The organism is Geodermatophilus sp. SYSU D00705 (genome assembly GCF_054050135.1).
Window position 1 is genome coordinate 115344 of the sequence record NZ_JBJGYT010000001.1, and the last position, 55735, is coordinate 171078.

Annotated in this window: 51 protein-coding genes, 2 tRNA genes and 1 other RNA gene (2 of these 54 only partly in view); 33 read left to right on the forward strand and 21 right to left on the reverse strand. The window is 74.8% G+C overall.

What is annotated here, in order from left to right; translation table 11 throughout:
• A protein-coding gene (locus tag ACI78Q_RS00455; protein ID WP_456921322.1) for a glycosyltransferase family 9 protein crosses the window boundary here: on the forward strand, window positions 1–641 show its 3' portion. Its footprint begins 286 nt before the window's first position; only the last 641 of its 927 coding nucleotides appear in the window; its start codon lies beyond the left edge, outside the window; its stop codon occupies window positions 639–641.
• Window positions 642–722: 81 nt separating this feature from the next.
• Here the strand turns inward: ACI78Q_RS00455 and ACI78Q_RS00460 are convergent, their stop codons facing one another.
• The 4 genes from ACI78Q_RS00460 to ACI78Q_RS00475 form a co-directional block, all read right to left on the reverse strand.
• Entirely contained in the window at window positions 723–2372 is a 1650-nt protein-coding gene (locus ACI78Q_RS00460; protein ID WP_456921323.1) for a substrate-binding domain-containing protein, read from the reverse strand.
• Between the two features lie 125 nt (window positions 2373–2497).
• Window positions 2498–2731 carry a DUF2630 family protein gene (locus ACI78Q_RS00465; RefSeq protein ID WP_456921324.1) on the reverse strand — a complete coding sequence of 78 codons (234 nt, stop codon included), beginning with the start codon at window positions 2729–2731 and terminating at the stop codon, window positions 2498–2500.
• Between the two features lie 36 nt (window positions 2732–2767).
• A complete protein-coding gene (locus tag ACI78Q_RS00470) occupies window positions 2768–3688 on the reverse strand; it encodes a prephenate dehydrogenase/arogenate dehydrogenase family protein (protein ID WP_456921325.1) in 921 nt (306 codons plus the stop codon).
• Window positions 3685–4125 (reverse strand): PaaI family thioesterase, encoded by a 441-nt coding sequence (locus ACI78Q_RS00475; protein ID WP_456921327.1) that lies wholly within the window; start codon window positions 4123–4125, stop codon window positions 3685–3687. The genes ACI78Q_RS00470 and ACI78Q_RS00475 overlap by 4 nt, the downstream gene beginning before the upstream one ends.
• 11 nt (window positions 4126–4136) lie before the next feature.
• Here ACI78Q_RS00475 and ACI78Q_RS00480 point away from each other — a divergent pair, with 11 nt between their 5' ends.
• The 5 genes from ACI78Q_RS00480 to ACI78Q_RS00500 all read left to right on the forward strand — a co-directional run bounded on the left by ACI78Q_RS00480 (window position 4137) and on the right by ACI78Q_RS00500 (window position 6663).
• Window positions 4137–4799, forward strand: a complete 663-nt coding sequence (locus ACI78Q_RS00480; protein WP_456921328.1) for an O-methyltransferase — start codon at window positions 4137–4139, stop codon at window positions 4797–4799.
• Window positions 4796–5293 carry a tRNA adenosine deaminase-associated protein gene (locus ACI78Q_RS00485; protein WP_456921329.1) on the forward strand — a complete coding sequence of 166 codons (498 nt, stop codon included), beginning with the start codon at window positions 4796–4798 and terminating at the stop codon, window positions 5291–5293. Before ACI78Q_RS00480 ends, ACI78Q_RS00485 begins: the two co-directional genes overlap by 4 nt.
• A complete protein-coding gene (locus ACI78Q_RS00490) occupies window positions 5290–5949 on the forward strand; it encodes an HAD-IA family hydrolase (RefSeq protein ID WP_456921330.1) in 660 nt (219 codons plus the stop codon). Before ACI78Q_RS00485 ends, ACI78Q_RS00490 begins: the two co-directional genes overlap by 4 nt.
• Before the next feature lie 151 nt (window positions 5950–6100).
• The gene (locus ACI78Q_RS00495) at window positions 6101–6565 is read left to right on the forward strand and encodes a nucleoside deaminase (protein WP_456921331.1); all 465 of its coding nucleotides are present in this window, start codon (window positions 6101–6103) and stop codon (window positions 6563–6565) included.
• A gap of 10 nt (window positions 6566–6575) precedes the next feature.
• Window positions 6576–6663, forward strand: a tRNA-Ser gene (locus tag ACI78Q_RS00500).
• A gap of 166 nt (window positions 6664–6829) precedes the next feature.
• On the opposite strand, the gene ACI78Q_RS00505 is transcribed toward ACI78Q_RS00500, so the two are convergent.
• The 4 genes from ACI78Q_RS00505 to ACI78Q_RS00520 all read right to left on the reverse strand — a co-directional run bounded on the left by ACI78Q_RS00505 (window position 6830) and on the right by ACI78Q_RS00520 (window position 11285).
• Window positions 6830–8638: a flavin-containing monooxygenase gene (locus ACI78Q_RS00505; RefSeq protein ID WP_456921333.1), complete on the reverse strand. Its 1809-nt coding sequence runs from the start codon at window positions 8636–8638 to the stop codon at window positions 6830–6832.
• The gene (locus ACI78Q_RS00510; RefSeq protein WP_456921334.1) at window positions 8635–8961 is read right to left on the reverse strand and encodes an SDR family oxidoreductase; all 327 of its coding nucleotides are present in this window, start codon (window positions 8959–8961) and stop codon (window positions 8635–8637) included. Before ACI78Q_RS00510 ends, ACI78Q_RS00505 begins: the two co-directional genes overlap by 4 nt.
• 304 nt (window positions 8962–9265) lie before the next feature.
• Window positions 9266–10900, reverse strand: a complete 1635-nt coding sequence (locus tag ACI78Q_RS00515) for a protein kinase domain-containing protein (protein WP_456921335.1) — start codon at window positions 10898–10900, stop codon at window positions 9266–9268.
• Window positions 10901–10937: 37 nt separating this feature from the next.
• Entirely contained in the window at window positions 10938–11285 is a 348-nt protein-coding gene (locus ACI78Q_RS00520) for a hypothetical protein (RefSeq protein ID WP_456921336.1), read from the reverse strand.
• A 162-nt stretch (window positions 11286–11447) separates the two neighbouring features.
• On the opposite strand from ACI78Q_RS00520, the gene ACI78Q_RS00525 reads away from it, so the two are divergent.
• Window positions 11448–11532: transfer RNA gene (locus ACI78Q_RS00525), tRNA-Ser, on the forward strand.
• A 45-nt stretch (window positions 11533–11577) separates the two neighbouring features.
• Here the strand turns inward: ACI78Q_RS00525 and ACI78Q_RS00530 are convergent.
• Window positions 11578–12543 (reverse strand): DMT family transporter, encoded by a 966-nt coding sequence (locus ACI78Q_RS00530; protein ID WP_456921337.1) that lies wholly within the window; start codon window positions 12541–12543, stop codon window positions 11578–11580.
• A 204-nt stretch (window positions 12544–12747) separates the two neighbouring features.
• Here ACI78Q_RS00530 and ffs point away from each other — a divergent pair.
• An RNA gene (ffs, locus tag ACI78Q_RS00535) (signal recognition particle sRNA small type) lies at window positions 12748–12843 on the forward strand.
• 78 nt (window positions 12844–12921) lie between these two features.
• Window positions 12922–15285, forward strand: coding sequence for a DNA polymerase III subunit gamma and tau (locus ACI78Q_RS00540; RefSeq protein ID WP_456921338.1), 2364 nt, complete (start codon window positions 12922–12924; stop codon window positions 15283–15285).
• An 81-nt stretch (window positions 15286–15366) separates the two neighbouring features.
• On the opposite strand, the gene ACI78Q_RS00545 is transcribed toward ACI78Q_RS00540, so the two are convergent.
• A complete protein-coding gene (locus ACI78Q_RS00545; RefSeq protein WP_456921339.1) occupies window positions 15367–15849 on the reverse strand; it encodes an SRPBCC family protein in 483 nt (160 codons plus the stop codon).
• Window positions 15846–16211, reverse strand: coding sequence for an ArsR/SmtB family transcription factor (locus ACI78Q_RS00550; protein WP_456921341.1), 366 nt, complete (start codon window positions 16209–16211; stop codon window positions 15846–15848). Before ACI78Q_RS00550 ends, ACI78Q_RS00545 begins: the two co-directional genes overlap by 4 nt.
• Before the next feature lie 141 nt (window positions 16212–16352).
• Between ACI78Q_RS00550 and ACI78Q_RS00555 the strand changes: the two genes are divergently transcribed.
• From ACI78Q_RS00555 to ACI78Q_RS00580, 6 genes are all read left to right on the forward strand, one after another.
• Window positions 16353–16688 carry a YbaB/EbfC family nucleoid-associated protein gene (locus ACI78Q_RS00555; RefSeq protein WP_419752098.1) on the forward strand — a complete coding sequence of 112 codons (336 nt, stop codon included), beginning with the start codon at window positions 16353–16355 and terminating at the stop codon, window positions 16686–16688.
• A gap of 34 nt (window positions 16689–16722) precedes the next feature.
• Window positions 16723–17322: a recombination mediator RecR gene (gene recR, locus ACI78Q_RS00560; RefSeq protein WP_456921342.1), complete on the forward strand. Its 600-nt coding sequence runs from the start codon at window positions 16723–16725 to the stop codon at window positions 17320–17322.
• Between the two features lie 379 nt (window positions 17323–17701).
• Complete coding sequence (locus tag ACI78Q_RS00565) at window positions 17702–19342, forward strand: ABC transporter substrate-binding protein (protein ID WP_456921343.1); 1641 nt, start codon at window positions 17702–17704, stop codon at window positions 19340–19342.
• A 105-nt stretch (window positions 19343–19447) separates the two neighbouring features.
• Window positions 19448–20548, forward strand: a complete 1101-nt coding sequence (locus tag ACI78Q_RS00570; protein ID WP_456921345.1) for an ABC transporter permease — start codon at window positions 19448–19450, stop codon at window positions 20546–20548.
• Window positions 20548–21612: an ABC transporter permease gene (locus ACI78Q_RS00575; RefSeq protein WP_456921346.1), complete on the forward strand. Its 1065-nt coding sequence runs from the start codon at window positions 20548–20550 to the stop codon at window positions 21610–21612. The genes ACI78Q_RS00570 and ACI78Q_RS00575 overlap by 1 nt, the downstream gene beginning before the upstream one ends.
• On the forward strand, window positions 21609–23303 hold the full coding sequence (locus ACI78Q_RS00580; RefSeq protein ID WP_456921347.1) for a dipeptide ABC transporter ATP-binding protein: 1695 nt from the start codon (window positions 21609–21611) through the stop codon (window positions 23301–23303). The genes ACI78Q_RS00575 and ACI78Q_RS00580 overlap by 4 nt, the downstream gene beginning before the upstream one ends.
• Before the next feature lie 61 nt (window positions 23304–23364).
• Here the strand turns inward: ACI78Q_RS00580 and ACI78Q_RS00585 are convergent, their stop codons facing one another.
• Window positions 23365–23721, reverse strand: a complete 357-nt coding sequence (locus tag ACI78Q_RS00585; protein WP_456921348.1) for a Rieske (2Fe-2S) protein — start codon at window positions 23719–23721, stop codon at window positions 23365–23367.
• Window positions 23722–23834: 113 nt separating this feature from the next.
• Here ACI78Q_RS00585 and ACI78Q_RS00590 point away from each other — a divergent pair, with 113 nt between their 5' ends.
• The 3 genes from ACI78Q_RS00590 (at window position 23835) to ACI78Q_RS00600 (ending at window position 28893) form a co-directional block, all read left to right on the forward strand.
• Window positions 23835–25877 (forward strand): TPM domain-containing protein, encoded by a 2043-nt coding sequence (locus ACI78Q_RS00590; protein ID WP_456921349.1) that lies wholly within the window; start codon window positions 23835–23837, stop codon window positions 25875–25877.
• A gap of 115 nt (window positions 25878–25992) precedes the next feature.
• A complete protein-coding gene (locus tag ACI78Q_RS00595; protein WP_456921350.1) occupies window positions 25993–28038 on the forward strand; it encodes a TPM domain-containing protein in 2046 nt (681 codons plus the stop codon).
• 87 nt (window positions 28039–28125) lie between these two features.
• A complete protein-coding gene (locus tag ACI78Q_RS00600) occupies window positions 28126–28893 on the forward strand; it encodes a VOC family protein (RefSeq protein WP_456921351.1) in 768 nt (255 codons plus the stop codon).
• A gap of 88 nt (window positions 28894–28981) precedes the next feature.
• Here ACI78Q_RS00600 and ACI78Q_RS00605 read toward each other — a convergent pair whose 3' ends face one another.
• The 4 genes from ACI78Q_RS00605 to ACI78Q_RS00620 all read right to left on the reverse strand — a co-directional run bounded on the left by ACI78Q_RS00605 (window position 28982) and on the right by ACI78Q_RS00620 (window position 32433).
• Window positions 28982–29392, reverse strand: coding sequence for a PPOX class F420-dependent oxidoreductase (locus ACI78Q_RS00605; protein ID WP_456921352.1), 411 nt, complete (start codon window positions 29390–29392; stop codon window positions 28982–28984).
• 62 nt (window positions 29393–29454) lie between these two features.
• A complete protein-coding gene (locus ACI78Q_RS00610) occupies window positions 29455–30423 on the reverse strand; it encodes a pirin family protein (protein ID WP_456921353.1) in 969 nt (322 codons plus the stop codon).
• The gene (locus tag ACI78Q_RS00615) at window positions 30420–31391 is read right to left on the reverse strand and encodes a DUF5996 family protein (protein ID WP_456921354.1); all 972 of its coding nucleotides are present in this window, start codon (window positions 31389–31391) and stop codon (window positions 30420–30422) included. The genes ACI78Q_RS00610 and ACI78Q_RS00615 overlap by 4 nt, the downstream gene beginning before the upstream one ends.
• 52 nt (window positions 31392–31443) lie before the next feature.
• The gene (locus ACI78Q_RS00620) at window positions 31444–32433 is read right to left on the reverse strand and encodes a pirin family protein (RefSeq protein WP_456921355.1); all 990 of its coding nucleotides are present in this window, start codon (window positions 32431–32433) and stop codon (window positions 31444–31446) included.
• A gap of 192 nt (window positions 32434–32625) precedes the next feature.
• On the opposite strand from ACI78Q_RS00620, the gene ACI78Q_RS00625 reads away from it, so the two are divergent.
• Genes ACI78Q_RS00625 through ACI78Q_RS00650 form a run of 6 tightly spaced genes read left to right on the forward strand, consistent with a single transcriptional unit; the run spans window position 32626 to window position 39924 of the window.
• Window positions 32626–33645 (forward strand): methylenetetrahydrofolate reductase C-terminal domain-containing protein, encoded by a 1020-nt coding sequence (locus ACI78Q_RS00625; RefSeq protein WP_456921356.1) that lies wholly within the window; start codon window positions 32626–32628, stop codon window positions 33643–33645.
• A complete protein-coding gene (locus ACI78Q_RS00630) occupies window positions 33642–34451 on the forward strand; it encodes a class I SAM-dependent methyltransferase (protein ID WP_456921357.1) in 810 nt (269 codons plus the stop codon). The genes ACI78Q_RS00625 and ACI78Q_RS00630 overlap by 4 nt, the downstream gene beginning before the upstream one ends.
• 10 nt (window positions 34452–34461) lie before the next feature.
• Window positions 34462–36141: a circularly permuted type 2 ATP-grasp protein gene (locus ACI78Q_RS00635; RefSeq protein ID WP_456921358.1), complete on the forward strand. Its 1680-nt coding sequence runs from the start codon at window positions 34462–34464 to the stop codon at window positions 36139–36141.
• Window positions 36135–37085 (forward strand): alpha-E domain-containing protein, encoded by a 951-nt coding sequence (locus tag ACI78Q_RS00640; RefSeq protein ID WP_456921359.1) that lies wholly within the window; start codon window positions 36135–36137, stop codon window positions 37083–37085. The genes ACI78Q_RS00635 and ACI78Q_RS00640 overlap by 7 nt, the downstream gene beginning before the upstream one ends.
• Window positions 37082–38017, forward strand: coding sequence for a transglutaminase family protein (locus ACI78Q_RS00645; protein ID WP_456921360.1), 936 nt, complete (start codon window positions 37082–37084; stop codon window positions 38015–38017). The genes ACI78Q_RS00640 and ACI78Q_RS00645 overlap by 4 nt, the downstream gene beginning before the upstream one ends.
• Window positions 38018–38076: 59 nt before the next feature.
• Window positions 38077–39924: an ABC-F family ATP-binding cassette domain-containing protein gene (locus tag ACI78Q_RS00650; RefSeq protein ID WP_456921361.1), complete on the forward strand. Its 1848-nt coding sequence runs from the start codon at window positions 38077–38079 to the stop codon at window positions 39922–39924.
• A 218-nt stretch (window positions 39925–40142) separates the two neighbouring features.
• On the opposite strand, the gene ACI78Q_RS00655 is transcribed toward ACI78Q_RS00650, so the two are convergent.
• The gene (locus ACI78Q_RS00655; protein ID WP_456921362.1) at window positions 40143–40850 is read right to left on the reverse strand and encodes a hypothetical protein; all 708 of its coding nucleotides are present in this window, start codon (window positions 40848–40850) and stop codon (window positions 40143–40145) included.
• Window positions 40851–41036: 186 nt separating this feature from the next.
• Between ACI78Q_RS00655 and ACI78Q_RS00660 the strand changes: the two genes are divergently transcribed.
• From ACI78Q_RS00660 to mnhG, 8 genes are all read left to right on the forward strand, one after another.
• Window positions 41037–42218 (forward strand): sensor histidine kinase, encoded by a 1182-nt coding sequence (locus ACI78Q_RS00660; RefSeq protein ID WP_456921363.1) that lies wholly within the window; start codon window positions 41037–41039, stop codon window positions 42216–42218.
• Window positions 42215–42874 carry a response regulator gene (locus tag ACI78Q_RS00665; RefSeq protein ID WP_456921364.1) on the forward strand — a complete coding sequence of 220 codons (660 nt, stop codon included), beginning with the start codon at window positions 42215–42217 and terminating at the stop codon, window positions 42872–42874. Before ACI78Q_RS00660 ends, ACI78Q_RS00665 begins: the two co-directional genes overlap by 4 nt.
• Window positions 42875–42948: 74 nt before the next feature.
• Window positions 42949–45825: a Na+/H+ antiporter subunit A gene (locus ACI78Q_RS00670; RefSeq protein WP_456921365.1), complete on the forward strand. Its 2877-nt coding sequence runs from the start codon at window positions 42949–42951 to the stop codon at window positions 45823–45825.
• Window positions 45822–46319: a Na(+)/H(+) antiporter subunit C gene (locus ACI78Q_RS00675; protein ID WP_456921366.1), complete on the forward strand. Its 498-nt coding sequence runs from the start codon at window positions 45822–45824 to the stop codon at window positions 46317–46319. The genes ACI78Q_RS00670 and ACI78Q_RS00675 overlap by 4 nt, the downstream gene beginning before the upstream one ends.
• On the forward strand, window positions 46316–48004 hold the full coding sequence (locus ACI78Q_RS00680; protein ID WP_456921367.1) for a Na+/H+ antiporter subunit D: 1689 nt from the start codon (window positions 46316–46318) through the stop codon (window positions 48002–48004). Before ACI78Q_RS00675 ends, ACI78Q_RS00680 begins: the two co-directional genes overlap by 4 nt.
• Window positions 48001–48546, forward strand: a complete 546-nt coding sequence (locus tag ACI78Q_RS00685; RefSeq protein WP_456921368.1) for a Na+/H+ antiporter subunit E — start codon at window positions 48001–48003, stop codon at window positions 48544–48546. The genes ACI78Q_RS00680 and ACI78Q_RS00685 overlap by 4 nt, the downstream gene beginning before the upstream one ends.
• A complete protein-coding gene (locus ACI78Q_RS00690; RefSeq protein WP_456921369.1) occupies window positions 48543–48872 on the forward strand; it encodes a monovalent cation/H+ antiporter complex subunit F in 330 nt (109 codons plus the stop codon). The genes ACI78Q_RS00685 and ACI78Q_RS00690 overlap by 4 nt, the downstream gene beginning before the upstream one ends.
• On the forward strand, window positions 48869–49279 hold the full coding sequence (gene mnhG, locus ACI78Q_RS00695; protein WP_456921370.1) for a monovalent cation/H(+) antiporter subunit G: 411 nt from the start codon (window positions 48869–48871) through the stop codon (window positions 49277–49279). The genes ACI78Q_RS00690 and mnhG overlap by 4 nt, the downstream gene beginning before the upstream one ends.
• Before the next feature lies 1 nt (window position 49280).
• On the opposite strand, the gene ACI78Q_RS00700 is transcribed toward mnhG, so the two are convergent.
• The 4 genes from ACI78Q_RS00700 to ACI78Q_RS00715 all read right to left on the reverse strand — a co-directional run bounded on the left by ACI78Q_RS00700 (window position 49281) and on the right by ACI78Q_RS00715 (window position 54468).
• Window positions 49281–50021 (reverse strand): VOC family protein, encoded by a 741-nt coding sequence (locus tag ACI78Q_RS00700; protein ID WP_456921371.1) that lies wholly within the window; start codon window positions 50019–50021, stop codon window positions 49281–49283.
• Between the two features lie 64 nt (window positions 50022–50085).
• The gene (gene leuA / locus ACI78Q_RS00705) at window positions 50086–51831 is read right to left on the reverse strand and encodes a 2-isopropylmalate synthase (protein WP_456921372.1); all 1746 of its coding nucleotides are present in this window, start codon (window positions 51829–51831) and stop codon (window positions 50086–50088) included.
• A 160-nt stretch (window positions 51832–51991) separates the two neighbouring features.
• Window positions 51992–52627, reverse strand: coding sequence for a helix-turn-helix domain-containing protein (locus tag ACI78Q_RS00710; protein ID WP_456921373.1), 636 nt, complete (start codon window positions 52625–52627; stop codon window positions 51992–51994).
• Between the two features lie 248 nt (window positions 52628–52875).
• Window positions 52876–54468, reverse strand: coding sequence for a phospholipase D family protein (locus ACI78Q_RS00715; RefSeq protein ID WP_456921374.1), 1593 nt, complete (start codon window positions 54466–54468; stop codon window positions 52876–52878).
• A 71-nt stretch (window positions 54469–54539) separates the two neighbouring features.
• Here ACI78Q_RS00715 and ACI78Q_RS00720 point away from each other — a divergent pair, with 71 nt between their 5' ends.
• Window positions 54540–55735, forward strand: the 5' portion of a protein-coding gene (locus tag ACI78Q_RS00720; RefSeq protein ID WP_456921375.1) for an aspartate kinase. Its footprint extends 73 nt past the window's final position; the window shows 1196 of its 1269 coding nt (coding positions 1–1196); its start codon is at window positions 54540–54542; its stop codon lies beyond the right edge, outside the window.

Below are 55735 nucleotides of genomic sequence, written 5' to 3' on the forward strand. Positions count from 1 at the left end.
CGGAGCGGCTGCTGACCTTCGCCAGCCCCGGCTACCCCGGCCCGACCTGGTACCCCGACGAGCACGAGGTGCGCCGCTGGTGCCGGCTGGTCGCCGAGGGGCTGGGCGTGGCCGCCGATCCGGACGCGCTGGACCTGGCGGTGCCCGACGTCGCCTCCGCGGCCCCCGACGGCGTCGCCCTGGTGCACCCGGGTGCGGCGTTCCCCGGCCGGCGCTGGCCGCCGGACCGGTTCGCCGCCGTCGCCCGTCACCTGGCCCGGGCGGGGCTGGACGTCCGGATCACCGGCGGCCCTCCCGAGGTGCGCCTCGCCCGCCAGGTGGCCGAGGCGGCCGGGCTGGGGGAGGAGGCGGTCCTCGCCGGCCGGACGTCGACGCTGGAGCTGGCCGCGGTGGTCGCCGGCGCCCGCGTCGTGGTCAGCGGCGACACCGGGATGGCGCACCTGGCGACCGCCTACCGCCGGCCGTCGGTGGTGCTGTTCGGACCGGTCTCCCCGGCACTGTGGGGTCCGCCACCGCGGGCACAGCACGTCGTCCTGTGGCACGGCGACGGCACCGGCGACCCGTGGGGCACCGAGCTCGACCCGGCGCTGGGGAAGATCACCGTCGACGAGGTCACCGAGGCCCTCGACGGGTTGCTCTGAGGATGCTCGTGCTCTGCCCACCAGGGTGGGCAGAGCGCGACTGTGCGAGGAACAGGTGTGCCGGGGGAGCCTACGGCGCGGTCAGCCGTCACGCTGGCGGAGGGCGTCGAAGAGGACGGTCTGAAGGGCGGTCGGGTCGACGGCGGAGTACGCCGCGCCGTCGGTCGCCTCCGCGATCCGCTCGAGCGCACCCAGGTCGGCGTCCGGGCCGAGCGCGACGCCGATGACCTTGACCGGCCGCTCGGGGTCGGCCTCGTCGGCCACCGTCGCGAGCAGCTCGTCGAGGGAGATGCCGTCGTCCTCGTCGGTGCCGTCGGTGACCAGCAGGACGCTGTTGACCGCGGCCGGGTCGAAGTCGGCCCGCGCGGCGCGGACGGCGGCGAGCGTCGTGTCGTACAGGCCGGTGCCGCCGGGGGTCAGCCGGTCGGGGATGGTGTCGAGCTGCTCGTCGAGGAGCTCCCGCTGCTCGCGCCCGTCGGCCTGCGCCTCCAGGGGGCGGGTGGGCACCAGCTCGGTCCAGTCCTCGTCGCCCTCGAGCTCGTCGGCGAACACCCACAGGCCCAGCGCGAAGTTGCCCGGCACCAGCGACAGCGCGCTCTTGGCGGCGTCCCGGGCCAGGGTGGCGCGGGTGCCGCCCCCGGCCGGGGCCTCCATGGACGTCGACACGTCGAACACGGTGAGGATGCGCGACGGCGCGGCGAGCTCGGAGAGCTGCCCGAGCAGCGCCTGCACCTGCGCGGGGTCGAGCAGCAGGGCCTCGGGCGCGACCTCCTGGGTGCCGGTGGCGGCACCGGCACCGGTGGGCGGGGCCCCGTCGGCGTCGCGGAACCCGGCGTCCCGGACGGCCGCGCGGGCCGCCTCGGAGGTCAGGGCACGCAGCGCGGCGTCCACCGCGGTGGCGTCGGCACCGGAGGCCGACCCGACCCGCACCACCGGGTAGTCCAGCGAGGGGCTGCCCTCGCGCGGGTAGACCGCGACCAGGGACGGGTCCTCGACACCGGCGTTGGTGGCGACCACCTGCTGCTCGCGCACCGGCACCAGCGGCGCGTCCCCGGCGTTCGCGCTGCCCGCCTCCAGGGCGTCGCCGGGGGAGGTCGAGGGCCCCCGTTCCGCGGCGAGCACCGCCTGGACGACGGCGTTGTCGGCGTCCTCGTCGGCGCCCAGTGCGGTCCGGACGGCGCTGAGCGCGGCCAGCCCCTCGGCGCTGGTGGCCAGGTCGGGGACGGCGAGGGGCCGCCCGCCGGCCAGGGCCTCGCCCCAGCCGGGAGGGGCGTCGGCCCAGCCCAGGGCGTCGACGGCGGCGCGGCTGGTGGCCAGGACGACCGGCGAGCTCGCCACCGACCCGGCGGTCTCCAGCGCAGCCTCGCCGGCGCGGGCCGGCCACAGCGAGGAGTCCGGCACCCAGAGGTGGGGCAGGTCGCCGGCCTCCAGCGCACCCAGGTCCCCGACGGTCTGCAGCGGCTCCTGCGCGGTCACCTCGGCGGCGGCGCAGTCCTCGGCGCGCAGGCCCTCGGCGCCGGAGAGCAACTGCTCGGCGACCGGCGCCAGCTCGGGGGCCACGGCCACCCGGACGACGTCGCTGCGCGCGCAGTCGCCGTCGCCGGAGCCGACCGCCCACCAGGTGATGCCGGCGGCGACGAGCACCACGGCCGCCACAGCGACGGCGATGAGGACCTGCGGCGTGATGCCCGAGAAGCCCCGGCCGGCGGATGTGTCGGCGTGGCGGCCCATGCGCGCAGTCCCCCGTCGGTCGGTCGGTCAGGGCGTCGTCGGAGACCCCCGCGACCGCCCATCACAGAGTAGATGCGGTTGCTGACTCTGCGGTCACACCGCCCGGGTCGGCGACGACCGCCGGACTACTGCAGGTAGCCCTCGACCTGCTCCTCCGGTCGGGGAGAGGCCTCGTCCGGGTCCTGCCCGTACTGCCGCTTGGCGTCCCGCTGGCGGAGCAGGTCCCACAGCTGGTCGCGGTCCTCCTCGATCTGCCGGAGCCGGGCGCGCTGCTCGTCGGTGTGCTGGCCGCTGTCCCGCAGTCGGCGCTCCTCCTCGACCAGCGCCTCGATGCGGCTGCGGATCTCGCTGTCGTCCATGACCGCTCCCTGCCCCTCGCGGCGCGGGTGAAACGGTCAGCGGTCCGGCACGTGGCCCTCGACGAACGCGGCCAGCCGCCGGGTCACCGCTCCGCCCGCCCGGCCCAGCGCCAGCAGCGCTGCCCGCTCCAGGGGCACGCGCACACCTCGGCGTCCCGGGGCCGACCCGGTCCGGACGGCGTGCCCGGTGGCGACCAGCTCCGGCCAGGGCCGGGCCAGCTGGGCCTGCACCCGGGCCAGCGCCGCCGCCGTCGGCCCGGCGTTGCCCTCCACCATCGCGGTGACGAACGCGGGGTCGCTGGCGATGACCCGGGTGCCGTCGCGGAAGCTCCCCGCGGCCAGGGCCAGCGCCAGCGGACCGGCCTCCCCGGCGGCCGCCGCCAGCGCCGCGGCCAGCAGGTGCGGCACGTGGCTGATCGCGGCCACGGCGTCGTCGTGCTCGGCGGCGGTGGCCGGCACCACCTCCGCGCCGACGGCGAGCGCCACCTCCGCCACCCGCAGCCACCGGGCCAGGTCGGTGTCCGGCTCCAGGCACACCGCCCACCGTGCGCCGGCGAACAGCGCGGGGTCGGTGGCCTCGTGGCCGGACCGCTCCGTGCCGCACATCGGGTGCCCGCCGACGTAGCGGTCGCCGTACGCCGCCCCCAGCTCGGCCAGCACCGGCAGCTTCACCGAGCCGAGGTCGGTGACCGTCGCGTCGGGGTCGACGGTCAGCCCGTCGAGGGCTCCGGCCATCGCCGGCAGCGGGACGGCGAGGACGACGACGCCGGTCATCTCCCGGCCGATCCGCACCCCGCGCGCGGCGGCGGCGTCGCGGGCGGCCGGGTCGACGTCCCAGCCGGTCACCGCGCGCCCGGCGGCGACCAGGGCGGCGGCCAGCGACCCGCCGAGCTGGCCGAGGCCGACGACGCCGACCGGCGGCGCGGGCATCGTCGGTACGGGGAAGGAGGCGGTCACGCCGATCCCCAGGGGCGCTCGGTGCGGAACACGCGGGCCAGCGCGGTGGCGACCAGCCGGCCGTCCTGGGCGCGGGCGTCGATCCGGTAGACGGCGGTGCGGCTGCTGCGGTGCACCTCGGTGCCCTCCGCGACCAGCCGGTCGCCGGGGCGTCCCGGGGCGAGGAACTCGGTGTGCACGTCCTGCGCGACCGCGACCGTGCCGTGACTGTTGCTGACCGCCGCGTGGACCACGTCGAGCAGCGCCATGGTCGCGCCCCCGTGCGCGGTCCCGACGGCGTTGAGCAGCTGCGGCCCGACCGTCATCGCGGCGCGGGCGTACCCGGGGCGTACCTGCTCGAGGACGATCCCCAGGTGCCCGGCCAGCGGGTCGGCCGCCAGCCGGGCGAAGAGCGCGGGGTCGACGTCGGCACCGTCGTCCGGTGCGGGATCGGCCATGATCAGAGGCTATGACGCCGCGGTCGTTCCTCCTCACACCGGAACTCAGCGACTACGTACGCGCCACCTCGGAGCCACCGGACGACGTCGCCGTCGACCTGATCGCCGAGACCGCCGCCCTCGCCGACCGCGGGGAGGTGCCGTCGACCTTCCAGATCGCGCCCGAGCAGGGCACCTTCATGCAGCTGCTCACCGGCGCGCTCGGCGCCCGCCGGGCGATCGAGATCGGGACGTTCACCGGCTACTCCGCGCTGTGCGTCGCCCGTGGCCTGCCCGCGGACGGCTCGCTGCTGTGCCTGGACGTCAGCGAGGAGTGGACGGCGATCGCCCGCCGCTACTGGGCGCGGGCCGGCCTGGCCGACCGGATCGAGCTGCGGCTCGGAGACGCCCACGAGTCGCTGCGGGCCCTGCCGGCCGAGCCCACCTTCGACCTGGCGTTCGTCGACGCCGACAAGACCGGGTACGCCGCCTACGTCGACGACCTGTACCCGCGGATGACCGCCAACGGCGTCGTGCTGCTCGACAACACCCTGGCCGGCGGCGAGGTGCTCGACCCGCAGAACGACAACCAGCGGGCGATCGTCGCGCTCAACGCCGCCCTGGCCACCGACCCCCGGTGGGAGACGGTGCTGCTGCCGGTCTCCGACGGTCTGACGATGCTGCGCAAGCGATGACGGACCCCGAGGTGCGCGCCAGCTGGGCGGTGCGGGTCAGCCGGCCGGAGGGCCGCTGGCAGGTGGAGCTGCTCGCCACCGACGCCGGGGACGAGCTGCCGGTGCTCGAGCGGGCCCTGGGCGAGCCTGGCACCGGCGGCTGGCCGGGGCCGTTCGTGGTCGTCGTCGACTCGCGGCTGTACTTCGTCGTCCTCCGGCACGGCCCCGGCGGGCTGGTGCGGGCGCTGATCTCCGACGCCACCATGCAGGAGTGGATCCTGGCCGCCGAGGTGGTGGAGCGCTACGGCATCGCCGTGGACTCCGACGGCGCCTTCGACGACGACGAGACCGGCTGGCCCGGAGGTGACCTGGACGTGTTCTCCGACGACGGGCTGCCCGCCGAGCAGCTGCGGACCATCGTGACCGCCGACGACCTGTGGGCCGACGAGATGGTCGCCGCCATCGCCGCCCGCCTCGGCTTCGCCGACGAGCTGGCCGCGGCGGTGACGCCGTGAGCGGCCGCGTGTCCGCCGTCGTCTTCGACCTGGGCGGGGTGATCACAGAGAGCCCGATGCCGGCGTTCGCCGCCTACGAGGCCGAGGCCGGGCTGCCCGACGGGCTGATCCGGCGACTGAACAGCACCGACCCCGACACCAACGCCTGGGCCCGCTACGAGCGCAACGAGCTGGACGCCGCCGGGTTCGTCGACGCCTTCGAGGCCGAGGCCCTCGCCGCCGGGCACCGGCTCGACGCCTCCCGGGTGCTCGCCGCCCTGGCCGGTGCCGTCCGGCCGGAGATGGTGCGGGCGGTGCGGCGGCTGCGGGACGCCGGACTGTCCCTGGCGCTGCTGTCGAACAACGTCGCACCCATGGAGCGCACCGGCGCCCTCGGGGAGCTGCTCGAGCTGTTCGACGCGGTGGTGGAGTCCTCCCTGGAGGGCGTGCGCAAGCCGGAGCCGGAGATCTACCGGCGCGCGCTGACCCGCCTGTCCGACGCCCTGGGCCGGCCGGTCGAGGCGGCGGACTGCGCCTACCTCGACGACCTCGGCATCAACCTCAAGCCGGCCCGGGCCATGGGGATGCACACGATCAAGGTCGTCGAGCCGGCCGCGGCGCTGGCCGAGCTGTCGGACGTCGTCGGCATCGACCTGCTCGACGTGGCGGGGACGTGACCACGCCTGCGGCGCACCTGTCTCCGCGGGCAGTTGTGCTCTGCCCACCCTGGTGGGCAGAGCACGAGCGTCCGGCAACCAGATCGCGGCCCGCCCCATCGTGCTCTGCCCACGGTGGTGGGCAGAGCACGAGCTCTCGTAGGGCGACCGGGTGACCCTCGACCTCGACGCCGCGATGGGCCGCGCCCTGGAACTCGCCGCGGCCGCGGTGGAGTGGGGCGACACGCCGATCGGTGCCGTCGTCCTGGACGCAGGCGGCGCGGTCCTGGCCGAGGCGGCCAACGAGCGGGAGAAGCAGGGCGACCCGACCGCGCACGCCGAGGTGCTCGCGCTCCGCGCCGCCGCGCGGGTGCACGGCGACGGCTGGCGGCTCACCGGGACGACGCTCGTGGTCACCCTCGAGCCCTGCACCATGTGCGCCGGCGCCAGCGTGCTGGCCCGCGTCGGCCACGTCGTCTACGGCGCCGACGACCCGAAGGCGGGCGCGGCCGGGTCGCTCTGGGACGTCGTCCGCGACCGCCGGCTCAACCACCGGCCGCAGGTCACGGGCGGGCTGCGGGCCGAGGAGTCCGCCACGCTCCTACGCGAGTTCTTCCGCCGTCAGCGGGGCCTGTAGTCTCTTCGGCGGTGGCGTGTCCGAGCGGCCGAAGGAGCACGCCTCGAAAGCGTGTGAGGTGCAAGCCTCCGTGGGTTCAAATCCCACCGCCACCGCCAGGAGCTACTGACGGAAGTCTCGTCGAGTAGCGACGAGAGTGACGGCGAAGCCGTCCTCGGAGGATCTGACCGACAGGTCGGTGACTCCGGGGGCGGCTTCGTTGTTGTTCGGGGCCGGATGAGCCGCTGTCGTCATCGCCAGCCAGCAGCAACGAGGGTCACCAGACTACGACACGCTCTGACCGCGGCAACTGTTCCGAGGGGTGAGGGTCAGCCCGGCGAAGTCGCCCGCGTCGCGCCAGTCCCGCAGCATCTCGAAGAAGGTGTTCCCGGCGGGGAGGTAACGCCCGGCCGCCAACGTGTTCGGGTCGGCGGCATTCCCCTCGTTGTTGCCCGCGGCGGGGGTGCAGGCGTTCAGCTTCGCGATCACCTCCGGGCTCATGCTCCGGCTGCGGACCTGGTGCACGTAGTCGTCCTCCGCCTCCTTGGTCGCCTCGATCACCGCACCGCGCCGCTCGGCCTCGGCGATGACGTGCGCGGCGTGCTTGGTCTGCTCCAGCGCCATGTGCGTGTAGCTGACCGAGAACGCCGTCTGGGTGAAGCCGAAGAAGAACGCGTTCGGGTAGTCGTGGGTGTGCATCCCGTGCAGCGTCCGCAGACCCTCGGACCACTTGTCCGACAGCAGCTTCCCGCTGCGGCCGATGATGCGCAGCCCGGTGCCGTAGAGGAAGCCCATGCCGAGGTCGAAGCCGGTCGCGAACACCAGGGCGTCGAGCTCGTAGGCCTCGCCGTCCACCACCACGGCGTGCTCGGTGATCTCGTCCGGGCCCCGGCCGTTGGTGTCGACCAGGTGGACGTTCGGCCGATTGAACGACGTCAGGAACTCGTCGTGGAAGTTGGGGCGCTTGCAGCCGTAGCTGTAGTACGGCTTGAGTGCCGCCGCGACGTCCGGGTCCTCGACGACCTCGTCCACCCGGCTGCGGATCCGTTCCATGACCTCCAGGTCGGCGTGCTCGAGGGGCTCCCCGGACGCCGTGGCCGAGGCGAGCAACTGGGCGATCTCCGTCCAGCCGTCCTGCACCATGTCCGGCTCGCCGTCCGGGGCGGGGTAGCCGGTGGACACCGCGGTGAAGTTCCACATGCGCCTGTACTGCCACCCCGGTTCGAGGTCCTTGCCGAAGTCCTCCGGAGTGGGGGCGTTGTTGCGTTCCCACGGCGCGGCCGGGGTCCGCTGGAACACGAACACCTCCTTCGCGGCCTCGGCGAGCCGCGGGATGACCTGGATGCCGGTCGCGCCGGTGCCGAGGATGCCCACCCGCTTGTCGGCCAGGTTCTCCAGGTTCTCCCCGGTGAAGGCGTGGTCCCACCGGCTGGTGTGCCAGCTGTGGCCCTTGAACGACTCGATGCCCTTGATCCCCGGCAGCTTGGGGTTCTGCAGGCGTCCGGGGGCGACGATGAAGTACCGCGCGCGGATCGTGTCGCCGCGGTTGGTGCTGATCACCCACCGGGAGTCGCTGTCGTCCCAGCGAGCCTCCTGGACCTCGGTCTGGAAGACGGCATCGCGGTAGAGGTCGAAGTGTCGGGCGATCCGCCGGCAGTGCTCCAGGATCTCCGGCTGCCGGGCGTACTTCTCGGTCGGGATGTACCCGGTCTCCTCGAGCAACGGCAGGTAGACGTGCGACTCGGTGTCGCACTGCGCGCCCGGGTAGCGGTTCCAGTACCAGGTGCCGCCCACGTCGCTGGCCTTGTCGATCATCATGATCCGTTCGAGGCCCACCTCGCGCAGCCACACGGCCATCTGGAGGTTGGCCAGCCCGGCGCCCAGCAGCACCGCGTCGACGGTGGCCTCGATCGGGTCGCGCGATCCGTCGGTCTCCGCCCACGGGTCCTCGGCGAAGCGCTCCAGGTCGCCCTCGAGGTGGACGTACTGGTCGAGCCCGTCGGCGCGCAGCCGCTTCGCCCGCTCCTCGGCGTACTTCCGCTGCGCCTCCTCGGGGGTCAACGGCGTCGCGGCGGCCGGCACCGCCGGGGTCACCGGGAGCTCCGGCCGGCGATCACGGCCGTGTAGATCGACGCCCCGCCGTCGACGACGATGTCCTGACCGTTGACGAACGACGAGCCGTCGCCGGCCAGCCACAGGGCCACGTCGGCCATGTCCTCGGCGGTACCGGCGCGGCGCGACGGCGTCCCCTGGACGAACTGGTCGCGGATCTCCGCCGAGGCCTCGTCCACCGATTCCGGGTCGAGGTCGTTGACCACGACCCGCGCCCCCTCGGCGGCGAACAACAGCGCCGCAGCGAGACTCTGGCCGCGACCTGAGCCGGTGATGACGGCGGTCTTCCCCTCGAGCTGCGCCAATGTCGCCTTCCTTCCAGCGGGATGGGTGATCGGACGCCTGAGACGTCGCAGATCACCGTCGCTGGCGAGGCGAAGACGCGGACATGTGCGGGGGACCATTTTCCGCCGCCGTCGGGTGTGCGGGCGTCCGTGTCCGGCCCGACGCCGCGCCGTTGGCGTCCGTCGCCGGACGCGCAGGCCGAACGGCCCGCCGACCTCTCCGCTCTCCGTGACGGCAGGAAGGTCTCATGAGGACATCAGCAAGGACGATGCGCGGCCGGCGGGCCAGGTTGCTGGTCAGCGCCAGGCTCCGGTCGTACGTGCGTCAGCCGATCGTCCGGACGTACCGGTCGAGGTCGACCAGCCATCGGCCGTCGTCGGCCTGCGTGAGTCGCACCTCGTGCAGCTCGAGCTCCGCGCTGCCGTCGTCCCGCGTGAAGCGCACCTCCGTGGTCGCGGTGATCGCGCCGTCCTGCTCCTCGACGTCGCGCACCTCGGCCAGCTCCACCTCCGACCACGGGGACCAGAAGTCCCGGTAGTAGTCGGGATCGGCGGCCTCCTGCAGCGTGGGGCCGGTCAGGTCGTACGCGGCGTCGGGGTCGTCCGGCAGCAGCGCGTAGTAGTCGTCCAGCGTCTCCTCGGCCACGGCGGCCGGGTCGTCGGCCGGCGCGTCACCGGCGTCGTCGGAGGCCGGGGTGTCCGCCTCGCCGGCCGAGCCGTCAGGTGCGGCGGACGACGGCGGCTCGGCGTCCTGCGTCGGCCGCTGGGTGTCCGCGTCGGCCGACGTCCCGGGCGGGTCGCCGCGGGTGGTGAGCCACAGGGCCCCGCCACCGGCCAGCAGCAGCACGAGGAGCAGCGCTGCCACCAGCAACGGCCGGCGCCGCGCCCGACCGGTGAGCACCGGCACCGGCTGCTGGGGCGGAGTGGGGCCGGAGGCAGTCCCCGACCGGGGCGCGGCCGACGCAGCGGGGGTGCGCGGCCTCGGTGGTGCGTCCTGGACCGCGGTGTCGGCGGCCCCGGCCGCGACGGCCGGCGCCGCGCTCGTGGACAGCTCCTCGGTGCGCTGCCGGTTGGTCGAGGAGCGCAGGATGGTGCGGGCCAGCAGCACCGTGGTGGGGTCGCCGTCCCGGCCGGCCGCGAGCCGGGCCAGCTCGTCGCGGACCTCGGTCATCGTCGGCCGGTGTGCCGGGTCGTCGGCCAGCATGCGGGTCAGCGGCCCGGTGAGCGAGCCGGCACGGCGAGGCGGCAGGGGGCCGCCCGCGGCGACGCGGTGCAGCAGCCGGAGCGGGTTGTCGTCCATCCCGAAGGGCGGATGCCCCTCCATGCAGGTGTACAGCGTGGCACCGAGGGAGAAGACGTCGCTCGCGGGCGTCATCTCCTCGCCCCGTGCCACCTCCGGCGCCAGGAACGCCGGCGTGCCGGTGATCTGGCCGGTCTGGGTCAGCGTCACGTCCCCGGAGGCGTGGGAGATGCCGAAGTCGGTGATCTTGACCAGCCCGTCGACGTCGGGCCCCTGGCCGATGAGCACGTTGGCCGGTTTCACGTCGCGGTGCACGATGCCCGCGTCGTGAGTGGCGACCAGCGCGTCGGCCACCTGGGCCCCGATCTGCGCCACCTGGTCCACCCGCAGCACGCCGTCCTCGTGCAGCACCTCCGCCAGGCTGCGCGAGGGCAGGTACTCCATGACCAGCCAGGGGGAGCCGGCCTCGACCGCGACGTCGTAGACCGAGACGGCGTGCAGGTGGCTCAGCCGGGCGGCGATGCGGCCCTCTCGCAGCGCACGCTGGCGCTGCCGTTCCACCGCCGCCGCGTCGGCGCCGGGAGGGGGCAGCACCTGCTTGACCGCGACGTGGCGCCCCAGGCGCTCGTCACGGGCCAGCCAGACCGCACCCATGCCGCCGCCCCCGATGCGGTCGAGCAGCTGGTAGCGGCCGGCGACCAGGTCACCCGGCGCGGTCATCGCCGGTCCGTTCCCGCGCTCGGAGCGCCGGCGCCGGTCAGACGCCGCTGGGGACGCCGAACCGGCGGGCGTACTCCTCCTGCGCCCCGGCCGGCAGCACGTCGTAGAGCTCGCCGAGCTCCTGGGTGGCGTCGGGGGAGAGGTCGTCGAACAGCCGCTTCCAGGTCGGCGGGTCGTCGTAGCTCCGGGTGAGCAGCAGCTCCCACGCCCGTGTCTGCCGGTCGCGCTTGCTGCGCTCGGCGACGAACTCGGACAGGTAGCGGTCCTTCGCGGCGTCCTTCTCCTCCTTGGTCGCCGTCGGCGGCAGGCCGGAGGGGTCGGCGCCGTGGAGCACCGCGACGATGGCCTCCACGACGTCGGGCCGGAGCTGGTCGGTCTCGCTCATGGGGGCGTCCTCTCGTGTTGCACCGGCCGTCGATCCCGTTCCGGACCACCCTGCCCCACCCGACCGCCGGGAAACACCGCCCCGTTCCCGGCCGCGTGCCACGCCGCCCGGGTGCCGCGGCTGACCGGCCGGACGGCGCCCGGTATCCTGGCCCGCGCAGTTGGAGGATTCGCCTAGTGGCCTATGGCGCTCGCTTGGAAAGCGGGTTGGGGGCAACCCCTCGGGAGTTCGAATCTCCCATCCTCCGCAGCCGAGGCCGGGTCCCGCACCAGCGGGGCCCGGCCTCCGTGCATCAGGCGCCGGGCCGGGTGACGACGTCCCCGGCGGCCGGGGAACCCAGCCGGCGCAGGTAGAGGCCGGTGACGGCGGCGAGCACCAGCACCCCGCCCATCAGCGCGCCCACCGGGAGTCGCTCGCCGAGGAACGCCGTGGCCAGCGCCGTCGCCGTCACCGGCTCCAGCAGGGTGACGATCGCCGCCACCGCGCCCGGCACCGTCCGCACGCCGCGGAAGAACAGGGCGTAGGCGGCGGCGCTCGGCACCGCGCCCAGGTACAGCAGGGTGAGCAGGGCGACCGGATCGCCGGTCAGCCGCAGCCCGGCGGCCAGCGCGACGGGAGTGAGCAGCAGAGCCCCACCGACGAAGCCGGCCAGCGTCACCGGGACGCCGGCCGGGACCGCACCGCCGGCCAGGGTCACCACGGCGTAGCCGAGGGCCGAGCCGACCGCGAGGAGGGCGCCCAGCAGCACCGCCGTCCCGGCCGAGGCGCCGGCGGTGAGCCCCACCAGCAGGCCCAGACCGGTGAGTGCGGTGAGGAGGGCGACGACGGTGGGCCGGTCCGGGCGGCCGTGGCCCAGCAGGGCCGCGCCCACGGCGATGAGCAGCGGCGCCAGCCCGAGCGCGACGAGCGTGGCGATGCTCACCCCGGCCCGGGCGACGGCGGCGAAGTAGGCCAGTTGGTAGGCGGCCAGCCCGGCCGCGACCAGCGCCAGCCGGACGGCGACCGGACGGGTGAGCGGGACGGCGCTGCCGGCGCGCCGGCGGCGGGTGAGCACGTGCGCGGCGAGCAGGACGGCGGCGCCGATCGCCATGCGGTGCCAGGCGATGTCGAGCGGACCGAGGTCGCTGTGGTCGGCGACGATGCGGCCGCTGACGCCGGCGGTGCCCCAGCAGAGGGCGGCGAGGACGACGAGGACGAAGCCGCCGGTCGCGGGCGTGGCGGGGGAGCCGCTGGTCGCGGCTCGGGTCGGGCTGGACATGACGCTCCTGGTCGCAGATCCGGATCGGGGAGGCGGTCCGGAGCACGGCGCAGCGGCCCGGCAGGGTGCCGGGCGGGGTCAGCCCGCGGTGCTCCGGGTCAGGAGCGGGGCGGGGGCAGGACGAGGGCGCGCCGGGGCGTCATGCCGTCGGAGGGTAGCCGGGGGGCCGCGGCCGCGGGCGGGGGTTCGTGACCTACAGTGGGAGGCGACCCCTCGCGTGGCGTCATCCTGTGAACCTCCCCAGGGCCGGAAGGCAGCAAGGATAAGCGGGCTCTGGCGGGTGCGCGGGGGGTCCCTTCGTTTCCCGGCCCGGCCCCCGCGACCGGGTCACACCGGCGGTGCGCCGATCCGTCGCCCGGCCCACGTAACCTCGCCTCCGTGGCACTGGCGCTCTACCGGAAGTACCGCCCGGCGACCTTCGCCGAGGTGGTCGGCCAGGAGCACGTGACCACCCCGCTGGTCAACGCCGTCGACGGCGGGCGGATCAACCACGCCTACCTCTTCAGCGGCCCCCGCGGGTGCGGCAAGACCTCCTCGGCGCGGATCCTCGCCCGGTCGCTGAACTGCGAGCAGGGGCCGACGTCCACGCCCTGCGGGGTGTGCGGCTCGTGCGTCGCGCTGGCGCCCGACGGCCCCGGCTCGCTCGACGTCATCGAGATCGACGCGGCCAGTCACGGTGGTGTCGACGACGCCCGCGACCTGCGCGAGCGGGCCTTCTTCGCGCCGGTGAACAGCCGCTACAAGGTCTACATCGTCGACGAGGCGCACATGGTGACCACGCAGGGCTTCAACGCCCTGCTCAAGGTGGTCGAGGAGCCGCCGGAGTTCCTCGTCTTCGTCTTCGCCACCACCGAGCCGGACAAGGTGCTCCCCACCATCCGCTCGCGCACCCACCACTACCCGTTCCGGCTGGTGCCCCCGACGACGCTGCGCGGCCTGCTGGAGAAGACCTGTGCCGCCGAGGGCGTGCAGGTCGAGCCGACGGTGTTCCCGCTGGTGGTCCGGGCCGGTGGGGGCTCGGTGCGCGACTCGCTGTCGATCCTCGACCAGCTGCTGGCGGGGGCCGGGCCCGACGGGGTCACATACAAGAGCGCCGTCGGGCTGCTCGGCGTCACCGACGACGCCCTGCTCGACGAGACGATCGACGCCCTCGCCGCGCACGACGCGCCCGGCGTCTTCCGCGCGGTCGACCGGGTGGTCGAGGCCGGGCACGACCCACGGCGCTTCGCCACCGACCTGCTCGACCGGCTCCGCGACCTCATCGTGCTGGACGCCGTGCCCGACGCCGGCGGCAACGGGCTGCTCGACTGCCCGCCCGACCGGCTGGACCTCATGACCTCGCAGGCCCGGGCGCTGGGCTCGGCGACGCTGTCGCGGATGGCCGACACCGTCCACGACGGCCTCACCGAGATGCGGGGGACGACGGCGCCGCGGCTGCTGCTCGAGCTGGTGTGCGCGCGGATGCTGCTGCCCGGCACCGACGACTCGGCGGTCGCCACGCTGCAGCGGCTGGAGCGCCTCGAGCGCCGGATGTCGATCGCCGGTGAGCACGCGGGGCGGGCGGGTGGGGGAGCGGTCGCCGAGGCGCCCCCGGTGGCGGAGGTCCGCCGCCCGCCGGTGGACGACGCCCCGCCCGCCCCCGCGCCGGCCGGCGGCCCGCGGCGGGAGTTCGTCCGCAGGTCGCAGGCCACGGAGGCCGCGGCACCGGCGACCCCGGCCGCGCCGACCCCGCCCGCTCCGGCGGAGCGGCCGGCGACCCCGCCGCCTGCGGAGCGGCCCGCGACCCCACCGGCGGCGGCCTCCCCGCCATCCCGGCCGGCCGCCGAGCCGCAGCCGTCGGCACCGGCAGCGGCCCGTCCGGCCACCGACGACGGCTGGCCCGCGACCACCCCGCCGGGCTCCGGTGCGCCGGCCTCCCGCCCGGCTCCGGTGGCCGACGACGGCTGGCCCGCGACCACCCCGCCCGGCTCCGGTGGTGCTCCCGCGCGGAAGCCCGCGCCGCCGGCGGCTCCCGAGCCGGCGCCCGCGGAGGAGCGTCGGCGGCCCCGCGTCGCCGAGGGCGAGCCGGACATCCCCCTCCCGCCGGAGCCCACCGACGACGAGGACTGGCCGCACCAGCCGCACCCCGCCGCGGCTGCCGCGGCGGCCACCCGCCTCGAGCAGCCCCGGCCGGCCGCGGACCCCGCGCCGCGGGCCGCGGCGGAGTCCTCGCCCGCGCCGCGCGGGGGCGAGCCGACGCCGGTGGTCTCGGCCGAGCCGGAGCAGTCCGCAGGCGAGGGCGAGCTCGGCACCGCCGACGTCCGCCGGGTGTGGCCCGAGCTGCTGAAGGTCGTCCGCGGCCACAAGCGCACGACCGAGGCGCTGCTCAAGAGCGCGCAGGTGCACGACCTCGGCAACGGCACCCTCACCCTCGCGGCCACCTCGCCGGCCCTGGCCAAGATGCTCGGCGACGACCTGAACAAGGACGTCGTCCGGCAGTCGCTGCAGGAGCTGCTCGGCGTGCGCTGGAAGGTGCAGGTCGTCGTCGAGGGCGCCACGTCCCGCGGTGCTGGTCCCGCCGTCGCCCCGGAGGCCGCGCGCGAGGCGGCGCGGGCCGCGGAGGTCGCGGAGGCCCGCGAGCTCATGGCCGAACGGGCCGCCGAGGGTGCGGGGGAGCGCGAGCCGGAGCCGGTGGTCGACCCGGAGCAGGCGGCGCTGTCGCTGCTGCGGGCCCAACTCGGCGCCCGCCCCATCGACGACTGAAGCAGAGGCCCTCCACGGCTCGCAGGCCCGGGCGCCCCCCTGCGGGCCCGCCGCGAGCCTGCGAGTGGTGGGGGGCCTTCTTCAGCTCCGGGCCAGGACCTCGTCGAGGCGCTCGTAGCCCTCGCGGACGCCGACCTCCATGCCGCTGGCCACGAACGCGTCGCGGCCCTCGAAGGAGTCCACCAGGGAGGTCGCGGTCAGCCGGGTGCGACCGTCGCCGAGGTCCTCGAGCACCAGCTTCTCCAGCGCGACGCCGTCGGGCACGCCCTCGAACGTGAAGGTCTGCACGATCAGCTCGTCCGGCCGCACCTCGTGGAAGCAGCCGCGGAAGCCGTACTCCTCGCCGTCCTGCCGGTGCAGGTAGCGGTAGGAGCCGCCGGTGCGGCAGTCGTAGTGGTCGATCGTCATCTCCAGGCCCCGCGGGCCGAGCCACTGGACCAGCAGGTCGGGGTCGGTGTGGGCACGGAACACCTTCGACGGCGGGGCGTCGAACTCCCGGATGATCCGGATCAGCGGGACCTCGGTGTCGGCGATGATCTGCGTCTCGTGCGTGGAGGTGGTCACGTCGGGTTCCCTTCGGGGCGGGTGCGGGTCGGGGTGTCGTCGTCCGGCATGGACCGGAGGACGTCGTCCAGGCGGCGGTAGCGCTCCTCGGCCTGGCGGCGGTAGCGCTCGATCCACGTGGTCATGAGGTCGAAGACCTCCGCTTCCAGGTGCACCGGGCGGCGCTGGGCGTCGCGGCTGCGGGTGACCAGGCCGGCGTCCTCGAGCACGCGCAGGTGCTTGGAGACGGCCTGGACGCTCACCTCGTAGGGCTCGGCGAGCTCCCCGACGGTGGCGTCGGCCACCGTGAGCCGGGCGACCATGTCGCGCCGGGTGGGATCGGCCAGGGCCGCGAAGACCCGCGACAACGGATCAGCGGCCATCGGGGGGACCTCCCTCCTCGTCAACCAATCGGTTGAGTAAGAGGGTGGCCCGGTGTCGGACTGTTGTCAACCGTCTGGTTGAGGAAGGTGCTCGGCCCGTCGGTCCCGGCGCCGGTCGTACCCGCGGCCTACGCTCGGGGCATGTTCCCCGGTGGTCAGCCCGACATGGCACGCCTGCTCGAGCAGGCGCAGCAGATGCAGCAGCAGCTGGCTGCCGCGCAGGAGCAGCTGGCGCAGGAGACGGTGACCGGCTCGGCCGGCGGCGGGCTCGTCACCGCGACGATGACCGGCCAGGGCGAGCTGTCCGCGGTCACGATCGCGCCCGAGGCGGTCGACCCGTCCGACGTCGAGACCCTGCAGGACCTCGTCGTCGCCGCCGTGCGCGACGCCTCGCGTCAGGTCAACGAACTCACCGCCAGCCGGATGGGGCCGCTCGCCGGCGGCCTCGGCGGCGGCCTGGGGCTGCCCGGCCTCTGAGCCGCAGCATCCCCTCCGCGACTGGAGGATCACCGTGTACGAGGGGGCCGTCCAGGACCTCATCGACGAGCTCGGCCGGCTCCCCGGCGTCGGGCCGAAGAGCGCCCAGCGCATCGCCTTCCACCTGCTGGCGTCCGAGTCCGCCGACGTCGGGCGCCTGGTGGCGGCGCTGCAGCGCGTCCAGGCCGAGGTCCGGTTCTGCGTGACCTGCTTCAACGTCGCCGAGGGTGAGCAGTGCCGGATCTGCCGCGACCCGCGGCGCAGTGACGACGTCATCTGCGTCGTCGAGGAGCCCAAGGACGTCGTCGCCATCGAGCGCACCCGCGAGTTCCGCGGCCGCTACCACGTGCTCGGCGGCGCGATCAGCCCGATCGAGGGCGTCGGCCCCGACGACCTGCGGGTCAAGGAGCTGATGACCCGGCTGATGAACGGCACGGTCACCGAGCTGATCATCGCCACCGACCCCAACCTCGAGGGGGAGGCCACCGCCGCCTACCTCGCCCGGCTGGTCGGGCCGATGGGGCTGGCCGTCTCGCGGCTGGCCAGCGGGCTGCCCGTGGGCGGCGACCTGGAGTACGCCGACGAGATCACGCTGGGTCGGGCCTTCGAGGGCCGCCGCCGCATCGACGCGTGAGAAAGGACCCCGTCCTCCCCACCCCTCGCAGGCTCGGGGCGGTACCCGGGACGGGGCCAGGGGCCAAGGGGGACCCCGTCCTCCCCACCCCTCGCAGGCTCGGGGCGGTGCCCGGGACGGGGCCAGGGGCCAAGGGGGACCCCGTCCTCCCCACCCCTCGCAGGCTCGGGGCGGTGCGCTGGACGGGGCCAGGGGCGGAAGCCGTCCGTGGGACATCGACGCCTGAACGGGGCAATCACGAGGCGGTAACAGTCCCCGGAGGGACTCCTGGGAGCGGAGAACCCTGTGCTACGCATGGGTAACCAACACCCATACCCCGGTGTGACCTGGAACATCTCCGGCGTCCTCGGGGGATCTCAGGAAGAACGAAGGTAGGCGGATGAGTTCCGTTCTGACCGGCCGGCGCGTGCGCGCGGCCACGGCGGGCCTCGCGGTCACCGCGCTGGCGCTGACGGCGTGCGGCGGGAGCGACGGCGACGACGGTGGTTCGGGCGGTGGGGGCGGTGACGCCCTGACGATCGGCACCACCGACAAGATCACGACGCTGGACCCCGCGGGTTCGTACGACAACGGCTCGTTCGCCGTCATGAACCAGGTGTTCCCGTTCCTGATGAACACCGACTTCGGCAGCCCGGACGTCGTGCCGGACATCGCCGAGTCGGCCGAGTTCACCTCGCCGACCGACTACACCGTCACGCTGAAGTCGGGCCTGAAGTGGGCCAATGGCAACGACCTGACCGCCTCGGACGTCAAGTTCACCTTCGACCGCCAGGTGGCGATCGCGGACCCGAACGGCCCGTCGTCCCTGCTGGCCAACCTCGACAGCACCGAGGTCGTCGACGACCAGACGGTCGTCTTCCACCTCACGCAGCCCAACGACCAGACCTTCCCGCAGGTCCTGTCCAGCCCGGTCGGGCCGATCGTCGACGAGGACGTCTTCTCGGCGACCGAGCTGACCACCGACCAGGACATCGTCGACGGCGAGGCCTTCCACGGCCCGTACACGATCACCAACTACGACCAGAACAACCTGATCTCCTACGAGGCCTACCCCGACTACCAGGGCCTCCTCGGCGCGCCTGCGACCGACCAGGTCAACGTCCGCTACTACGCCGACGCCTCGAACCTCAAGCTGGACATCGAGGAGGGCAACATCGACGTCGCCTTCCGCAGCCTGAGCGCGACCGACATCGACGACCTGCGCGGCAACGACGAGGTCCAGGTCGTGGACGGCCCCGGCGGCGAGATCCGCTACATCGTCTTCAACTTCAACACCCAGCCGTACGGCGCCTCGACGCCGGAGGCCGACCCGGCCAAGGCGCTCGCCGTCCGCCAGGCGGTGGCCAACCTGATCGACCGGCAGGAGATCGCCGACCAGGTCTACCGCGGCACCTACTCCCCGCTGTACTCCTACGTCGCCGACGGCCTGACCGGCGCCACCCAGTCCCTGAGCGAGCTCTACGGCGACGGCAACGGTGGCCCGGACGCGGACAAGGCCGCGCAGGTGCTGCAGGCCGCCGGCGTGCAGACCCCGGTGCAGCTCTCCCTGCAGTACTCCAACGACCACTACGGGCCGTCCTCCGGTGACGAGTACGCCCTGATCAAGGACCAGCTGGAGTCCACCGGCCTGTTCCAGGTCGACCTGCAGACCACCGAGTGGGTGCAGTACTCCGAGGACCGCGTCGCCGACGTGTACCCGGCCTACCAGCTGGGCTGGTTCCCGGACTACTCGGACGCCGACAACTACCTGTCGCCGTTCTTCAAGCTGGAGAACTTCCTCGCCAACCACTACGAGAACCAGCAGGTCAACGACCTCATCCTGCAGCAGCTGGCCACGGCGGACCCGGCCCAGCGGACGGCCCTGATCGAGCAGATCCAGGACCTCGTCGCCGCGGACCTGTCCACCGTGCCCTACCTGCAGGGCTCGCAGGTCGCCGTCGTCCGGACGGGCGTGGAGGGCGCGGGCGACACGCTCGACGCGTCCTTCAAGTTCCGCTACGGAGCCCTGAGCCGGGGCTGACGACCGGCCTGAGAAGGTAGCGACACCGGCCCCGGGTGACCCCGCCGCACGGCGGAGTCACCCGGGGCCACCCATGTGCGGACCACGCACGCACGGAGGAAGGCCATGACCACAGCAGCGCCCGAGCTCGCGGCCGGCGAGCCGACCCAGGAGGACGCGCCGGCGCGCAGACGTCGCGGTGGCGGGGGCGGCCTGGGCCCCTACATCCTGATCCGCTTCCTGCTGATCTTCCCGACCGTCTTCATCCTCGTGACGACGGTGTTCTTCCTGATGCGCTCGACCGGTGACCCGATCACCGCCGCGCTCGGGGGGCGGCTGACCGGGGCGGAGCTGGCGGCGCGGGTGCACGAGGCCGGGTACGACCGGCCGATCATCGTGCAGTACCTCGAGTACCTCGGCAACGTGTTCACCGGCGACTTCGGGACGACGCTGTCCGACCGCCGCCCCGTCACCGAGGTGCTCACCACCTTCGGGACGGCGACCCTCGAGCTGGCCTGCTACGCGCTGCTGGTGGCCTTCGTCGTCGGCATCCCGTTCGGGCGGCTGGCCGCCTACGCGCGTGACCGGTGGCCCGACGCCGTGCTGCGGGTCTTCGCGATCCTCTGCTACGCGACCCCCGTCTTCTTCGCCGGCCTGGTGCTCAAGCTGGTCTTCTCCAGCTGGCTGGGCTGGCTGCCGGTGGCCGGCCGCGCCTCCACCCGGGCCGAGATCGAGCTGCAGTTCCTCGACAACCCGACCGGCATCTACCTCATCGACGCGATCCGGCTGGGCAACGGCGAGGTCGTCCTCGACGTCCTCGAGCACGCGGTGCTGCCGGCGATCGCGCTCGGCCTGCTGACCGCCGGGGTGTTCCTGCGGCTGGTGCGCACCAACGTCATCGGCACGTTCGGCTCCGGGTACGTCGAGGCCGCCCGCTCCCGCGGCGTCGCCGAGCGGCGACTGCTGCGCAAGCACGCCTACCGGCCCGCGCTCATCCCGATCATCACCGTCATCGGCCTGCAGGTCGCGCTGCTCATGGGCGGCGCGGTGCTCACCGAGACGACCTTCGAGTGGAAGGGCCTGGGCTTCCAGCTGGCCGAGTACCTGCAGGCGCGGGACTTCGTCGCCGTCCAGGGCATCGTCGCCATGCTGGCCGTCATCGTCGCGGTCACCAACTTCCTCGTCGACGTCATCGCCGCGCTCATCGACCCCCGGGTGAGATACTGATGGCCACCGCCGCCCCTGCCGTCGAGCAGACCCCCGGCACCGACCCCACCCGCCGCGGCTGGCGCCGGCTGCCCGTCGTCCACCAGTTGCGGCAGAGCGTCGGGCTGCAGCGCGGGATGCTCGTCACCGGCCTCGTCCTGGCCGCGGTGTTCCTGCTCACCGCGCTGCTGGCGCCGCTGCTCGCGCCCTACGGCTACAACCAGCTCCGGGACGCCGACGGCGCCTTCGGCGCCCAGCAGCCGCCCTCGTCGGAGCACTGGCTCGGCACCACCGTCGGCGGGTACGACGTGCTCAGCCGCGTCGTCTACGGGTCGCGCACCGCGCTCATGGTGATCGTGGTCGCCATCGTGCTGTCGCTGTTCGCCGGCGTGCTGCTCGGCCTGGTCTCCGGCTACTTCGGCGGCTGGCTCGACCGGGTGCTGGTCGTCGTCTGCGACGCGGTCTACGCCTTCCCGTCGCTGCTGCTGGCGATCGTCATGGCGATCGTGATCAGCGGCGGGCAGTCCAGCCTGTTCGGCGGCATCCTGGCCGCGGCCATCTCGATCACCGTCGTGTTCATCCCGCAGTACTTCCGGGTGGTCCGCGCCGAGACGGTGCGGATCAAGGGCGAGGCCTACGTCGAGTCCGCCCGGGTCGTCGGCGCCGGGCACTGGCGGATCATGAGCCGGCACGTGCTGCGCAACGCCACCCGCACCCTGCCGCTGATCCTCACGCTCAACGCCTCCGAGGCGATCCTCACCCTCGCCGGGCTGGGCTTCCTCGGCTTCGGCATCGAGCCGACCGCGGCCGCGGAGTGGGGCTTCGACCTGAACAAGTCGCTGTCCGACGTCACCAGCGGCATCTGGTGGACGTCGATCTTCCCCGGCTCGGCGATCGTGCTCGTCGTCCTCGGCCTGACGCTGGTCGGGGAGAGCCTCAACGACCTGGCCGACCCGCGGCTGCGCAGCCGGCGCGCTGCGGACGCCGGGGAGACCGCGGAGACGTCCGTCGTGCCGGGCGGCTCGCTGGGGGCCGGGCCGGGTGGGCTGGCCGGACTCGAGGGGACCGGAGGGAACGCACTGTGACCACCGCACGCGACGACGTCGTCGACATCGACGACCTGTCGGTCTCCTTCGCCACCGACGCCGGGACGATCACCGCCGTCCAGGGCGTGAGCCTGTCGGTGGCCGCCGGCGAGGTGCTCGCGGTCGTGGGGGAGAGCGGCAGCGGCAAGACCGTGACCGCCCGCAGCATCCTCGGCCTGCTGCCGGAGACCGCGGCCACCCGCGGCGCGGTGGTGCTGCGCAGCAAGGACGGGACGGCGCAGCACGACGTCGTCACGCTGTCCCGCCGGCAGCTCGGCGACGTCCGGGGCCGGGACGCCGCGATGGTGTTCCAGGAGCCCTCGACCGCGCTCAACCCGGTCTACCCGGTCGGCTGGCAGATCGCCGAGGGGCTGCGGGCGCACGGGAACCTCTCCCGCAAGGAGGCCCGGGCCAAGGCGGTCGACGTCCTGCGGCGGGTCGGCATCCCCGACCCCGAGCAGCGGGTCGACCACTACCCGCACCAGTTCTCCGGCGGGCAGAAGCAGCGCATCGTCATCGCCCAGGCGCTGGTGCTCGACCCCGGCGTGATCATCGCCGACGAGCCGACCACCGCCCTCGACGTCACCGTGCAGGCCGAGATCCTGGACCTGCTGCGCCGCTGCCGCGACGAGTTCGGCGCCGCGATCGTGCTCATCACCCACAACATGGGCGTCGTCGCCGACCTCGCCGACCGGGTGGCGGTCATGTACCAGGGCCGGATCGTCGAGCAGGCCGACGTCCGGACGCTGTTCTCCGCCCCGCGGGACGAGTACACCCGCCAGCTGCTCGGCTCGGTGCCCCGGCTGGGCGAGGGCCGGGCCCGTGCCCAGGAGCGGGCGGCGACCCGGCCCCCGGGCTGGGCGGCGTCGACCCCGGTCGTCGAGGCCCGCGACCTGCGGATCGTCTACCCCGGCCGGCTGCGCAAGCCGGACTTCGTCGCCGTGGACGGGGTCAGTTTCGCCATCCGGCCCGGTGAGGTGCTCGGGCTGGTCGGCGAGAGCGGCAGCGGCAAGACGACGATCGGGCGGGCCATCGCCGGGCTGACCCGGGTCACCGACGGCTCGCTGTCGGTGCTCGGCACCGAGATGCGCGGGGTCAGGGAGAAGGCGTTCCGGCCGGTGCGCCGCCGCATCGGGTTCGTCTTCCAGGACCCGGCGTCCAGCTTCAACCCGCTGCTGACCATCGCCGAGGCGGTCGCCGAGCCGCTGGTCGTCAACGGGAGGGCCGGCGACCCGCGGGCCGCGCGCGGCCGGGTCGACGAGCTGCTGGAGGCGGTGCAGCTGCCGCGGAGCTTCGGCGACCGGTTCCCGCACGAGCTCTCCGGCGGACAGCGGCAGCGGGCCAGCCTGGCCCGGTCGCTCGCCCTCGACCCCGAGCTGCTCATCGCCGACGAGCCGACCTCCGCCCTCGACGTCTCGGTGCAGGCGCGGGTGCTGGAGCTGTTCGCCGAGCTGCAGCGGGAGCTGGGCTTCGCGTGCCTGTTCATCAGCCACGACCTCGCCGTCGTCGACCTGCTGGCCGACCGGATCGCGGTGCTCTACCGCGGCCGGCTGGTCGAGGAGGGTACGGGTGCGGAGGTGCTCGGGTCGCCGCAGCACCCGTACACCCAGCGGCTGCTGGCCTCGCTGCCCGTGCCCGACCCCGACGAGCAGGCCCGCCGCCGGGCGGTCTGGCAGCAGCTGCGCGAGTAGAAGGACCCCGTCCTCCCCACCCCTCGCAGGCTCGGTGCGGGACCCGGGGCGGGGCCACCCCTCACTCCACGACGACGTCGTCGCCGTGGCGGGCCGCCCGTCGCACCCGCAGCCGCGCCAGCCGGCCGAACGCCGCCACCAGCTGCGTGTAGCCCGGCGTCGGCCCGTGGTAGCCGAGAAAGCCACGCGGCCCCTCGACCATCTCCCCGGTGCGGACGTCGTAGCGGCTCTGGTGCCACGGGCAGACCAGGCAGCCCTCGGCGTCCAGGCTGCCCTCGGACAGGTCGGCCAGCTGGTGCCGGCAGCGGCGCGACACGGCGAAGTACCGGCCGTCCCGGTTGCCCACCGCCCAGTCGCCGACGCGGCGGACCGCCCCGGGCGGCAGGTCGGCGGCGGGGATGCGGTCGGGCTCGGACACGGGGCCTCCTCGGGACGACGTCCGGCGCCCGTACCCCGCGCGGCGCGCCCGGACCCCTCCGGCGTCGGTAGGGTCGCGAGCGCTGCGATCGTCGTCCCACCTCGGAGGTGCCCGTGCGGCGGCTGGTCGTCGTCCTGGGGATGCTGGCCGTGCTGCTGGTCGCGGGTGGCCCGGCCCTGGCCGTGCCGCCCTCCCGGCTCGAGGAGCAGGTGACCGACCAGGTCGGGGCGCTGGCCGGCGACGAGGCCCGGGTCGAGGAGGCGCTCGACGCGCTGCGCGCCGAGGACGGCACCCAGCTGTGGGTCGCGTTCGTCGGGAGCTTCGACGGCGCCTCCGGCGAGGAGTGGGCCACCGACGCCGCGGCGGCGTCCCAGCTGGGCAGCACCGACGTGCTGTTCGCCGTGGCCGTCGATGACCGCGCCTACGGCGTCTCGGTCGACGAGGGCTTCCGGCTCTCCGACGCGGAGGTGGACACGCTGCTGGCCCAGGACGTCGAGCCGGCGCTGTCCGAGGGCGACTGGGACGGCGCCGTGGTGGCCCTGGCCGACGGCCTGCGCGGCGGGAGCGGCGGGGGCGGAGGCGGCGGGGGGACCACCGCGCTGCTGGTCGTCGGCGGGCTGGCCGTCGTCGGCGGCGGGGCCTGGCTGGTCACCCGCTCGCGGCGGCGGGCCCGGACGGCGCGGCAGCCGGAGGCCGGCCCGGCCGACCCGCACGCCGGCGTCCCCACCGAGGAGCTGCGCAACCGCGCGGGCGCGGCGCTCCTGGAACTCGACGAGCAGGTGCAGACCTCGCGGATCGACCTCGACTACGCCCGCGCGCAGTACGGCCCGGAGGCGGTGACGGGGTTCGACACCGCGCTGGCGGAGTCCGAGGCCGAGCTCGCGCGCGCCTTCGCCCTGCGCCAGCAACTCGACGACGAGGTGCCGGAGGACGACGCGGCGACGCGGCGGCTGCTGACCGAGCTGCTGGCGCTGGTGGCGACCGCGGACGCTCGGCTCGACGACCAGGCCGAGGCCTTCGCGCAGCTGCGCGATCTCGAGCGCACCGCACCGCAGGTGCTCGACGCCCTCGAGCCGCGGATCGCCGAGCTGCGGGCCCGCGTGCCCGCGGAGGAGCAGCGGCTGCAGGAGCTGCGTGGGCGCTACGCCGAGACGGCCCTCGCGCCGGTCGCCGACAACGTGGCCGAGGCACGGGCGCGGCTGGCCGCGGCCGAGCAGGAGATCGCCGAGGCCCGGGGCGACCTCGCCGCGGGACACCCGGGGGCGGCGGTGACCGACGTCCGGGCCGCCGAGGACGCCGTCGCCTCGACCGTCACCCTGCTCGACGCCGTCGGCCGGCTGGCCGCGGACCTGGACGCGGCGGCCGGGCGGGTGGCGGCGGTCCGGACCGAGACGGAGGGGGACCTCGCCGAGGCGCGGGCGCTGGTCGCCGCGGGGGACCGCACCGGGCTCGCGCCGCAGGTGGCCCGGGCCGAGGCGGCGCTGGCCTCGGCCACGGCCGCGCTCACCCCGGCGGACGGCCGCCCCGACCCGCTGGCGGCCCTCCGGCAGCTGGAGGAGGCCGACGCCGCCCTCGAGCAGGCCCTCGGCGGCGCCCGGGACGCCCAGGCCCAGGCCCGCCGTGCCGCCGCCGCGCTGGACTCGGCGCTGCTGGCCGCGCGGTCGGCGATCACGGCGGCGGCCGACTTCGTGAGCACCCGGCGGGGCGCCGTCGGCCCGGGGGCCCGCACCCGGCTCGCCGAGGCGCAGCGCCACCTGGACGCGGCCGTGGCGCAGGGGCGGTCCGACCCGGTCGGGGCGCTGCGCGAGGCGCAGCAGGCCGACGCGCTGGCCCGCCAGGCGCTCGACGCCGCCCGCGGCGACGTCGGCTCGTGGGCCGGCGCCCCGGGCGGCTTCGGAGGCGGCGGCTTCGGCGGCGGTGGCTTCGGGCCGGGCGGCTTCGGCGGCGGGTACCCCGGCCGGGGCGGCGTGGACCTGGGCAGCCTGGTGCTCGGCGGCATCCTCTTCGGCGGCGGCGGCGGCGGCGGCGGGTCGCGCGGCGGCTACCGCAGCAGCGGCTTCGGCGGTGGGGGTCGCCGGTCCGGCGGCACGCGCAGCTCCGGCGGTGGGCGGCGCTCCTCCGGCGGCGGCCGCCGTGGCGGCGGAGGGCGCTTCTGACCGGCCGGGAGCGGGAGACGCGCTCCACGGTCGGCTGGGGAACTGTGCGCGATCGCCGCGCGTGCCTACAGTCCGGACGCCCCGACGGGCGTCCTCGTACCTCGGAGGTCCACCCGTGCGCCGGCTGACGATCGTCCTGGCATCCCTGACCGCCCTCCTCGTGGTCGCCGCCCCCGCGCAGGCCGTGCCGCCGTCCGGACTGACCGACCAGGTCAGCGACCAGGCCGACGTCATGGACGCCGGTGAGGAGGCCGACGTCCAGGCGGCGGTGGACGACCTGAGCGCCGAGACCGGCACCGAGCTGTACGTCGTCTACGTGGACAGCTTCGACGGGACCGACCGGACCCAGTGGGCGCGGACCAGCGCCGAGCAGACCGGGCTGGACGACGACGACGTGCTCATGGCCGTCGCCGTCGACGACCGCCTCTACGGCGTGCACTACGGCGACCAGATCGACGCCTCGGACCTGCAGGACGTGCTGACCGGCGACGTCGAGGCGCAGCTGTCCCAGGGCGACTGGGCCGGGGCGTCGGTGGCGCTGGCCGACGGCCTCGCCACCGACGCCGGCGGGTCCTCCGCGGCCGCGGACTCCTCGGCGGGCGGCGGGGGGACGGCGCTGGTCGTCGTCCTGGCGCTGCTGGCCGCGGCCGGTGCCGCGTACCTGTTCACCCGCCGGCGCAAGCGGGCCCCGCAGCGGGAGCTGGCCGCGGCGCCGGCGCAGCGGCGCGAGGTCGACCCGCACGCCGGGACGCCCACCGAGCAGCTCAACTACCGCGGGAGCACCGCGCTGCTCGAGCTCGACGAGCAGGTGCGCAGCGCGCAGCTGAACCTCGACTACGCCCGCTCCTACTTCGGGGAGGAGGCGGTGCCGGGTCTGCCCGAGGCGCTGGACCGGTCGCGCGCCGAGCTGGCCCGGGCCTTCACCATCCGGCAGGAGCTCGACGACGAGATCCCCGAGGACGAGCCGACCCAGCGCCGGATGCTCACCGAGCTGCTCGCGCTCACCGACGCCGCCGGGGAGCGACTGCGCGCCCAGGCGGCGGCCCTGGAGGAGCTGCGGGAGCGGGAGCGCACGGCGGGCCAGGCCGCGGACGAGCTGGCCCGGCGGATCGAGGAGCTGCAGCGGCGGCTGCCCGACGAGGAGCGCCGGCTCGCCGGCCTCCGGGCCCGGTACGCCGCGGCGGTCGTCGCGTCGGTCGCCGAGAACGTCGCCGAGGCCGGGGTGCGGCTGGCGGCGGCCACGCGAGAGGTCGAGCTCGCCCGACAGGAGCAGGCGGCCGGGCAGGGGGGGCGCTCGGTCGGCCGGCTGCGGGGGGCGGAGAACGCCGTGGGGCAGAGCGCCACGCTGCTCGACGCCATCGCCCGTCTCGGCGGGGACCTGGCCGCTGCCGAGCAGCGGGTGCCGGCGGCGCGGGCCGACATCCAGGAGGACCTCGCCGAGGCGCGGGCCCTCCTGGCGGCGGGCAGCCGCAGCGATCTCCGACCGCAGATCGCCCGCGCGGAGTCCGCGCTCGCCTCCGCCGACGCCGCGCTCTCCGGCGGGGACGGCGCGGGCCCCGACCCGCTCGCCGCGCTGCGCCGGCTCGAGGAGGCCGACATCGCGCTGGAGCAGGCGCTGCAGACCGCCCGCGACGACCGGACGCGGGCGCGGCGGGCCGCCGAGGCGCTGGACCAGGCGCTGCTCACCGCCCGCGCGGCGGTCGCCGCCGGCGGCGACTTCATCAGCACCCGCCGCGGCGCGGTCGGCAGCACGGCGCGCACCCGGCTGGCCGAGGCCGAGCGGCACCTGGCGGCGGCCGAGCGGCAGGCCGGCGCGGACCCCACGGCCGCGCTGCGGGCGGCGCAGACCGCCGACCGGCTCGCGCAGCAGGCGCTCGCCGAGGCCGAGGCCGACGTCAAGCGGTGGTCCCAGCAGACCGGCTACGGCGGCTACGGCGGCTACGGCTCGAACTGGGGCGGCGGGTACGGCGGCGGCTACGGGGGCTACGGCGCTCCCCGGCGCGGGGGCATCGGCCCGCTCGGGGCCGGCCTCGGTGGGCTGCTGCTCGGCGGGCTGATCTTCGGAGACCACGGCGGCGGCGACGTCGGGGGCGGCGACTGGGGCGCCTCGGACTTCGGCGGCGGCGACTTCGGCGGGGACTTCGGCGGCGGGGAGTTCTGACCGTTTCCGGCACGCGCCGCTCGGCGGGCACTGGGAACTGTCGGAGGCCGATGGCACGGTGACCCTCCCCACACCGGAGGAGGAGCGATGCCCACTCGGAACACCCCATGGCCGGCCGGCACACCCTGCTGGGTCGACTACGGCGCCTCGGACGTCGACGGCGCGAAGGAGTTCTACGCCCGGCTGCTCGGCTGGGAGTACACCGGCGGCGACCCGGAGTTCGGCGGCTACCTGAACGCGCACCGGAACGGTGAGCCGGCGGCCGGTCTCGGGCCGCTGATGAACCCCGGGGACTCGCCGGGCTGGACGACCTACTTCGCCACCGACGACGCCCAGGCGACCGCCGCCCGCATCCGCGAGGCCGGCGGCACCGTCGTCGTCGAGCCGATGGAGGTCGGGCCCATGGGCACCATGACGATCGCGGTCGACCCGCAGGGCAACGCCTTCGGGCTGTGGCAGTCCGGCACCCACACCGGGGCGCGCATCTACAACGAGCCCGGCGCGCTGGTCTGGAACGAGGCGGCCGTCGACGACCCGGCGGCGGCGCGGGAGTTCTACTCGGCGGTGTTCGGTTTCGGCTACGAGGACGTGCCGATGGACGGCGAGATGGAGTACTCCACCTTCGCCACCGACGGGCACCCGCTCGGCGGGCTCGGCGGGCACCAGCCCGGCTCGCCGAAGGGCTGGACGGTGTGCTTCTCGGTGGCCTCGACCGACGACGCCGTGGCCACCGTGGAGGCCGGCGGCGGCAAGGTGACCATGGCGGCGACGGACACCGAGTTCGGCCGGTTCGCCGTGGTCGAGGACCCGTGGGGGGCGCCGTTCTCCGTCATGCAGGCGCCGGCCGGGAGCTGACGAAGCACTCGGGTCGGGAGCTGGAGGAAGGCCCCCTTGCAGGGTCCCGCCGCGAGCGTGCGAGCGGTGGGGGCAAGGGGGTCCTCTTTCAGCCGCGGAGCTGGCCGTAGGCGTGTTCCGGCCGGAACCGGACGACCAGCCGGCGGTCGGCGACCATCGCCGCGCGGTAGTCGTCCCAGTCCTCGTGCTCGCCGGAGACGCCGCGGTAGTAGGTGATGAGCTCCTCGACCGTGGCGTCGTGCGGGTCGGCGGCCACGGGGGTGAGCTCGGCGGTGCCCTCGACGACGACCCAGGTCCAGAAGTCCGGCGAGGCGACGTGCAGCGTCACCCGCGGGTCGGCCTGCAGGTTGCGGGTCTTGGCCCGGTCGGCGGTCACCGACACCCGGACCAGCTGCGCGTCCGGGTCGTAGGCGTAGCCGACGTTGGACAGCTGGGGGCGGCCGTCCCGCTTGACGGTCGCGAGCACCCCCCAGCGGTTCTCGGCGACGAAGGCGAGCATGCGGGGGTCCACGGGAGCAGCCATGTCGGCGGCAACGCCGTCCACCTGCCGGTTGTGCCCGCTCAGCGGACCCGGCCGCGCGCCTTCAGGGACACCGGGGGCAGCGGCGGGGCCGGCAGCCGCGCGCCGTCCCAGCCGAGCACGGCGCCGAAGCGCTCGTCCTCGGCGTTCCAGCGCTCGGCGTACTCGGCGATCTCCTCGCCGGTGCGGCCGACGAAGTTCCACCACATGACGATCCGCTCCTCGAACGGCTCCCCGCCCAGCAGCAGCAGGCGGCCGGCCTCGGCGGCGCGGACCCGCACCGATCGCCGTCCGGTGCCGAGGTACAGCATCGCGCCGCGCTCCAGCGGGGCCTCCTCGACCGTGGCCGAGCCCGACGAGGCGAGCAGGGCGTACTCGAAGTCCGGCTCCAGCGGGAGCTCGACGTCGGCGCCGGCGGCGAGGTCGAGGTCCGCGCCGACCAGCGGGGTGTGCGCGGTGCCGGGGGAGGTCGCCCCGCCGAAGGAGCCCATGAGGACCGTGCTGGTCAGCCCGTCGGAGGTGAAGCCGGGCAGGTCGCGGTGGTGGGCGAAGGCCGGTGCCATCTCGCGGGCGGACTCGGGCAGGGCCACCCACAGCTGGGCCCCGTGCAGGAACCGCGGGTGCACCGCGGGGGATTGCTCGGAGTGCGCGATGCCGTGGCCGGCGGTCATGAGCGCCAGCTCCCCGGGCCGGACGACGGCGTCGCTGCCGAGCGAGTCGAGGTGGTGGATCTCGCCCTCGAGCAGCCAGGACACCGTCTGCAGCCCGGTGTGCGGGTGCGGCGCCACCTGCATCCCGGAGGAGGAGGCGATGTCGTCGGGGCCGTAGTGGTCGACGAACGCCCAGGCGCCGACCAGCCGGCGGCCCAGCGTCGGCAGCAGGCGGCGGACGCGGGTGCTCTCGCCGAGCAGCACCTCCTTGCCGGGCAGCAGGTCCAGCACCGGGCCGGCCGGGGTGTCCTCCAGCCCGCCGAGCTCCTGGGCGGGCGGGCGACGGTCGAGGTTGCTCATGACGCGGGCCTTCCGACTGCGGGGGTGGTCGACGAGGGGTCCGGCGCGGACGGGCACCGCAGCGCGGCCAGGTCCCAGCCGGCGCGGCGGGCCCCGGCCACGTAGGCGCTCTCCAGGAACTCGAGGACGACGCCCCGCGGGTCGGCCGCGGCCCGCACCGCCTCGTACGGCAGGAGGGCCAGGTGGGCCCCGCGACTCTCGATCCACCGGGCCGCGGCGGGCCGCAGGGGCTCGTCGGCGAGGCCGGGCGGCTCCGGCGCCGTGTACGAGTAGAACGCCGGCTCGGGGACCTGGTCGTCGCCGAACCAGAAGCCGGAGCTGATGACCTCGTGGGAGTAGGCCTCGCGGGTGACCGGGTCGACCTGCGGGGGCTGGTCGACCCGCCGGTCGGAGAAGCGGGTGACGGCGATGTCGAAGGTGTGCCAGAAGTGGTGCACCGGGCTGGTCTTCGCGTAGCTGCGGCCGGCGAACTCCTCGAGCACCTGCGCCACCTGGCCCAGGACGAGCCAGTAGCGGGTCACCCGGTCGCGGTCGTAGGAGGCGTGGTGCTCGTCCTCGGCGAACGGCGTGCGGTCGGCGAGGTCGAACGGCACGGGGAGGTCGACGGTGGCCGGCAGGCCGAGGTCCGCGAGGCTGCCGAGCAGCTGGCGGTAGAACGCCGCCACGCTCAGCCCCGGCAGCGGGAACGACGTCCGCCGGCCGTCCGCGACGGCGATCTCCAGCCGGTGGTCGACGAGGTCCAGGTCGACGGCGAACACCGGGTCGAAGCCCATCGGGCGGGTGGTCAGGCCGCGGCCGGTGAGGTGGAACGGGATGTGCCACCAGTGGTTGCGCCGCGGCGCGTTGGCCAGGCGCAGCTTGCCGACGACCTGCAGGAACCGGTGCACGGTCTCCTTGGTGTCGGCCCACTCGGCCAGGGGCATGGGCGGGAAGACGGGCACGGCGGTCCCTCCGTCGGTTCCGGTCACGGCCAGCATGCAGGCCCCGGTGGCGGCGCGGTAGCCGCCACCGGGGACGGGGTCACTGGCCGGTGTCGCCCCGGACGCCGGCGTGCGGGAGGCGCTGCGCGGGGATGCTGCCGAGCCGGCCGGCCTGGAAGTCGGTGAAGGCGTCCATGACCTCCTGGCGGGTGTTCATGACGAACGGCCCGTACATGGCGATCGGCTCGCGGATCGGCGCCCCACCCAGGACGACGACGTCCAGCGCCGGCGTCCGGGACTCCTGGTTGACCGCCCCGGAGACCGTGATCGTGTCGCCCGGGCCGAAGACGGCGAGCTGGCCGGTGCGCACGGGGTGCGCGTCGACGCCGACCGACCCCGCACCGGAGAGCACGTAGACCAGCGCGTTGAAGTCCGGCCGCCACGGCAGGTCGAGGGTCGCGCCGGGGGCGATCGTGGCGTGCACCATGGCCATCGGCGTGTAGGTGGCGCCCGGCCCGCGGTGGCCCGCCACGTCGCCGGCGATGACCCGCAGGAAGGCCCCGGCGTCCGGGCTGGCCAGCAGCACCGACTCCTCCGCCCGCAGGTCCTGGTAGCGCGGCTCCACCCACTTCTGCGCCTTGGGCAGGTTCACCCACAGCTGCAGGCCGTGGAACAGCCCGCCGCTGACCACCAGGTGCTCCGGCGGCCGCTCGATGTGCAGGACGCCGCCGCCGGCGGTCATCCACTGGGTGTCGCCGTTGCTGATCGTGCCGCCGCCGCCGTGGGAGTCGGCGTGCTCGAAGGTGCCGTCGATGATGTAGGTGACGGTCTCGAAGCCGCGGTGCGGGTGCCAGGAGGTGCCCTTGGGCTCACCCGGCGCGTACTCGACCTCGCCCATCTGGTCCATGTGGATGAACGGGTCCAGGTCGCGCAGGTCCACCCCGGCGAAGGCGCGGCGGACGGGGAAGCCCTCGCCCTCGAACCCGGACGGCGCGGTGGTCACCGAGCGGACCCGGCGGCGCACCGTGCCAGGAGCGGGCACGGGCACGCGGGGCAGGGCGGTGGTGTCCTCGACGGTCACGGCAGGCATGCCGGCCTCCTTGGTTGAGGGCTCAACTAGTAGGGACTGTAGCGCTCGGCGGGCCCGATGTCTTCCCTCCCGGCGGAGATCGGCGGAGATCGGCGGAGATCGGCGGTGTCCGACGGTTCCGGGCGTGCCGGCGTGCGAGATCACGGGATCTCGGCGGGTTTGGACGGCGACGGCCGGGGTCAGGGTCCGGCCGTGGACGACGACGCCCGCCGGCCAGGATGCCCCAAGCGCATGGTCTTCGGGCCGTGCGGCGGGGTCCGGGCCGACGAGCGCTGCGAGGTCGCCGAGCACCGCTGCGTCTTCCTCGACGAGCCCGCGCCGGCCTGGCCCGGGACGCCGCGGTCCGCGACGCCCCCGCCCGGCAGCGTCCTCGAGCGGGCCGGCGCCGCCCCGCTGGTCCTCAGCGACCTCAGCGTGCCGCCGTTCGACCGGACGGCGCTGCGCCGCGTCGTCGGGGTGCTCGGGCCGGTCTCCGACGGGCTCCTGGCCGGTGAGCACGCCAACCGCCCCGACCTGCCGCCCACCCTCCTGGCCGCCGAGGTGCTCGACGCCGGCGGCCGGCCGTGGACGACGCTGGCCTGCCGTGACCGCAACCGTGTGGTGCTCGAGCAGGAGGTGGCCGGGCTGGCCGCGGTCGGCGTCGGCGCCGTCCTGTGCGTGACCGGCGACGCCCGCGGTCCCGGCGTCCGGCCCGGCGTCACCCAGGTCTTCGACCTCGACGGCCCCCGGCTGACCGAGCTGGCTGCGGCCGCCGGGCTGCCGGTCGCCGTCCCGGAGTCGCCGGCCGCGCCGCCGGTCCACCTGCGCCCGGCGCGGGTCGCCGACAAGCAGCGGGCCGGTGCGCAGGTGTGCGTGCTCAACCACGTCCGGACGCCGGTGCAGGTGGCCCGGTTCGTCGCCGCCGCCCGGGCCGCGGGGGCCACGCTGCCGTTCGTCGCCGCGGTCGCGGTCTACACCGACGAGCACTCGGCCCGCGTGCTCCAGCGCTTCCCCGGCCTGCAGGTCGACGACGACGCCGTGGCGCGGGTCCTGGCCGCGGCCGATCCGCGGGCGGCGGGGATCGCCACCGCCGTCGCCGAGGCGCGGGCGCTGCTCGCCGTCCCCGGGGTGGTGGGGGTGAACCTCTCCGGCCTGGCGTCGGCCGACGGTGAGGACGCGGGTGCGCAGGTCAAGGCCGAGGTGGCCGCCACGATCAGGGAGGGGGCCGCATGAGCGAGCTGGCGAGCGAGGCGATGGAGGCCGAGTTCGGCACCGTCGCCCGGTGGACCGAGGAGGCGGTCCGCGAGCTCGGGCCCGGCCACGCGATCCCGGCCGGCTGCCGGGGGAGTGGCAGCGAGGGCGCGCTGCGCTGGCTGGCCGACCGGCTGGAGCTCACCTCGGACAGCCGGGTGCTCGACGACGGCGCCGGTGTCGGCGGGCCGGCCGGGTGGCTGGCCGCCGAGCGCGGGGTCCGGGCGGTCTGCGCCGAGCCGATGCACGCCGCCGCGGGTGCCTCCGCCCGGCTCTTCGGCCTCCCGTCGGTCACCGCGGTGGCCCAGCAGCTGCCCTTCGCCGACGGCGTGTTCGACGCCGCGTGGTGCCTCGGCGTCCTGTGCACCACCTCGGACAAGGCTGCGGCACTGGCCGAGCTGCGGCGGGTGCTGCGCGACGGCGGGCGGCTGGGCCTGCTGGTCTTCGTCGCCGAGCGCCCGCTGCCCCCGCCCCTGCCGGAGGGCAACGAGTTCCCCGGCGAGGAGGAGCTGCTCGGTCTCCTCGAGGACGCCGGGCTGCGGCTGGTCGGGACCGCCACCGCCGACCTCGGCGACAGCCCGGCCGAGTGGTCGCAGCGCGCCGACGCCGTCGACGCCGAGGTGGGCCGCCGGCACGGCTCGGACCCCCGCTGGATGGAGGCGCAGGAGCAGTCGCGCCGGGTCGGCCGGCTGCTCTCCGACGACGCGCTGCGCCCCTGGCTGGGCGTGGCCGTCGCGCAACCCCGTGCCGACCTGCACCGAAACGCGCCGGACACGCAGCGGAACTAGGTTCGTCGCCATGGCGGACCTCTTCGACGGCTACCCCCTCGGGCAGCAGTGGGACGAGATGTTCGGAGAGGTCGGCCAGCCACGTCCGGCCTACTCCGGGCTGCACACCTCGCTGCAGCCGATGGCGGGGGAGGAGCTCTCCGCCCGCGCCGATGTGCTGTCCCAGACCTACCGCGACGCCGGCGTCACGTTCGCCCACGCCGGGGAGGAGCAGCCGTTCCCGCTCGACATCGTGCCGCGCGTCATCGGCGCCGAGGAGTGGTCGCTCATCGAGCGCGGCGTGGCCCAGCGGGTGCTGGCGCTGGAGGCGTTCCTGGCCGACGTCTACGGCGCGGGCCAGGTGTTCGCCGACGGGGTGGTTCCGCGCAGCGTCGTCACCACGAGCGCGCACTTCCACCGGCAGGCGCACGGGCTGGTGCCGCCCAACGGGGTGCGCGTGCACGTGTCGGGCATCGACCTGGTCCGCGACGAGGCCGGCGACTTCCGGGTGCTCGAGGACAACCTGCGCTCCCCGTCGGGCGTCAGCTACGTCATCACCAACCGGGCGGCGATGAGCCAGGTGCTGCCCGAGCTGTTCGCCGACCACCGCATCCAGCCGGTCGCCGACTACCCGACCCGGCTGCTGGCGGCCCTCAAGGCGTCGGCGCCGTCCAACGTGGCCGACCCGACGGTCGTCGTCCTCACCCCGGGCGTCTACAACTCCGCCTACTTCGAGCACGCGCTGCTGGCCCGCCAGATGGGCGTGGAGCTGGTCGAGGGCCGCGACCTGGTCTGCGCGGGCAACCAGGTCAGCATGCGGACGACGGACGGCCAGCGCCGCGTCGACGTCATCTACCGCCGCATCGACGACGAGTTCCTCGACCCGGTGCACTTCCGCCCCGACTCGGTGATCGGCTGCGCCGGCCTGCTCAACGCCGCCCGCGCCGGCCGGGTCACCATCGCCAACGCCGTCGGCAACGGCGTCGCCGACGACAAGCTGCTCTACACCTGGGTGCCCGACCTCGTCCGCTACTACCTGGCCGAGGAGCCGCTGCTGGCCAACGCCGACACCTACCGGCTCGACGAGCCGGACGTCGTCGCGTGGGTGCTGGACTCGCTGGACCAGCTGGTGCTCAAGCCGGTCGACGGCTCCGGCGGCAAGGGCATCGTCATCGGCCCGCGCGCCGACGAGCGGACCCTCGAGGAGCTGGCCGTCAAGGTCCGCGCCCGCCCGCGGGACTGGATCGCGCAGAAGCCGATCGGCCTGTCCACCTGCCCGACGCTGGTCGGTGGGCGGATCGCCCCGCGGCACGTGGACCTGCGGCCGTTCGCGGTCAACGACGGCGAGAAGGTGTGGGTGCTGCCCGGCGGGCTCACCCGCGTGGCGCTGCCCGAGGGCGAGCTGGTGGTCAACTCCAGCCAGGGCGGCGGCTCCAAGGACACCTGGGTGCTCAGCCCGCCCCGGCCGGCGGCGGAGGCCGACGAGCCCGCGGCCGACCTCACCCGGATCGAGTTCACCACCGCCGACCTGGCCGAGGAGTCACCGGCACCCGACCCCGGGCCGGCCGGCGACGTCCTGGTCGACCAGTCCCAGCAACAGCAGCAGATGGAGGACCCCGTCCCTCTCAGCCCTCGCACGCTCGGGCCGAGCCTCCGGACGGGGCCAGACCGCTGGTCGAGCTCGCGAGTCCCGGGAGGATCGGCATGCTGAGCCGGATCGCGGAGTCCCTGTTTTGGATCGGCCGCTACGTGGAGCGGGCCGACGACACCGCCCGCATCCTCGACGTGCACACCCAGCGGCTGGTCGAGGACCCGTGGATCGACGAGCGCAGCGCCTGCGCCACGCTGCTGTCGCTCATGGGCGCCCAGGTGCCCGACGACGAGGCCGACACCGAGCGGGTGCTGGCCACGCTGGCGTTCGAGCGGGCCAGCCCCAGCTCGATCGTCGGGGCGCTGTCGGCGGCGCGGGAGAACGCCCGGGGCGCCCGCGAGGTGCTCTCCGCCGAGATCTGGGAGTCGCTCAACGTCACCCACAACGCGCTGCCGCAGCAGCGGACGATGGCCCGGCGGTACGGCCCGCACTCGCTGTTCCGGTTCGTCCGCGAGCGCTCGGCGATGGTGTTCGGGCTGGCCGACTCCACGATGAGCCGCGACGAGAGCTGGCTGTTCCTCATCCTCGGCCGCTCGCTGGAGCGGGTGGACATGACCGCCCGCATCATCTCCACCCGCGTCCTGGCCGGCGACGCCGCGCCGTCGTGGACCCTGGTGCTGCGCTCCACCGGCGCCTACGAGCCCTACCTGCGCACCTACCGCGGGATGGTCGACTCCAGCCGCGCCTCGGAGTTCCTGCTGCTGGACCGGCTGTTCCCCCGCTCGGTGTTCGCCGCGCTCGAGCAGGCCGAGGCGTGCCTGGCCGAGCTGGAGCGCTCCCCGGTCCGCGACGCCACCCGGATCGGGGTCGCCGGCGAGGCGCACCGCATCGTGGGGCGGGCGCGCACCATGCTCGAGTTCATGAGCACCCCCGAGCTCCTGGGCCAGCTGCCGGCGCGGCTGGAGGAGCTGCAACGGACCTGCTCGCTGGCCAGCGCCGCGGTGACCAACCGGTTCTTCACCGAGCAGGCCCCGCAGGTGTGGGTCCCGGAGGGGGTGGCGTGAGCCAGACGCAGAGCCAGACGCCCGGCGGCCAGACCCAGACCCTCGGCGGGCTGACCCAGACCCAGCGGTCCGGCCCGCGGCCGCCGGGCGACCGCTGGCGGCTCCAGGTCGTGCACCGGACCCGCTTCCGGTACGGCGGCCCGGTGCGGTCGTCGTACAACGAGGCGCGGCTGACCCCGGAGAACAGCACCCGGCAGACCACGCTGCGCTCGCGGGTGGAGATCGAGCCCGGCGCCACCGCCTTCCCCTACCGCGACTACTGGGGCTCGACGGTCACCGCCTTCGACCTGCACACCCCGCACACCGAGCTCGTGGTCACCGGGACGTCCATCGTCGAGGCCGGGCCCGAGCCCGCCGAACACGAGCACGCCGGCTGGGCGCAGCTGCGCGGGCCGCAGGTGCGCGACCGGTTCGGTGAGCTGCTGGCCCCGACCGCGCTCACCGCCATCGACGAGGACGTCGTGGCCGAGGTCCGGGCCGCGGTGGGCGACGCCGACCCGCACGAGACCGCCGCCGCGGTCTGCCGGCTGGTGCGCGAGCGCATGGAGTACCTGTCGGGTTCCACCAACGTGAAGACCAACGCCATGCAGGCGTGGCGGTCGGCCAAGGGCGTCTGCCAGGACATCTCGCACGTCACCGTCGGCCTGCTGCGCGCGCTGGGGCTGCCGGCGCGGTACGTCTCCGGCTACCTGCACCCCAGGCGGGAGGCCGGGGTGGGGCAGACCGTGACCGGTGAGAGCCACGCCTGGGTGGAGTGGTGGGACGGCGGCTGGTGCGGCTTCGACCCGACCAACGCCGTCGAGGTGGCCCACCGGCACGTCACCCTCGGGCGGGGCCGCGACTACGGCGACGTCCCGCCGTTCAAGGGCATCTTCTCCGGGCCGGGCAGCGAGGGGCACACGGTCACCGTCGAGGTCACCCGCCTGGCCTGACGGCGAGCCGCTGGGCGCGGGGCGGATACTGGGGGTCCCATGACCTCTCCCAGTGACCGATGAGCGCACCCCTCAACCTGGTCAACCTCGAGCGGGTGCACAAGGCACACGGCGCGACCGTGCTGCTCGACGACGTCTCCCTCGGCATCGCCGCCGGTGAGCGGATCGGCGTGGTGGGCCGCAACGGCAGCGGCAAGTCCACGCTGCTCGGCGTCCTGACCGGCCGCGAGGAACCCGACACCGGTCGGGTCACCCGCCGCGGCGACCTGGCGCTGGGCGTGCTCGACCAGTCCGGCACGCTGCCGCCGGGGGCGACGATCCGCGACGTCGTCCTCCCGCCCAGCCTGTTCGCCGCCGAGCACGAGTGGGCCGCCGACCCCGCCGTCCGCAGCGTGCTGACCGGCCTGGAGCTCGACCGCCTCGGCCTGGACTCGCCGGTGGCCCCGATGTCCGGCGGTGAGCGCCGCCGGGTCGCGCTGGCCGCCCAGCTGGTCCGCCCGCTGGACCTCCTCGTCCTCGACGAGCCCACCAACCACCTGGACGTCGAGGGGGTCGCCTGGCTCGCCGACTACGTCAAGCGCCGAGTCGGCGCGCTGGTCGTCGTGACCCACGACCGGTGGTTCCTCGACGAGGTGTGCACCACGACGTGGGAGGTCGCCGACGGCGCGGTGCACGCCTACGAGGGTGGCTACGCGGCGTACACCCTGGCCCGCGCCGAGCGGGCGCGGATCGCCGCGGTCACCGAGGAGCGCCGGCTCAACCTGGTCCGCAAGGAGCTGGCCTGGCTGCGCCGCGGGCCGCCCGCGCGCACCAGCAAGCCCCGCTTCCGCATCGAGGCCGCGCAGGCGCTGATCGCCGACGAGCCGCCGGCGCGGGACTCCATGGCGCTGGCCGGCTTCGCCGCCCGCCGCCTGGGCAAGACCGTGTACGACGTGGAGGACGTCGACTACGCCGTCCCCGGCGACCCGGTGACCGGCACGCCCCCGCGCACCCTGTTCGGCGACCTGACCTGGCACGTCGGTCCCGGTGACCGGATCGGCATCGTCGGGGTCAACGGCGCCGGCAAGACCTCGCTGCTGCGGCTGCTGGTGGGTGAGACCGAGCCCGACCGCGGCCGGGTGGTCCGCGGTCAGACCGTCGCGCCGGCGTACCTCTCCCAGCACGTGACCGAGCTGCCGGGGCGGCTGCGGGTGCTCGAGGCGGTGCAGGAGGTCGCCCGCATCGCCCGGATCGGCAACCAGGAGATCTCGGCGTCCTCGCTGGCTGAGCGGTTCGGCTTCCCGGCGTCCCGGCAGTGGACGCCGGTGGGGGACCTCTCCGGCGGCGAGCGACGGCGGCTGCAGCTGCTGCGGCTGCTCATGGCCGAGCCGAACGTGCTGCTGCTCGACGAGCCGACCAACGACCTCGACATCGACACGCTGACCGCGCTCGAGGACCTGCTCGACGGCTTCCCGGGCACGGTGCTGGTGGTCAGCCACGACCGGTACTTCGTCGACCGGGTGTGCGACTCGGTGGTCGCGCTCATGGGCGACGGCTCGCTGGCCGCCCTGCCCGGCGGGGTGGAGGAGTACCTGGCGCGCCGGGCGGCGGGGGAGGCCCAGCTGTCGTCGGCCGGCTCCGGTTCCGGCACCGGCTCCGGTGGGACGGCGGTGTCCGCGCCGGCCCCGGACGCCGCGCCGGCCCGCTCGGCCGGGGACGTGCGGGCCGCCCGCAAGGAGGCCGCCCGCCTGGAGCGGCGCCTGGAGAAGCTCGCCGCCGAGGAGGAGCGGCTGCACGGTCAGCTCGCCGCCGCGGCCACCGACCACACGAAGGTGCTCGAGCTCGACGAGCGACTGCGGAGCGTGCTCGCCGAGAAGGAGCAGGTCGAGAGCGACTGGCTGGAGGCCGCGGAGCTCGCCGAGGGGTGAGCCGCATCACGGGGCCGGCTGCGCAGCCGGGTACTCCTCCCGCAGATGCTCGTGCTCTGCCCACGGTGCTGGGCAGAGCACGAGCATCCCGTGAGGGCCAGCGCCGGGCAGGACTTCGTGCCCTGCCCACCGTGGTGGGCAGAGCACGAGCATCCCGGAAAGGGACTGGTGTCGGCTGGCGCAGCCGGCGCGGCCGGCGGGCGTCTGTCGGCGTCCGGTCAGGCGGCGGACTGCTCGGCGCGGCGGCGGGCGATCATCCGCAGGCCGACGACCACCGGCGGGACGGCCCCGACCAGCGCGAAGCCGGCGTACAGCAGGGGGCTGAAGGTCAGCGCCGCCGACAGGGCCAGGCAGACCACGGCCGGGACCAGCAGCCACCAGCTGATGACACCGGCCCGCGCCAGGCCCGTGAAGCCCACGAGCGGACCGAGCAGGCCCAGCAGCGTCACGGTGCCGATGACACCCACGGCCGCCGAGCCCTGCACCGACCCGAACAGCGCCAGCGCGGTGTCGGCGGGCAGCTCCCGGCCGATGCCGCCGGTCCAGAAGTCGAAGAGGACCAGACCGGCCACCGTGACCAGGCCGAGGGCGGACATCAGCGCCCCGACGACGGTCGGGATGCGGCCGCGCACGCCGCGGACCAGCACGGGCGCCGCCAGCCAGGCCAGGCCCGCCGCCAGGTTGCCGTAGTGCAGCAGCAGCGCCGACAGCGCCGTCTGCCCCTCGTCGCGGGCCAGCGAGGCGATGTAGTCGGCGTCGGCCGGCGAGGCCTGCGGCGGCGAGGTGGCCATGCCGGCCACGTAGAGCAGCGAGCCCGCGACCAGGGCGCCACCGGCGATCGTGAGCATCAGGGAGCCCGCACTGCGGGCCGGCCGCGCCTCGGCGCCGGCGGCGGGGGTGCGGGTGGGGAGCGGGGAGGTGGTCATCGTTCCTCGTCAGGTCGGGTGCACCGCCTCGGTGCGGTGTCGACGAGAAAGCTAGGAACGGGGGCCTGACCTGCGCGTCCGTCGTGGCGGACCGACCGCCCTCCGCCGTGCGGGGGAGGACACGGCTCCGTCCATCGGCCGCGTGGGGGATCCCGGAGGCTCCCCGCGGGCCCTAGCGTGCTGGCCGTGCCCCGCTGGTCCACCGCCCCGTCCGCGCGCCGGCTCGTCTGGCCGGCCGTCGGGCTGCTCCTCGCCCTGCTCGCGGTCGTGGAGACCGCCATCGACGAGACCTTCTCCTTCCCGCTGGTCACCGCGCTGCCCGGCGTCGCCGTCGGCGTGCTGGTGGCGGCCGGTGCGCGGTGGCCCGAGCCGGCCGCGGTCCTCGGCGGGCTGAGCGTTCTCGGCAACTACGAGCTGGGCACGCCCGGCCCCGGGGGCGCCCAGCTCGTCGGGATGGCGGTGCTCGTCGGGCACGCCGCCGCCGTCCTGCCGGTCCGGCGCGGGCTGCGCGCCGCCGCGGTCGCGACGCTGGTCGTGGTCGTCTCCGGCGCCGCGTTCGGGCCGTCGACGTGGGAGAGCGTCTTCTACCTGCTCGTCACGGGTACGGCCTGGGGCGTCGGCGTGCTGGTCCGGCAGTCGCGCGAGCGGGCCCGCGAGCTGCAGGTGCTCGCCGCCCGGCTGACCGACCAGCAGGAGGCGGTGGCCGGTGCCGCGGTCGTGGCCGAGCGGGCGCGCATCGCCCGCGAGGTGCACGACTCCGTCGCGCACTCCGTCAGCGTGATGGTGCTGCAGATGGGCGGGCTGCGCCGGCTGCTGCCCGACCACCCCGAGGCCCAGGAGGTGCTGCTCGGCCTGGAGCGGCTCGGCCGGGACTCCGTCGACGAAATGCGCCGGGTGGTCGGCATCCTCCGCGAGGGGGTGGGCGGGGAGGCTGCCGCACCCGCCCCGCAACCGTCCCTGTCGCGCCTGGACGCCGTCCTCGACGAGCTCCGCGCCGCTGGCATGCCCGTCGAGCTCACCGTCACCGGGCAGCCGGTCGAGCTGCCGCAGCTGGTCGACGTCTCCGCCGTCCGCGTGGTGCAGGAGGCGCTGTCCAACGTCGTCCGGCACGCCGGAGCCGCCGCGACCCGGGTGTCGGTCGGCTACGCGCCGGGTGCGGTCACCGTCACCGTCACCGACGACGGCCGGCCCAGGATGAGCGCCGAACCACCGACCGGCAGCGGCGGGCACGGGCAGCTGCACATGCGCGAGCGGGTGGCGGTCGCCGGCGGGCGCCTGGAGGTCGGGCCGGTCCGCGGCGGTGGCTACCGGGTGCGGGCCACCTTCCCGCTCGCGGTGCCGGCCACCCCGGCGGAGGTGGGGGCGTGACCATCCGGGTGGTGCTCGTCGACGACCAGGCCATGGTGCGGACGGGGCTGCGGATGGTGCTCGCTGCCGAGCCCGACATCGAGGTGGTCGGCGAGGCGGCCGACGGCGCGGCCGGTGTCCGGGTGGTGACCGAGACCCGGCCGGACGTCGTCCTGCTCGACGTCCGCATGCCGGGCGTGGACGGGCTCGAGGCCGCCCGCCGGCTGGCCGCCGCGGACCTGCCGACCCGCATCATCGTGCTGACCACGTTCGACGAGGACGAGTACGTCGCCGCGGCGCTGCGGGCCGGGGTCAGCGGGTTCCTGCTCAAGGTGGCCCCGCCGGAGGACCTGGTCGCGGCGGTGCGCACCGTCGCGGCCGGGCAGGGGCTGCTCGACCCGGCGGTGACGCTGCGGGTCATCGAGAGCTTCGCCGCCGCCCCGTCTCCCGACCCCGAGCGGGCCGGCGCGCTGGACCGGCTCACCGAGCGGGAGACCGACGTCCTCGCGCTGGTCGCGGCCGGGCTGACCAACGCCGAGATCGCCGCGCGGCTGTACCTGGGCGAGGCGACGGTCAAGACGCACGTGAGCCGGGTACTGCTGAAACTGGGGCTGCGGGACCGCGTCCAGGCGGTGGCCTTCGCCTACGAGAGCGGCCTGGTCCGGCCGGGCAGGTAAGCTCGGCCTCACCGCCGGCCGTCGACGACCGACGTCTGTGGTCCCCGAGCCGCCCTCCGACTCCCGGGAGACCCGTGCTTGTTCTGCTGCTCCTCCACCTGCTCGCCGGCGTGCTCGCGCCCGTGTTCGTGCGGTGGTGGGGGCGGCAGGCGTTCCTCGTCCTCGCGCTGGTGCCCGCCGCGGCGTTCGTCTGGGCCCTGGCCCAGCTGGGCACCGTCCTCGGCGGGGAGGACGTCCGTGAGACCGTGCCGTGGATCCCCGCCCTCGACCTCGACGTCGCGCTGCGGCTCGACGCCCTCGCGCTGGCCTTCGCCGCGCTGGTCACCGGGGTGGGCGCGCTGGTCCTGGTCTACTGCGCCCGCTACTTCGAGCCCGGTGACGAGGGCACCGGCCGGTTCGCCGGGTCCCTCGTCGCGTTCGCCGGCTCCATGCTCGGCCTGGTCCTCGCCGACGACCTGCTGCTCCTGTACGTCTTCTGGGAGCTGACCACCGTCTTCTCCTTCCTGCTCATCGGCGGTTCCGGACGGCGGCTGGCCGCGCGGCGGGCGGCGTCGCAGGCGCTGGTCCTCACCACCGCGGGCGGGCTGGCCATGCTCGTCGGGCTGATCATGATCGGGCAGGCCAGCGGCTCGTACCTGCTGTCGGAGGTCGTCGCCGACCCCGGCACCGGCACCGGCATGGTCGCCGGGACGGCGCTGGTGCTGGCCGGGGCCGTCACCAAGTCGGCGATGGTCCCGTTCCACTTCTGGTTGCCCGCCGCGATGGAGGCGCCGACGCCGGTCAGCGCCTACCTGCACGCCGCGGCGATGGTGAAGGCCGGCATCTACCTGGTCGCGCGGCTGGCGCCCGGGTTCGCCGAGATCCCCGGGTGGCGGCCGGTCGTGCTCGGGCTCGGGCTGGCCACGATGCTCGTCGGCGGCTACCGGTCGCTGCGGCAGAACGACCTCAAGCTGCTGCTGGCCTTCGGCACCGTCAGCCAGCTGGGGTTCCTCATGGTGCTGGTGGGCGGCGGCAGCCGGGAACTGGCCGCGGCCGGCCTGGCGATGACCATCGCCCACGCCCTGTTCAAGTCCGCGCTGTTCCTCACCGTCGGCGTCATCGACCACGCCACCGGGACCCGCGACCTGCGCAAGCTGTCCGGCCTGGGCCGGCGGCTCCCCGTGGTCGCCGGGGTCGGGCTGCTCGCTGGTGCCTCGATGGCCGGCATCCCACCGCTGCTGGGCTTCGTCGGCAAGGAGGCGGCGTTCACCGCGCTGCTGGACGGCGGCCTGCCCTCCCGCACCGCGGCCGCGTTCGAGCTGACCGGGCTGGTCGTCGGCTCGGTGCTCACCGCGGCCTACACCTTCCGCTTCCTGTGGGGCGCCTTCGCCCGCAAGCCCGGCGTGCCCGAGACCGTGCCAGCGCACCCGCCGGGGCCCCTGTTCCTCGCCGCGCCCGCCGTGCTCGCGCTGGCCGGGTTCGTCCTCGGGCCGGGCAGCCCCCTGCTCGAGCCGCTGGTCGGCTCCTACGCCGAGTCGCTGCCCCTGCTCGCGCCCGAGTACGAGGAGCTGGCGCTGTGGCACGGGCTGCAGCCGGCGCTCGCCCTCACCGCGATCACGCTGCTCGGCGGCGCCGCGCTGTTCGCCGCCCGCGCGCCGCTGAACCGGCTGCAGCGGCGGATCGCGGTCGGGGCGTCGGCCGACGAGGGCTACTGGAACGTCGTCCAGGGCATCGACCGGCTCGCCGTCCTGGTCACCGGCACCACCCAGCGCGGCTCGCTGCCGGCCTACCTGGGCACGATCCTCGTCGTCGTCCTGGCGCTGCCGGGCACGATCCTGCTGACCCGGGCGCCGTGGCCGGGGGAGTGGCGGGCCTGGGACACCCCGGTCCAGGCGATGGTCGGCGTCGTCGTCGTCACCGCGGCGCTGCTGGCCCTGCGCATCCGGCAGCGGCTGTCGGCCGTCCTCGTCGTCGGCGTGACCGGGTACGGGGCCGCGGTCCTGTTCGTGGTGCAGGGCGCGCCGGACCTCGCGCTCACCCAGTTCCTCGTCGAGACCCTCACCCTCGTCGTCTTCGTCCTCGTGCTGCGCAAGCTGCCCAAGGACATCACCGAGCGGCACCGGCCCCGGGAGCGCGCCGTCCGCGGGGTGATCGCGGTCGGCGTCGGGGCGTTCATGGCCGCCGTGGGGGCGGTCGCGTTGTCGGCGCGCACCGCGATCCCGGTGTCGGCCGCCTACCCCGAGGAGGCGTTCGAGTTCGGCGGGGGCAAGAACATCGTCAACGTCACCCTCGTCGACATCCGCGCCTGGGACACCCTCGGCGAGATCTCGCTGCTGGTCGTCGCCGCGACCGGCGTGGCCAGCCTGGTCTTCCTGCGCGGGCGCACCGGCGGCGTCGAGCGCATCACCAGCGCCGCGCTCGAGGCCAAGCGCCGCCGCGGCGGCCGGGCGCCCCGCGACCGGTGGCTGGCCGCGACCGCGGTCCTCGACCCGGCTCGCCGCTCCGTGGTGCTCGAGGTCATCACCCGGATCCTGTTCCACACGATCATGGTCTTCTCGCTCTACCTGCTGTTCTCCGGGCACAACGAGCCCGGGGGCGGCTTCGCCGGTGGCCTGGTGGCGGGCCTGGCCCTCGTGCTGCGCTACCTCGCCGGCGGCCGCTACGAGCTCGGTGAGGCCGCCCCGGTCGCCCCCGGCCTGCTGCTCGGCGCCGGGCTGGTCTTCGCCGGCGGCACCGGCGTGGGGGGCCTGCTGCTCGGCGCCGAGGTGCTGCAGACCGCGATCCTCGAGTTCGACCTGCCGGTGCTCGGCCACGTCAAGCTCGTGACCTCGCTGTTCTTCGACATCGGCGTCTACCTCATCGTCGTCGGGCTGGTCCTCGACGTCCTGCGCAGCCTGGGCGCCGAGCTGGACCGCCAGGAGGACGAGGACGACCCGATCGAGCTGACCCCGGGGGAGATGGTGGTCCGATGACCCCGACCGTCGTGCTGCCGGTGATCATCGGCGGCCTCTACGCGGCGGGCGTGTACCTGCTCCTCGACCGCAGCCTCACCCGCGTCCTGCTGGGCTTCCTGCTGCTGGGCAACGCCACCAACCTGCTGCTGCTCTCGGCCGGCGGGCCGGCCGGGCTCGCGCCGATCCTCGGCTACTCCGACCCGGAGGACATGAACGACCCGCTGCCGCAGGCGCTCATCCTGACCGCCATCGTCATCACCTTCGGCGTCTCGGCGTTCGTGCTCGCGATGATCCACCGCTCCTGGCGGCTGGTGCACCAGGAGGTCGTCGGCACCGACGAGGAGGACCGCCGCGTCGCTGCACGCTCGGGCCCGGACGTCGACGAGCTCGACCCCGACGACCTGGACCCGGACGACCGCGCGGCCGGGCACGCCGACAGCCTGCACGGCCCCGACACCGAGGACCTGCCCGCGGACGACGTCGACCTGCCCGCCGGGACGGGAGCCCGGTGACCAGCGTCCTCACGCCCCTGCCGGTCCTCCTGCCGCTGCTCGGCGCGGCCGTCGCGCTGCTGACCTCCGGCCACCCGCGGACGCAGCGGATCCTCAGCCTCGCCGTCCTCACCGCGGTGCTCGCGGTCTCGGTGACCCTGCTGCTGATCGCGGACGCCGACGGCCCCGTCTCGGTCTCCGTCGGCGGCTGGCCGGTCCCGCTGGGCATCGTCCTGGTCGTCGACCGGCTCTCGGCGCTGATGCTGGTGGTCGCCTCCACCGTGGCCCTGGCCGTCCTCGTGTTCGCCGTCGGCCAGGGCGCCGCCGACGGGCAGGAGGACACGCCCCTGTCGATCTTCCACCCGACGTTCCTCGTGCTGGTCGCGGGCGTGAGCAACGCCTTCCTCGCCGGGGACCTGTTCAACCTCTACGTCGGCTTCGAGATCCTGCTGATGGCCTCCTACGTGCTGCTGACCCTCGGCGGCACGGCCCCGCGCATCCGCGGCGGCATCACCTACGTCATCGTCAGCCTGACCAGCTCGCTGGTCTTCCTCGCCGCGATCGGGCTGGTCTACGCCGCGACGGGCACGGTGAACATGGCCGACCTCGCGGTGCGACTGGGCGAGCTGCCCGAGGGCACCCAGGTGCTGTTGCAGTCGATGCTGCTCATCGCGTTCGGCATCAAGGCCGCGGTGTTCCCGCTGTCGGCGTGGCTGCCCGACAGCTACCCGACCGCGCCGGCGCCGGTGACCGCGGTGTTCGCCGGCCTGCTCACCAAGGTCGGCGTCTACGCGATCATCCGCACCCAGACCCTGCTGTTCCCCGACGGGGCTCTGGACGACCTGCTGATGTGGGCGGCGCTGGCCACGATGGTGATCGGCATCCTCGGCGCGGTGGCGCAGACCGACCTGCGGCGCATGCTGTCGTTCACGCTGGTCAGCCACATCGGGTACATGGTGTTCGGCATCGCCCTGGGGACGACGGCCGGTCTGGCCGGTGCGGTCTTCTACGTGGCCCACCACATCGCCATCCAGACCACGCTGTTCCTGGTCGCCGGGCTGGTCGAGCGGCAGGGCGGCACCACCTCGGTGGACAAGCTGGGCGGGCTGGCCCGGCGCTCCCCGCTGCTGGCGATCCTCTTCTTCGTGCCGGCGATGAACCTGGCCGGCATCCCGCCGCTGTCGGGATTCATCGGCAAGCTCGGCCTGCTGCACGCCGGGGTCGCCGACGGCAGCTCCCTGGCGCTGCTGCTGGTCGCCGGCGGGGTGGTCACGAGCCTGCTGACGCTCCTGGCGATCGCCCGCGTCTGGACCCGCGCCTTCTGGCGGTCCCCGACCCAGTCACCCGCCGACGACACCGCGGCCGCCGCCGCGGCCGACGCCGGATCGGGCGGGGGCAGGACGCCCGACGGCGGCCCGTCCCCCGACGGCGGCGGGGCGCGGACGCCGTTCCAGGTCGCCTGGCGGCGGCACACGCGCGTGGCCACCGCCGCCGAGCCGGACCTGCCCCCGGCGGCCGCCGGCGTCCGCGCGCTGCGCCCGCTGCCGACGACGATGGTCGCGGCCACCGCCGCGCTGGCCGCGGTCACCGTGGCGCTCACCTTCCTGGCCGGCCCGCTCTACGGCATCGCCGACCGCGCCGCCGAGGACCTGCTGGAGCGCACCCCGTACGTCTCCACGGTGCTCGGCCCGGGGGTGAGCCCGTGAGCGTGGAACCCACGGCGACGCGGCTGCGGCACCAGGTGCCGCTGGTCGCCTGGCTCGTCCTGGTCTGGATCCTGCTGTGGGGCACGTGGTCCTGGGCCAACGTCGTCAGCGGGCTGGTGGTGGCGCTGGCGGTCCTGGTGCTGCTGCCCCTGCCGCACGTCGTCGGCGGCGTCCGCGTGCGCCTCGTGCCGATGCTCGTGTTCCTCGGACACTTCGCCACCGACCTGGTCGTCTCCGCCGCGCAGGTCGCCTGGGTCGCCCTGCGGCCCGGCGGCGCGGGGCAGTCGGCGATCGTTCGGGTCCGGCTGCGGGCCGACTCCGACCTGCTGCTGACGATGGTGGCCGAGGCCACGTCGCTGGTCCCCGGCTCGCTGGTGCTCGACCTCGACCGGGAGGAGCGCCTGATCACCGTGCACCTGCTGCACGTGCGCGACCACGAGGCCGTGGCGCGCGAGAAGGAGGACGTCCTGCGCACCGAGACCCGGCTGGTCCGGGCGTTCGGCTCGGCGGCCGACCTCGCCGCCCTCGAGGGGGCCCGGTGACCGTCGTGGCGTACGTGCTGTACGCGTTCGTCGGCGGGGGCGCGCTGCTGGCGCTGGTCCGGCTCGCCCAGGGCCCGTCGCTGCTGGACCGCGTGGTCGCCACCGACACGCTGCTGGTCATCATCTCCGCCGGTCTGGCGGTGTACGCCGCGCTCGAGCGGAACCCCACGGTGGTGCCGGTGCTGGTCGTCGTCTCGCTGCTGGCCTTCGTCGGCTCCGTGTCGGTGGCCCGCTACGTGGGCGGGATGCTCCTGCGCGCCCGCACCGACGACGGCCGGGACCTCGGCCTGCCGGTCGCCGCCGAGGAGAGGGAGGGGCGGCCGTGAACAGCCCGGCCGACGTCGTGGCGGTCGCCTGCCTGCTGGCCGGCGCCTTCCTCTGCCTCACCGCCGGGCTCGGGCTGGTGCGCTTCCCCGACGTCCTCACCCGGATGCACGCCGGCACGAAACCGCAGGTCCTCGGCGTGCTGCTGATCATGGTCGGCGCGGCGATCCGGCTCAGCGGCTGGTCGGCGACGTGGATGCTGCTGCTGGTCGCCGCCTTCCAGCTGCTGACCGCCCCGGTGAGCGCGCACATGATCAGCCGGGTGGCCTACCGCCGCCGGCACGTCCGCCGCGACCTGCTGCTGGTCGACGAGCTCGGCGAGGGCGGGCACCAGGACGTGCTCTACCGCGGGGACGAGCCCGGCGACGCCCCGCCGGAGGAGCCGCCGCGCTCGGTCCCCGGCGGCTGACTCAGCCCAGCTGGCCCAACCAGAACGGCAGGCCCTGATCGTCGCGGCAGTACGCGGACAGCCCGTAGGACTGGCGCTCGACCTCCCCGGCCTGCCCGCCTGCGGTGCGCACGGCGGCGACGGCGACCTCGATGTCGTCGACGGCGTACATCGGCACCGCGCCGGCGTCGTGCGCCGCGCCGCCGCCGATGCCGACCATGGGGGTCACCGCCTGGTCCTCCCAGCCGTCCTCGACCCGCCCGGGGCTCATCGACCAGCCCAGCACGGCCTCGTAGAAGTCGCGGGCGCGGGCGCCGTCGGGCACGCGCAGGGTGAGGTAGACGGTGTCGCCGGGCCGCACCGGCGGGCGGGAGGCGGCCGGCGACCCGGCGGGGGTCTGCAGCATCCAGCGGTGGCCGAACGGGTCGAGGACGACGCCGGTGCGCCCGTACGGCGCGTCGGCCGGCTCTCGCTCGACGGTCGCCCCGGCGGCGGCCGCGCGGGCCACGGCGCCGTCCACGTCGGGCACGGCCAGGTGCAGCGAGACGCTCACCCGCCCGGTGTCCGGCCCGGTCAGGCCCAGCTCGGGGTGCTCGTCGGCCAGGTAGAGGGTGGCGCCGCCGACGTCGAGCTCGGCGTGGTCGATGCGGTCGTCGTCGGAGACGTAGGGGTCGCCCACCACGCGGGCGCCGAGCGCGTCGGCATACCACGCCATCGCCGCTCGGGCGTCGCGCACGACGAGGTAGGGGGTCAGCTGCGACATCCTCGGATGATGTCCCGGCGGGGTCCGGGTGAGGGCGTCGTCCCACGCCCTCACCCGGCAATTCCTACCGCTGGGCCCGGTTCACCGCCGAGACGACCGCGCGCAGGGACGCGCTGACGATGTTCGGGTCGATGCCCACGCCCCACAGCACCCGGTCTCCCACGGCGCACTCGACGTAGGCCGCGGCCCGGGCGTCACCGCCGGCGGACATGGCGTGCTCGGCGTAGTCGAGCACCCGGACGTCGACGTCGACGGACCGCAGCGCCTCGACGAACGCAGCGATCGGGCCGTTGCCGCGGCCCTCGACCGTGACCGGGACGCCGTTGTCGACGAGCTCCACGACCATCTCGTCCAGCTGCTCGCCGTGCGCGGTGTGCCGGTGCCCGGCCAGCGAGAAGCGGCCCCAGGGCGCGTCCGGGTCGGGCAGGTACTCGCTGGAGAAGGCGGTCCACATCTGCTGGGCGGTCACCTCGCCGCCCTCGTCGTCGGTGTGCCGCTGGATGACGGCGCTGAACTCGATCTGCAGCCGGCGGGGCAGGTCCAGGTGGTTCTCGGTCTTCATGATGTAGGCGACGCCGCCCTTGCCGGACTGGCTGTTCACCCGGATCACGGCCTCGTAGCTGCGGCCGACGTCCTTGGGGTCGATGGGCAGGTACGGCACCGCCCAGGGCATGTCCTCGACCGGCTTCTCGGCCGCCCGCGCGTCGGCCTCCAGCGCCTTGAAGCCCTTGTTGATCGCGTCCTGGTGGGAGCCGGAGAAGGCCGTGTAGACCAGGTCGCCGCCGTAGGGGTGCCGCTCGTGGACGCCCAGCTGGTTGCAGTACTCGACGGTGCGGCGCACCTCGTCGATGTCGGAGAAGTCGATCTGCGGGTCGATGCCCTGGCTGAACAGGTTCAGGCCGAGGGTGACCAGGTCGACGTTGCCGGTGCGCTCGCCGTTGCCGAACAGGCAGCCCTCGATGCGGTCGGCGCCGGCGCGGTAGCCCAGCTCGGCGGCGGCGACGGCGGTGCCGCGGTCGTTGTGCGGGTGCAGGCTGAGCACGACGGCGTCGCGGCGGCCCAGGTTCCGGTGCATCCACTCGATCTGGTCGGCGTAGACGGTCGGCTCGGCCATCTCCACCGTCGCCGGCAGGTTGATGATCGTCGGCCGGTCGGGGGTGGGCTCCCAGACGTCGGTGACGGCGTTGCAGACCTCGACGGCGAAGTCCAGCTCGGTGCCGGTGAAGGACTCCGGCGAGTACTCGAAGAAGATCTCGGTGCCGGTCATCTGCTCGGCCAGCTTGCGGACCACCTGCGCGCCGTGGACGGCGATGTCGACGATGCCGGCGCGGTCGGAGTTGAAGACCACGCGCCGCTGCAGGGTGGACGTCGAGTTGTACAGGTGGACGATCGCCTGCTTGGCCCCGCGCAGCGACTCGTAGGTGCGCTCGATCAGCTCGTCCCGGGCCTGCGTCAGCACCTGGATGGTGACGTCGTCGGGTACCAGGTCGTCCTCGATGAGCTGGCGGACGAAGTCGAAGTCGGTCTGGCTCGCCGCCGGGAAGCCGACCTCGATCTCCTTGTAGCCCATGCGGACCAGCAGCTCGAACATCCGCCGCTTGCGGTCGGGCGTCATGGGGTCGATCAGTGCCTGGTTGCCGTCCCGCAGGTCGACGGCGCACCAGCGGGGGGCCACGGTGGTGACCGTGTCGGGCCAGGTGCGGTCGGGCAGCACGATCGGGGTGAACGGCGCGTAGCGGTGGATCGGCATGCCCGAGGGCTGCTGGGGGTTCCGGACGTGCGGGTGGTTGTCGCTCATGCTCCTGCTCACGGGGTTCGCTCCTCTGGCGCGGGCTGGACTCAGCTCCGGTGGGGCGGTCAGCGGCGCCGGGGACGCGCGGACTCCGCGGCGAGGGGGCCGACCTAGGAGAGGGCCTCGCCGCGGCGGGTAAGCAGGAGGCAGCCGCGCACGCCCCCACGGTAGCAGCGGGTCACCCCAGGTCGCAGCCACACGGGCAGTCCAGTGCGTGGACCGGCTTGCCGTTGCCGTCGTCGATCTCGTCGCACTCCGGCGGGCAGGTGCAGTCGAAGCCCACGTCGATGCTGCTCAGCTCGCCTGCGAGGAACCTCCGCTGTCGCTCGGCCTCCCGTTCCTCCCACTGCGCCTGACGCCGCGCCGCGGCGCGTACCCACGGCGCGTCGCCGGCCCGCGGGAGCTGGTGGTCGTCGGGCGCTCCGGTGTCGCCTCGCCGGGCGTCGCGCCGGTTCCGACTGCGGTCGAACGTGTACCAGACCCGGTCGCGGCTGTAGCGGTGCCCGTCGTGCCACCAGCCCTCGTCGCCGTACCGCGTGTCCAGATGCGCCGGGTACAGCCGACCGGCGGTGTCCCGGACGGCGTCGGGATCCATGCCCGGCAGCTCCTGGCCCTGCGCGTCGACGAGCACCAGTCGCAGTTCCGCCACCTCGGCCGCGCGTGCGAGGACGCGTACGTCCAGGCCTCCGCGGCCGCTCTCCGCCGCGGCCACCGCGGACTTCGAGACGCCGATCCGCGCCGCCAGTTCACGTTGCGAGAGGTCGGCCGCGCGGCGGATCCGGCGCAGCCAGCCGCCGAGGTCGGTCCTGCTCATGGCGACGAGGCTCGGGGTGCCGCGCATCGCGGGGGACCGGACACCTCCGTCTGTGGAAGCTCGTGCTCTGCCCACAGTCCCGGGCAGAGCGCGAGCGTGGGGAGAGGTGTACTGCGGGGTCGCCCATCGTGCTCTGCCCATCAGGGTGGGCAGAGCACGAGCTTCCGGGGAGGAGATGCCCGGCTCCCGGGCTGCGGTCGGCTGACGGTGCGCTGTCCGGCGAGGGTGGCCGAGCGCCGGGACGCGGGTCAGAAGCGCTTGGCCAGGCGCAGCCGCAGGGGGCGGCCGTCGGGGTCGTCGAGGAGGCGGTAGACCGGCGTGGCCCACAGCCGCGTCGGCAGCGACAACCGCTCGGTGCGGTGCGGGCGCAGGCGTCCGGGCGGGCGCGGCCCCTGCCGGCCACCGGCGTGCCACTGCTCCAGCGCCGCGGCCGAGGCCTCCAGCGCGGCCACGAACTCGTCGGGGTCGAGCAGGTCGGCGTCCTCGCTGCCGCCGGGAGCGCGGTCCAGGTGCTCGCGGGCGAGCTCCAACCGCAGGTCCCGGGCGAACACCCGGGCGCCGTCGCCCGCGCCGGCCGGGTCCCGGGGCTCGCGCGGGTCGCGGGTGGTGTCCAGGACGGCGGAGGAGAGCTCGCTGTCGTGGGTCCAGGACCGCCGGTTGAAGTTGTCGCTGCCCACGCTGGCCCACACGTCGTCCACCACGCAGACCTTCGCGTGCACGTAGACCGGCGTCCCCTCGTGGTTCTCCACGTCGAAGACGTGCACCCGGTTGCGGCCCGCCCGCCGGCACATCTCCAGCGCCTGCCAGCGGCCGACGTACTGGGACCGCTGCGCGACCGCGCCGTCCTGGTCGGGCACCCGCGGCACGACGACGACCAGGTGCAGCTGCGGGTTGTCGGCCAGCGCCTCGGCGAACAGCCGCGCCACCTCCGCCGACCACATGTACTGGTCCTCGAGGTACACCAGCCGGCGGGCCCGCTTGATCGCCTTGGAGTAGCCGCGGGCCACCGACCGCTCGCCGGCCGGCGCGAAGTCGTAGGGCGGCCGGACGGCGGGGTAGGTCCGCAGGTTCTGCACGAGCATCGGGCCGCAGGGCGGTGGCGGGGGCAGCTGCGGGGGGAGCGGATCGCCCTTCAACCGGGCGTGGTGCAGCTTGTCGCGCACCCAGGCGATCGGGTGGTCGACGTCGGGGCTGGTCGGGTCCTCCCAGCGTTCCCGGAACACCGTGTCCAGCACGCCGACGGCCGGGCCGCGCAGCATCAGCTGGACGTCGTGCCACGGCGGTCGGGGGCCGTAGGCCGCGGCCATCGGCAGCGGCTGCGGGTCACCGGCGTGCGTGGCGTCGTCGCGGCGGCCGTGACACAGGTCGATGCCCCCGATGAACGCGACGTCGCGGGTGGGGTCCTGGTCGTGGCGGAGGACGACGAACTTCTGGTGGTGGCTGCCGCCCCGGCGCACCCGCTGGTCGAGGATGACCTCGCCGCCGCCGTGCTCGATCTCGGCGTCGAGGGCGCGGTTCTCCTCCTTGGAGAACGACATCCGGTCCATGTGCGAGCGCCAGACCAGTCCCCGCACGGTCACCCCGCGGCGCACGGCCTCTGTGAACAGCTGCGCGACGGTAGGCCCCCCGGGGCGCAGCTGCTCGTCGGGGTCGCCGCGCCAGTCGGTGAAGAAGAGGTGGTCGCCCTCGTCGAGGGCCTGCACGCACTCGACGAGCCGGTCGAAGTAGGCCGCCCCGTGCACCAGCGGCACGGCGAGGTTGCCGTCGGTGTACGCGGGCAGCGCCGTGGCCGGGTTGCCCCGTTCCTCGGCCGTGAGCAGCCACCGCTCGGGATCGTCCACGCGGTGATCACAGCCTGCCGTCCCGGGGCACGCAACCACGCCGGGCGCGGACGTCGGTAGCCTGTGGACCCGTGGCCCTCGTCGTCCAGAAGTACGGCGGATCATCCGTCGCCTCCGCCGCGCACATCAAGCGCGTCGCCGAGCGCATCGTGGCGGCCAAGAAGGAGGGCGACGACGTCGTCGTCGTGGTCTCCGCGATGGGTGACACGACCGACGAGCTGCTCGACCTCGCCGGCCAGATCACCGACGACCCGGCCGGCCGCGAGCTGGACATGCTGCTCACCGCGGGTGAGCGCATCTCCATGGCCCTGCTGGCCATCGCCATCAACACCCACGGGTACGAGGCGCGGTCGTTCACCGGCTCGCAGGCGGGGGTGCTGACCACCTCCAGCCACGGCAAGGCGCGGATCATCGACGTCACGCCGGGCCGGCTGCGCGACGCCCTCGACGAGGGCTCGATCGTCATCGTCGCCGGGTTCCAGGGCGTCAGCCAGGACACCAAGGACGTCACGACGCTCGGCCGCGGCGGGTCCGACACCACCGCGGTGGCCGTCGCCGCCGCGCTGCAGGCCGACGTCTGCGAGATCTACACCGACGTCGACGGCGTCTTCACCGCCGACCCGCGGATCGTGCCGAACGCCAAGCGGCTGGACACGGTGACGTACGAGGAGATGCTCGAGCTCGCCGCCTCCGGCGCCAAGGTGCTCATGCTCCGCTGCGTCGAGTACGCCCGCCGCTACGGCATCCCGGTGCACGTCCGCAGCTCCTACTCCCAGCTCCCCGGCACGATCGTGACCGGCTCGATGGAGGACCCCACGGTGGAACAGGCCATCATCACCGGCGTCGCGCACGACCGCTCCGAGGGCAAGATCACCGTCTACGGGGTCCCCGACCGGCCGGGCGAGGCCGCGCAGCTGTTCCGTGTGCTCGCCGACGCCGAGATCAACATCGACATGATCGTGCAGAACGTGTCGGCCGAGGCCAGCAAGCTCGCCGACATCTCCTTCACGCTGCCCAAGAGCGACGGTCCCGCCGCGCTGGCGGCCCTGGAGAGGGTCAAGCACACCGTCGGCTACACCGACATCCGCTTCGACCAGCACATCGGCAAGGTCTCGCTGGTCGGCGCGGGCATGCGTTCGCACCCGGGCGTCTCGGCGCGGTTCTTCGGCGCGCTCGCCGACGCCGGGGTCAACCTCGAGCTGATCAGCACCTCGGAGATCCGCATCTCCGTGGTGTGCCGCGACACCGACGTGGACCTCGCCGTCCG

What these genes read in the sequence shown, in the direction of transcription:
- ACI78Q_RS00460 (WP_456921323.1), bottom strand. Translation starts at nt 2,372, where the DNA reads ATGGGCCGCCACGCCGACACATCCGCCGGCCGGGGCTTCTCGGGCATC.
- ACI78Q_RS00465 (WP_456921324.1), bottom strand. Translation starts at nt 2,731, where the DNA reads ATGGACGACAGCGAGATCCGCAGCCGCATCGAGGCGCTGGTCGAGGAG.
- ACI78Q_RS00475 (WP_456921327.1), bottom strand. Translation starts at nt 4,125, where the DNA reads ATGGCCGATCCCGCACCGGACGACGGTGCCGACGTCGACCCCGCGCTC.
- ACI78Q_RS00480 (WP_456921328.1), top strand. Translation starts at nt 4,137, where the DNA reads ATGACGCCGCGGTCGTTCCTCCTCACACCGGAACTCAGCGACTACGTA.
- ACI78Q_RS00485 (WP_456921329.1), top strand. Translation starts at nt 4,796, where the DNA reads ATGACGGACCCCGAGGTGCGCGCCAGCTGGGCGGTGCGGGTCAGCCGG.
- ACI78Q_RS00515 (WP_456921335.1), bottom strand. Translation starts at nt 10,900, where the DNA reads ATGACCGCGCCGGGTGACCTGGTCGCCGGCCGCTACCAGCTGCTCGAC.
- ACI78Q_RS00520 (WP_456921336.1), bottom strand. Translation starts at nt 11,285, where the DNA reads ATGAGCGAGACCGACCAGCTCCGGCCCGACGTCGTGGAGGCCATCGTC.
- ACI78Q_RS00530 (WP_456921337.1), bottom strand. Translation starts at nt 12,543, where the DNA reads ATGTCCAGCCCGACCCGAGCCGCGACCAGCGGCTCCCCCGCCACGCCC.
- ACI78Q_RS00550 (WP_456921341.1), bottom strand. Translation starts at nt 16,211, where the DNA reads ATGGCCGCTGATCCGTTGTCGCGGGTCTTCGCGGCCCTGGCCGATCCC.
- ACI78Q_RS00555 (WP_419752098.1), top strand. Translation starts at nt 16,353, where the DNA reads ATGTTCCCCGGTGGTCAGCCCGACATGGCACGCCTGCTCGAGCAGGCG.
- ACI78Q_RS00565 (WP_456921343.1), top strand. Translation starts at nt 17,702, where the DNA reads ATGAGTTCCGTTCTGACCGGCCGGCGCGTGCGCGCGGCCACGGCGGGC.
- ACI78Q_RS00570 (WP_456921345.1), top strand. Translation starts at nt 19,448, where the DNA reads ATGACCACAGCAGCGCCCGAGCTCGCGGCCGGCGAGCCGACCCAGGAG.
- ACI78Q_RS00575 (WP_456921346.1), top strand. Translation starts at nt 20,548, where the DNA reads ATGGCCACCGCCGCCCCTGCCGTCGAGCAGACCCCCGGCACCGACCCC.
- ACI78Q_RS00600 (WP_456921351.1), top strand. Translation starts at nt 28,126, where the DNA reads ATGCCCACTCGGAACACCCCATGGCCGGCCGGCACACCCTGCTGGGTC.
- ACI78Q_RS00605 (WP_456921352.1), bottom strand. Translation starts at nt 29,392, where the DNA reads ATGCTCGCCTTCGTCGCCGAGAACCGCTGGGGGGTGCTCGCGACCGTC.
- ACI78Q_RS00610 (WP_456921353.1), bottom strand. Translation starts at nt 30,423, where the DNA reads ATGAGCAACCTCGACCGTCGCCCGCCCGCCCAGGAGCTCGGCGGGCTG.
- ACI78Q_RS00620 (WP_456921355.1), bottom strand. Translation starts at nt 32,433, where the DNA reads ATGCCTGCCGTGACCGTCGAGGACACCACCGCCCTGCCCCGCGTGCCC.
- ACI78Q_RS00630 (WP_456921357.1), top strand. Translation starts at nt 33,642, where the DNA reads ATGAGCGAGCTGGCGAGCGAGGCGATGGAGGCCGAGTTCGGCACCGTC.
- ACI78Q_RS00635 (WP_456921358.1), top strand. Translation starts at nt 34,462, where the DNA reads ATGGCGGACCTCTTCGACGGCTACCCCCTCGGGCAGCAGTGGGACGAG.
- ACI78Q_RS00640 (WP_456921359.1), top strand. Translation starts at nt 36,135, where the DNA reads ATGCTGAGCCGGATCGCGGAGTCCCTGTTTTGGATCGGCCGCTACGTG.
- ACI78Q_RS00650 (WP_456921361.1), top strand. Translation starts at nt 38,077, where the DNA reads ATGAGCGCACCCCTCAACCTGGTCAACCTCGAGCGGGTGCACAAGGCA.
- ACI78Q_RS00655 (WP_456921362.1), bottom strand. Translation starts at nt 40,850, where the DNA reads ATGACCACCTCCCCGCTCCCCACCCGCACCCCCGCCGCCGGCGCCGAG.
- ACI78Q_RS00675 (WP_456921366.1), top strand. Translation starts at nt 45,822, where the DNA reads ATGACCCCGACCGTCGTGCTGCCGGTGATCATCGGCGGCCTCTACGCG.
- ACI78Q_RS00700 (WP_456921371.1), bottom strand. Translation starts at nt 50,021, where the DNA reads ATGTCGCAGCTGACCCCCTACCTCGTCGTGCGCGACGCCCGAGCGGCG.
- ACI78Q_RS00710 (WP_456921373.1), bottom strand. Translation starts at nt 52,627, where the DNA reads ATGAGCAGGACCGACCTCGGCGGCTGGCTGCGCCGGATCCGCCGCGCG.